Source organism: Afipia clevelandensis ATCC 49720, assembly GCF_000336555.1.
Lineage (GTDB): Bacteria > Pseudomonadota > Alphaproteobacteria > Rhizobiales > Xanthobacteraceae > Afipia > Afipia clevelandensis.
In genome coordinates, this window is sequence record NZ_KB375281.1 from 1,386,493 (window position 1) to 1,441,663 (window position 55,171).

Genomic DNA, 55,171 nt, shown 5'->3' on the forward strand with positions numbered 1-55,171 from the left:
ACGTTCACGTCCGCGCGCAGGTTGCCCTTCTCCATGTCGCCGTCGCAGGTGCCGAGATAGCGCAGGATGGAGCGCAGCTTGGCGACATAGCCCTGCGCCTCTTCCGCCGAGCGGATGTCAGGCTTGGACACGATCTCCATCAGGGCGACGCCGGAACGGTTGAGATCGACGAAGGACATGGTCGGGTGCTGGTCGTGCAACAACTTGCCGGCGTCCTGCTCCAGATGCAGGCGCTCGATGCCCACCGTCACGCTCTCGCCGCCGGGAAGATCGACGACCACCGCGCCCTCGCCGACAATCGGCGACTTGAACTGGCTGATCTGGTAGCCCTGCGGCAGGTCCGGATAGAAATAGTTCTTCCGGTCGAAGGTCGATTTCAGATTGATCTTCGCTTTCAGGCCGAGGCCGGTGCGGACGGCCTGCGCCACGCATTCCTCGTTGATCACGGGCAGCATGCCGGGCATGGCCGCGTCCACCAGCGAGACGTGATCGTTCGGCGCACCGCCGAATTCGGTCGAGGCGCCCGAGAACAGCTTGGAGTTGGAGGTCACCTGGGCATGGACTTCCAGACCGATGACCATTTCCCAGTCACCGGTGGCGCCCTTGATGAGTTTGGAGGGTTTGACGTTTGGGTTCATGGGGCGGCTTTTACCTTGGCGCGGCGGGGGAGAAAACCCCTCGCCCATGCGGATCGGATTACAATCCGGCCGCAAAGCTGCGGAAAGCGGGGCTGGCGCGCAGCGCATCGCCGCCCGCCGCGATGACGTTGTCGACCTGATCGGGCGGAAGCTGGAAGCGCGTGGGGATGCGCTCTAGATCGGCCGCACGGGCCTGATCGAGCTGATCGAAGCCGATCCGGCCGACATAGAACTTCACGTCGCGGCAGTTCCAGCCCGCCGGCGCGCCGTAGCGGGCGCGGTCGGCAGCCGACAAGCCGCAGCGCCAGCGGACCAAAGCCCCCTGCCAGTCCGTTATCGTGGCGCTGAATGCGGTGAAGCTGCCTGCGACGCTCGCATCAATCGCAGTATCCGCCGCAGCCTTGACCAGTTCTGCCCCGCTCGGCCCCTCGACGGTATTGATCCAGTTGCCGGACAGGCCTGTCTTGGCATCGACCACCAGAATGAGCGCACGGCGCAGCTTCACCGCCTGTCGCGGCGATAGCGGTCCATACGGCGTATCCGACGACAGCCGGGCGATGGTGAAGCCCGCCAGCCCGTAATTGTCGACCAGGCCGCCATCGAGCAGCTTGATGTAGGGCATCGAGCCATCGTGGTAGCGGCTGATCGCCTTGGCGAACGAGTTCAGCATCGGCGGCGCGTTGGCATTGTCGCGCGCGCGCGTAATCCAGGACGGAAGCCCGCCGTTGCACTTTCCGGGGAATGTCTGAATGACGACCGGCGCAAATGCCACCGGCACCGCCGCCGAAGCAGCCACGGCGTTGGCCAGCGGATATTCCGACAGGTTCGAGCACATGGCGCCGAATGCCACCGCGCCGAACACGAAAGGTGTCCGGTTGTAGATGTCGGAGGCGTTGATCCAGACCTGCGGACGGCTGGTCGCGCCAAGATCGCGGAAGGTCGCGCCCTGGAACAGGTTTGCATCGAGCCAGCGCGGAAATCCGGTCGAGTCGTTGATGCCCCCGGCAACCGCGCGCGAGAGGGTGGCGAGCGTCAGGTCCGTCTGAAGCCCCTCCTCGGCATTACGCAGCAGAAACCGTTCACGAAAGTCAGCAAGCGCGGCCCGCTTGCGCAGTCCGTAATACGCTGCCGTCACCGAACCACCGGACACGCCGGAGACGAATTCGACCCGGTCGATCATCGGCCCTTGCGCACCGCGCAGCGGAATCCGCTCCAGCTCCTTGAGCACGCCAAAGGAGAACGCCGCAGCGCGTGTCCCGCCACCTGAAAAGGACAGTCCAATGATGGTGCCGTCGGAGGCCGCCGTCTCGCCGAAGCCGATATTGCCGTTGTCATTGAGGTTGCCAGACTCCGGCAGATTGACCGGCGCATTCTGAATCGACGCACAGCCGAGCAAGACGCCCGACACAAACGCAACACCCACAAGAGGCCGCACCCAACGCATCGCTCACCGGTCCCGTCAGGCGTTATCGCGCCGGGCGGTTAATGAAAACATACCTTTGCAAGAGACATCGGCGACGGAAGCGGTGAATTCAAGGCGGCCTCAGGCCCACCATTTCCGGGCCGTGAAATGTCCCGCCGCCTGCTCGATCACGTCACCGAGAGAGAACAACGTCTCTTCGTCGAATGGACGGCCGATCAGTTGCAGGCCAAGCGGCAGCCCTTGCTTGTCCGCGCCCGCCGGTACCGCGATGCCGGGGAGACCGGCCATGTTCACCGTCACCGTGAAGATGTCGTTGAGATACATCTCGATCGGATCGGCCTTGCCCTTCTCGCCGACGCCGAACGCAGCGGACGGCGTGGCCGGGGTGAGGATGGCGTGAACGCCTTGAGCGAACACGTCCTCGAAATCCTTCTTGATCAGAGTGCGGACTTTCTGCGCGCGCAGATAGTAGGCGTCATAGTAACCGGCAGACAGGACATAGGTCCCGATCATGATGCGGCGGCGGACTTCTGCGCCAAAGCCTTCGGCGCGGGTGTTCTCATACATCTCAATGATGTTCTTGCCGCTGACGCGCGCGCCATAGCGCACGCCATCGTACCGCGCGAGATTGGAGGACGCTTCCGCCGGCGCGACGACGTAATAAGCCGGCAGCGCGTACTTAGTGTGAGGCAGCGAGACTTCGACGAGTTCGGCGCCCGCCGATTTCAGCCAATCGGCGCCCTGCGCCCACAGCCTGTCAATTTCGCCGGACATGCCGTCGAGACGGTATTCCTTCGGAATGCCGATCTTCATGCCCTTCACCGACTTGCCGATGGCGGCCTCGTAGTCCGGCACGGGACGATCCACCGAGGTCGTATCCTTCGGATCGTGACCGGCCATCGAGCGCATCAGGATCGCGGTGTCGCGCACTGTGCGCGCGAACGGTCCGGCCTGATCGAGCGAAGACGCAAACGCCACGATGCCCCAGCGAGAGCAGCGGCCGTAGGTCGGCTTGATGCCGACAATGCCGGTGAAGGCTGCGGGCTGGCGGATCGAACCGCCGGTGTCCGTGCCGGTGGCACCGAGGCAGAGATTGGCCGCAACGGCCGACGCCGAGCCGCCCGACGAACCGCCGGGAACGAGATTCGCTACCGAGCCTTCGCGCCGCCATGGGTTGAGCACCGGACCGAACGCCGACGTCTCGTTGGACGAGCCCATGGCGAACTCGTCGCAGTTGAGCTTGCCCAGCATCACCGCGCCATCGCGCCAGAGTTGCGAGGTCACTGTGGATTCATACTGCGGGATGAAGTTGCCCAGAATTTTCGAGCACGCCGTGGCGCGGACGCCGGTGGTCGCGAACAGGTCTTTCACGCCGAGCGGAATGCCCGCCAGCGGACCCGCCTCGCCCTTCGCAATGGTCGCATCCGCCGCCTTCGCCTGCGCGCGCGCCTGCTCCGGCGTCTCCAGCACATAGGCATTGAGCACACGCGCCTTTTCCATCGCGGCCAGATGCGCGTCGGTCAATTCAAGCGCCGTGAAGGATTTCTGCGCGAGGCCCTCGCGGGCATCGGCGAGCGTCAGTGAAGTCAGATCGGTCATTTCTTATTCTTCAATCGGATCGCAAATAAAGGGAGACTTGTTCTTCTTGGCCTGCGCAGCCTCGGCTTCGAGCATGTCGATCACTGCGTCGATAGCCTTGTCGGGATCGACATTCTTTCCCTGCCGCTCCATCTCATCGAGATAGGTCATGTAGGCGGCGTAAGCCTTCTCGTCGCTGCATAACAGGCACATGGCATTTCCCTCGCGGGTTATTCGACGACTTTGGGCACCAGAAAGAAATGATCCTCGGTCGCGGGCGCATTGGCGAGGACCTTGTCCGGAATCTCGCCGTCGGTCACGACGTCGGCACGCTTTTTCATGTCCATCGGCGTGACCGAGGTCATCGGCTCGATGCCCTCGATATCGACTTCAGTCAGTTGCTCGACAAAGGCCAGCATCGCGTTCAGTTCGCCCTGCAGATGGGACACTTCCTCATCCTTCACGGCGATCCGCGCGAGATGCGCGATCCGGCGGACAGTGGCGGCATCGACTGACATATAACGGGAACTCCGGACGGCTGTATCAGCCGCCCTCATAGAGCATTCGTCCGGAATCGCCAACGCCAAATAAGTCGCGGGAACTACTCCGCGACTTAAATTAAATCAGCGATTTCAATTTCTTGGACCAAATATCACGTCTGATCTCACCCGGCGAGACGGCGAAGCATTTCCTGCGCCTCCGCAGCCAGCGTGCGTGTCAGGTCCGCCGCACCAATCTCGCGGCCGAGCGCGACCGATTGACCGGCCCACAGATTGGTAAAATCGGTGCGGCCCAGCTTCTCCGCCGCCGTCTTCAACGGCGCGAGCGCCGTGGCGGCATGCGGAAATGGAGGCGCGTCGGCGGAGACAGGTCCGACCTCGCGCATCAGGCGATTGGCCACGCCGCGCGCGGGACGGCCGGTCATGACATTCGTAATGACCGTGGCATCGTCAGACGCCGCAGCGAGCGCGGCCTTGCCCAAGGCACTGGCTTTGGATTCAGGCGTGCGCAGGTAAGCCGTGCCGATCTGGACACCCGCCGCGCCCAGCGCGAAGGCGGCGGCGATACCGCGCCCGTCGGCGATGCCGCCCGCGGCAATCACCGGCACGCGCACTGCGTCCACCACCTGCGGCACCAGCGACATGGTCCCCGGCTGGGCTGCGATGTTCTCGGTCAGGAACATGCCGCGATGACCGCCGGCTTCCGCTCCCTGCGCGATAATAACATCGGCGCCATTCTGCTCGAGCCAGATCGCTTCCTTGACGATGGTCGCAGAACCAAGAACGACGGCGCCTGCAGCCTTCACGCGCTGAAGCAGCGCCTTTTCAGGCAGGCCGAAATGAAAGCTCACCACCTCGGGCTTCAGTTCCTCGACGAGTTCGCACATTTGCGCGTCGAAAGGCGCACGGTTGGCGGCGTTCACGCTCATGTTCGGGTCCAGCCCGAGTTCCTCGAAATACGATGTCAGCCGTTTGCGCCACCCGGCCTCGCGGGCCGCATCCGGCTCGACCGGCGTATGACAGAAGAAGTTCATGTTGAGCGGCGCGCTGACCCGCTGACGGAAGATCTGAACCTGCTCGCGCGCCTTCTCCGCCGAGATCATCGCGCAGGGTAGCGATCCCAGCGCCCCGCCTTCCGCCGCGCCGATCATGACATCGACGTCCTGAACGCCGGCCATCGGCGCCTGAACGATCGGAACGTCAATTTTGAAAAGATCGAGAAGTCTGCGGTCAGGCCACATGGAATTGCTCATTGGTGTTGGGGCGGAAGCTCTTTCGTTCATAACTCTATCCCATCGCGCAACAATCACATCAACCCGTGTCGCCAGCGGCACGAGTGCTCGCGCCAAGCGTGAGGCTGCTCGCCACCAAAACAAGCGCCGCAATCAGGCTTGGCCAGAGCAAACGGCCGTGGAACAGGTTCACCGTCAGCGGCCCGATGATCTGCCCCAGCGCGAACGCGGCGGTGAAGGCCGCGATCAGCCGTGGACCTTGCGTTCCGCCGATGTGCCGCGCCTCCTGCACACCGGCCATGGTGATGACCATGAATGTGCCGCCGACGCATAAAGCGGAAAACATCAGGACGGTGAGATTGACCGCCAGCACGGGCGCGATGACGCCGACCGCAAGCACGGCCTGCCCGTAGATCCAGAGCCGCCTTGGCGAATGTGCCGGGAAAAAATGCGCCACCAGCGCCGTCGAGACGGCGGCCGCCGCGCCGAACACCGGCCAGACCCAGCCGAACACCGCGGGATTGGCGATCACTTCTCGCGCCAGCGCCGGCAGGAACGTCGCGGGAATGATGTAGCCATAGCCGAAAGCGCCGTAGCAAAGCGCAGCGATCCACGCCTGCCGGGACAGCGGCGTATGGGCCGCTCCCGCAGTGACCGGAGTTTGAACGGCATCGGCCGCGAGCCGGCTCCACAGCGCGAGTGTAAAAACAGTCGCTATCACACCGAGGAAAATCCAGGTCGCCCGAGATCCCCACGCCGTCATGCCCGCAATGAGACTGACCAACCCGGCAAAACAAATGCCGACACCGACGCCGGAGAACACCCGGCCCGACCAGATCGCCTTGCCTGCATGCGCGAGAAGCGGCATTGCCCATGCCGACACGCCGACCAGAACAAACGCGCTCGCTGCGCCCGCCACAAACCGCAGCATAAGCCATGGCCAGAAGTCATGCGTGAACGCAATGGCGAGCGTCGATATCGCAATTGACATCAGCCCCCACTGGATCGCACGCACCGGGCGCGGTGGCGCGGACATGCAAATCAACGCGCCGGCGAGATACCCGACATAGTTCGCGGTCGCGAGCCAGCCGCCCTGCACGAGGGTGAGGCCGGCATCCTGCTGCATCAGCGGCAACAGGGGCGTGAACGCGAAGCGGCCAATCCCCATCGCGACCGCGAGGCCGATCAATCCGGCCCATACAGCGACAATCGCTGCGCGGGATGTTGGCATGGAAACAGGCGCGGCTGTTGACGACATGGCGGCCCTGAAGGCGGTAAGCGGCGGATACTGCAACATGCCGCATCTTGAATTGGATGCCAGGAATAGTACGCTGCTTCTCAATTCATGAATAATGAATAATCGAGAACAAGATATTCTCGATTGAGAAACATCACAATTCCCTCACGGGAGACCGCAATGAATTTTGCCGATTTGCAGATTTTCAAAACCGTCGTGGATGAAGGCGGCATCGTCAAGGCGGCGCGCAAGCTGCATCGCGTGCCATCGAACATCACCACCCGCATCAAGCAGCTTGAAGCCTCGGTCGGCATTCCGTTGTTCCACCGCGACCGGCAGCGGCTGCACCTGTCGCCGAGCGGCGAATTGCTGCTGGGCTATGCCGCGCGCCTTATCGACCTGTCAGAAGAGGCACGTCATGCCGTATCGGGCACCGCGCCGCAGGGCGTGCTCAAGCTCGGCGCGCTGGAAAGCACGACGGCCAGCCGCCTGCCCGGCCTGCTGTCGGAATTTCACCGGCGTTATCCCGATGTGCGGCTCGAACTCACCACCGGGACCAACGATGCCCTGGTGAAGGCCGTCACCGAACGCCAGATCGACGCTGCCTTTATAGCGGAACGTCCGTCATCGCGCCTGCTGGCCCACATGCCGGTGTTTCGTGAACGGCTGACGGTCATCTCCAGCCCAGGCGAGGGCCCGATCAAGACCTCACGCGATGCCGACGGGCAAAGCCTGATCGCCTTTCCCGACGGCTGCGCCTATCGCCGTTCCCTGCAGCGCTGGCTGAGACGCGACAGCCTGACCACCTCGCGGGTGCTGGAACTGAGCTCCTATCACGCCATCGTCGCCTGCGTCGCCGCAGGCGCCGGCATCGCCCTGATGCCAGAGGCGGTGCTGGACGCCATGCCGCACGCGAATGTGCGGCGTAACCGCATTCCGCGCTCGCAAAGCGACATCGTCACGCCGCTGATCTGGCGCAAGGGCGAGATGTCGCCACCGGTTCTGGCTTTGCGGACGCTGGTGGCGTCGATGGCAGCCGGCAAAGGCCGGGGAAAGCGGAGTTCTTGAGGCAGACCCGGCCTGTCCGCCGCCGCCTCCCGCTTTGCAATTTCAGCGTCGCGCGTGATAAGCGGAGCCATGCCTGCATCCATCCTGCCACTGATCGAAGCCGCCGCGCACTGGCCTGAACGAGGCGCCCTGATCGGGCTGGACCTCGGCACCAAGACCATCGGCGTCGCCGTGTCGGATCCCGACCGCAAACTCGCGACGGGCATCGAAACCATCCAGCGCAAGACATTTACCGCCGATGCCGCCCGGCTGCTGGCCCTGTCCGGCGAGCGTCAGGTGGTCGGCTTCATTCTCGGGCTGCCAATCAACATGGACGGCAGCGAAGGCCCCCGCGCGCAATCGACCCGCGCCTTCGCCCGCAACTTCGCGCGGCAAACCGAACTCGCCATCGGGCTGTGGGACGAGCGCCTCTCGACCGTCGCCGTCGAGCGCGAATTGATCGGGATGGACATGAGCCGCGCCAAACGCGCCAAGGTGATCGACGAACACGCGGCGATCTTCATTCTGCAGGGCGCGCTGGACCGGCTCGCCACCTTGCGCAAGACGTCCGGGGACAATTGAGCGATGCTGACGATCATTGCGGCCATCGTGCCGATCTTTCTGCTGATCGTGACGGGTTTCGCCCTGCGCCGCAGTCTCCTGAAAGAAGAGTCACACTGGGTCGGCACCGAGCTGCTGGTTTACTATGTGCTGTTCCCCGCCCTGTTGTTCCGTACTCTCGCCCGCGCCAAACTCTCGGACGTTCCGCTATTCGGAGTGGGCGGCGCGCTGCTGATCGCCGTTCTGTTGATGGCTGCGCTGTGCCTCGCGCTTCGCCCGCTCCTGATGCAGCGGCTCCATGTCAGCGGCCCGTCGTTCACCTCGATTTTCCAGTGCTCCTGCCGCTGGCAGACCTACGTCGCGCTCGCGGTGGCGGGAAACCTGTATGGCGACGTCGGATTGACCCTCGCTTCGGTCGCGATGGTCGCGATGATCCCCGTCCTGAACATCATGGCGGTCTGGGTGCTGGCGCATTACGCCGCGCCCACCCGCCTGTCATGGGGACAAATTCTTCTGACCATCGCGCGAAACCCTTTCATCTGGGCGTGCGGACTGGGGCTCGCGGCCAATCTGATCGGCCTGAAATTTCCAACATGGATTGACGATTTCATCGACGCGCTCGGGCGCTCCTCGCTCGCGCTCGGCCTGCTGGTGGTCGGCGCGGGACTTCAGCTCAGGGGCGTTCTGCGGCCCGATCCGCCCGCGATGCTGTCCTGCTTTCTCAAGCTGATTGTCATGCCGGCGATGGCGATCTCGCTTGGCCTCGCATTCGGATTGTCGGGCACAAATCTGGCGGTCGTTGCCTGTTGCTCGTCGGTGCCAACTGCCTCGAGCGCCTACGTCCTGGCCCGGCAGATGGGCGGCGACGCGCCCCTCGTTGCGGAAATCCTGACGCTGCAGACCGCGCTGGCAATCATCACCATGCCGATCGCCATCGCGCTGGTGACCTAGACTTCACGAATTATTCGCCAGCCAGATCGTCTGAACCGTTGCCGCGAGATTGTTGAGCCCGTGCAGCACCACGGTCAGCCATGTCGAATTGCTGGCATAGCGCAGATAGCCGAACAGCAGTCCGATGGAGAATATCTGGGCCAGGAAGAACCAGTTGTACTGCAGGTGCATCATGGTCCAAACCGCCGCCGACAGCACGATCGCGCCAGCGGGCCGCAGGAACGATTCCGACCAGCCGCGATAAAGAAACCCGCGCGCGAAAAATTCCTCGGTGATCGGCGCGATCACGCAGAACGCAATCACCAGAAGCCACAGCGCGCCATCGGCCCGCGCGGTCTTGAGCACCTCCATCATGAATCCCGGCGAGGACTCCCGCCCTGCCACGCGGCTGATGACCTCCCACGCCATCATCAGCGCAATCAGAGCGGCAACGCCGATGACCATCATCTTCCATGACGGCCAGCGCAGCGCCAGATAGTCCGCAAACGGCGTCCGTGACAGCCGCGTAGCGATCCAGAGCACAATGAGAATGGCCGGAAGTCCCATGATGACGGATAGCGAGATAATGCGCCCGTTCGACATCAGCGCTACCATTGCACTGCTTCCGAGGGCATCGCCATTCGTGAGCAGGAACCACACCACCACCGTGAGCTGCCCCACGAACATCGCACCGAACAGAGCGAGGCCCCACAGACTGGTGCCGATGAATTTCCAGACTCGCGGCTCGCGGCTTTTGCCTGGCGGCGACAGGGGCACAGAGCCGGCGGGGATTTCGTCGGCAGCGGTCATGAGGTCATCTCCGGTTCATCGTTTGAAGCGGATTCTGGCGATCACTCCTTAACGATCCATTCCGCGATTGCCTGCGAAACGATGCAAGATTCGGACACGATTATGCCGGCAGCGCGCGGTCCAGCAGGCCGCGAATATCCCGGTCGGCAAGATCGACCGCGCCGTAGAGATTACCGTGATCCGCGGCAAGCCTTGTCGCGGCGAACAGTTCGGCATGCTTCGGCGAGACCTCATTGAGCGCTGCTGCCGCCGCGACCAGCGCCAGCTTCTCGACGGCCAGCCGCGCGACACGCTCGGCGTCCGGCTGGCGGAACGATTTTGCGATGAAGCCGACGGCTTCGACCACGCCCGACAGGCCTTTGGTTTGCTCCACAAGACCGCGCAACACATCCGCCGCCGCATCGGCTTCGCGCGACAGCGCACGCAGCACGTCGAGGCACATCACGTTGCCCGAACCTTCCCAGATCGCGTTGACCGGCGACTCGCGGTAATGCCGCGCGAGGATGCCCTCCTCGACGTAACCGTTGCCGCCGAGGCACTCCATCGCCTCATAAAGAAATCCCGGGGCGCTCTTGCAGGTCCAGTATTTCACCACCGGCGTCAGCAACCGCATGTAAGCGGCTTCCGCCTTGTCGTGCGGCGCGCGGTCGAATGAACGGCACAGCCGCATCACCAGCGCGGTCGAGACTTCGACATGCAACGCCATGTCGGCCAGCACGCTGCGCATCAGCGGCTGATCCGCCAGATGTTTCTGGAACACGCTGCGATGGCGTGCGTGATGCAGCGCATGCGCAAGCCCCGAACGCATCAAGCCCGCGGAGGCCAGCGAGCAATCCTGCCTCGTCAGCGACACCATCTGAATAATGGTGGGAACACCGCGCCCCTCCTCACCGAGACGCAGCGCATAGGCATTTTCGAACACCACTTCGGACGACGCATTGGAGCGATTGCCGAGCTTGTCCTTGAGCCGCTGGAAATGAATTCCGTTCACCGATCCGTCCGGCGCGAAGCGCGGCATAAAGAAACAGGTCAGTCCGCCCTCGACCTGCGCAAGAACGAGAAACGCATCGCACATCGGCGCCGACATGAACCATTTGTGGCCCGTGATCCTATAGGCATCGCCGTCGCGCGCCGCGCGGGTGATGTTGGCGCGCACATCGGTGCCGCCCTGCTTCTCGGTCATGCCCATGCCCATGGTCATGCCGCGCTTGGTCCACCATGGCGCGAAAGTTGGATCGTAGCTGCGGCTGCCGAGCACCGGCATCACCTTGGCGCGCAGCCCCGGATCGACCGACAGCGCGCCGACCGCGGCGCGGGTCATGGTGATCGGGCACAGATGTCCGGTCTCGACCTGCGACGCGATGAAGAACTTCGCGCCGCGCACCACTTCGGACGAGCCGCCCGCTGTTTCGCCCTTCTCATTCCAGGTGGAATTGTGAATGCCAGCATGGGCGCTGTGTGCCATCAGTTCATGATAGGCCGGATGGAATTCGACCTCGTCACGGCGGAAGCCGCGCGAGTCATATGTGTTCAGCTTCGGCGTATTCTCGTTGGCAAGGCGGCCGCGCTGCGCCATCGCCGCCGAACCCCAGTGCCTGCCAAAATCGGCAAGCTCCGCGCCGGCTCCCTTGCTTCCGTTGACAGCGACGGCCTCCGCGAGCGCGCTGTCGAGCGTGAACAGGTCGACATCCTCGAACGGAGGAGACTGGTTGAAAACGTCAGTCGTTGGAGAGAGAGATGATTGCGCCATGAGCCGTTCCCGAAAATGAGAACGGCAGGCTATACCGGAACGCGATGCGTTTCACGCAACTTCCGTCAGGAGATATTGCGCGGCCCTTTCCGCCCCTGGAGGTCCTTGCCCTGCGGAAGGTCATCGTAGCCGCGGCGGCTGGAGTAGAAAGTCAGCGCCATTAATCCGCAGCCGATGACCAGCGAGAAGAAAATCCCGAGCCCCATGGCGATGTAGCCATGGACCGACATCTCCACATCCGCATGTGACACCCAGCCCTGCCACGCCCACCATATTGTGGCGGCCAGAATGGCCAGAAGAACTGCCGTAACTGCGATACCGCCTCTACTCATGACGAGGCCTTTCTGCATCGCGCGGCCATGAGCGCGCGCCTGCACGCTGGAAACTATGACCGTGCGGCGGGAATTCAAGACCGCATCCGCGGGCCACTATCGCGCCGTCACCGGAAAATCGAATGCGGTGTTTCCGGGTGACGGCATCGAGAAGTGCCACCATTCCAGCCGGTAATTGACAAAGCCCTGTTTCGCCATCGCATTCACGAGGATCTGGCGCCATTTGCGCTGCTGCAGCGTAATCGATTTCGAGTCTGTATGCGCGACGTCGTCGGAACAATCGTAACCGGTGCCCATGTCTACGCTATTGTCCGGCGCGCGAAGGCGCTGCGGCCCGGTGCAATCGGCATAATCGGCCTTCGGATCGAATGGCGCGGCCTTCGCGGCAGGCATCTGAACCAGCGTAAGGTCTACCGCCTTGCCGGTGGAATGCCCGGAATGTCTTGCGACATAGCCAAGCCGGAACAGGTCCGCCTTGCGCATTTTCGGATTATAGCGCCGCTGCGCCGGTGTCTCCTTGCCATCCTGCGCCCACGCATACATGTCGTCGACCGCGCGCTGCGGGCGATAGCAGTCGTACATTTTCAGCGACAGGCCCCGCGGCCTCAGATCATCCTGCACGCGCTTGAGCGCAGCGCCGACGCTGCGCGTGACAATGCACGCTCCAGCTTCGTAACCGTTCAGCACGCGCCCGACAAAATTGTTCGCCGTGGCATAGCGCATGTCCTGCACGATGGTCGGATCAACATCGCGCAGATGGACGAAATCGGGAGGCAGCGGCTGGGCTGCCAATCCGGAACCCGCAATCAGACCGAGTAAACCGGTCGCCGCGGAAATCATTGTTCGCATCGCATTCAATATCCAGGTTCGTCATGGCCGGACTTGTTCCGGCGCTCCACGCCTGAGCAACATCGCAGAGGCGTGGATGCGCGGCATAAAGCCGGGCATGACGGCGATGGGACCATCGACGCCCCTTCGCCATTTTAGCCAAAATCCGACGTATTTACCCTGCCCGGACATCAGCGGGGGAAAACTCCGCGTGGGCCGAATCCGCCTTGCTCCGCCGGGCAAGTCTGCCTATAGCTCTTGCTTTAATGACAACCGCATCGAAATCGAGTTTCGTCCTCGGACACCGGCATTTGCTGGGCATCGAGGGCCTTTCCGTGGCCGACATCACCGGCCTTCTGGACCTTTCCGAAGAGTTCGTCGAACTGAACCGGCAGGTGGACAAGAAGCGCACCAACCTGCGCGGCCGGACCCAGGTCAACCTGTTCTTCGAGGCCTCCACGCGCACCCAGTCCTCGTTCGAAATCGCGGGCAAGCGGCTCGGCGCCGACGTGATGAACATGTCGGTGGCGTCCTCCTCGATCCGCAAGGGCGAGACGCTGATGGACACCGCGGTGACCCTCAACGCCATGCATCCGGATATTCTGGTGGTACGCCATCATGCCTCCGGCGCGGTGGAACTGCTGGCGCAGAAGGTCGACGGCTCGGTCATCAATGCCGGCGACGGCGCGCACGAGCACCCGACGCAGGCCCTGCTGGACGCGCTGACCATCCGCCGCAACAAGGGCCATATCGAAGGCCTGCTGGTGGCCATCTGCGGCGACGTGCTGCATTCGCGGGTTGCGCGTTCCAACATCATCCTGCTGAACACGATGGGCGCGCGCGTTCGCGTGGTCGCGCCCTCCACGCTGCTGCCGCCAGGAATCGAACGCATGGGCGTCGAGGTGGCGCGCGACATGCGCGAGGGACTCGATGGCGCGGACATCGTGATGATGCTGCGCCTGCAGCGCGAGCGCATGAACGGCTCGTTCGTGCCGTCAAGTTCGGAGTATTTCCAGTACTATGGTCTTGACCAGAAGAAACTCGATTATGCCAAGCCGAGTGCGCTGGTCATGCATCCGGGCCCGATGAACAGAGGCGTCGAGATCGACTCCACCGTGGCGGACGGCGCGCAGTCGCTGATCCGCGAACAGGTCGAAATGGGTGTGGCGGTTCGCATGGCGGTGCTCGAAGCGCTCGCCCGCAACCTGCCTAACGCGTGAAACACATGCGCACAGATCGCCGCCCCATCCTGCTCGCCAACGCCCGCCTGATCGACCCGGCCCGGAATATCGACAGTCCCGGCGACGTTCTGATCGCCGACGGCATGATCCGCGATGCCCGCCGCGGCATCGGCGCCGCCGGCGTGCCCGAGGGCACAGACATTATTAATTGCGCCGGCAAGGTCGTCGCTCCCGGCCTCGTCGATATGCGCGCCTTTGTCGGCGAGCCCGGCGCAGGCCACCGCGAGACCTTTGCCTCCGCCAGCCTTGCCGCGGCGGCCGGCGGCATCACCACCATTGTCTGCCAGCCAGACACCAAGCCGGTCATCGACAACTCGGCGACAGTGGACTTCGTCCTGCGCCGCTCACGCGACACCGCGATCGTCAACATTCAGCCCATGGCCGCGCTGACCAAGGGGATGAACGGCGAGGAGATGACCGAAATCGGCCTGCTCAAGGCGGCAGGTGCGGTCGCATTCACCGACGGCGACAAAAGCGTGATGAACGCGCTCGTGATGCGCCGCGCGTTGAGTTACGCCCGCGATTTCGATGCGCTGATTGTCCATCACACCGAAGACCCCAACCTCGTCGGTGAAGGCGTGATGAATGAAAGTGAGTTTGCCTCGCGCATCGGGTTGATGGGTATCCCCAATGCATCGGAAGCCGTGGTGCTGGAGCGTGACATGCGCCTCGTGGCGCTAACCGGCGGCCGCTACCACGCGGCCTCCCTCACCTGCACCGACTCGCTCGATATCCTCAAGCGCGCCAAGGACTCCGGCCTGAACGTCAGCGCATCGGCCTCGATCAACCATCTGACGTTAAACGAGAACGACATCGGTCCCTATCGTACCTTCCTGAAAGTGTCGCCTCCGCTGCGCACCGAAGCCGATCGCGTAGCACTGGTTTCGGCAGTTTCGTCCGGATTGATCGACGTCATCATGTCCGATCACAATCCGCAGGACGTCGAGGTGAAACGCCTGCCGTTCGCGGAAGCCGCCGCAGGCGCCATCGGCCTTGAAACCATGCTGTCGGCGGGCCTGCGCCTCGTTCACTCCGGCGAGGTCGATCTCAAGACGCTGATCCGCGCCATGTCGACGCGCCCGGCAGAACTGCTCGGCCTGCCCGGCGGCTCGCTGCGCCCCGGCTCGCCCGCCGACGTGATCGTGATCGACCTCGATACGCCATGGGTTCTCGATCCGGCGGACCTGAAATCGAAGTGCAAGAATACGCCGTTCGACGAAGCCCGGTTCAGCGGCCGCGTGGCACGCACCATCGTTGACGGACGCACCGTCTATGAACATGTTTAAGTGCGACTCGCCGCACTCAACCTGGACATGTGAGAGATCATGAGCGGTTTTCTGACGGCCTTTGCCCTCAGCTTCGTGCTGGCCTTCCTGTTCGGCTATCTCTGCGGCTCGATTCCGTTTGGTCTGATCCTGACCAAGCTCGCGGGCACGCAAGACCTCCGCTCGATCGGTTCGGGAAATATCGGCGCGACCAACGTGCTGCGCACCGGCAACAAGGGTCTCGCCGCAGCGACCTTGCTCGGCGACATGCTCAAGGGAACCATCGCCGTGATCGTCGCCGGGCATTTCGGTGGACCGAATGCCGCGATTGCCGCCGGCATCGGCGCGTTCGTCGGCCATCTTTTCCCGGTGTGGCTGAAATTCAAGGGCGGCAAAGGTGTCGCGACCTATATCGGCGTGCTGCTCGGCCTGTTCTGGCCCGCCGCGCTGGCGTTCTGCGCGATCTGGATCGCAGTCGCAGTGATCTTCCGCTATTCGTCGCTGGCAGCCCTGGTCGCAAGCCTGATTGTGCCGGTGATGCTGTTCTGGTCGCAGCATACGGCGCTCGCCGCTGTTTTCGCGCTCATGACCGCAGCGCTCTGGATCATGCACCGCGCCAATATTCAGCGGCTGATGAGCGGAACCGAGGGCAAGATCGGGAAGAAGGGGTAACTACCTCCTGCCGCGATCATCGCAACCGTCCTCCGCCCGGCGCGGTAAGGTTGAACGGTTAGGTTAAACCCGGGAACAGGTTGCTCTCTTGCGCGCACCCGTTCAATGAAGCGGGATGAGCGACGATTACGAAATCGACGGTGACGGTAACCGCGTTCTGGTCGGTCTCTCCGTTGCCGAGACCCGGGAATTCCTGAAACTGGAAGAAGCGATCCAGGGCCTGCTCGCCCCCGTCTCGTCGAAGGAATGGAAAACGCCCGACGAACTGCGCTGGCTTGAACTTTACCAGAAGCAGGAGGCGCGAAAGCTGCTGTTTCTCGCAGCCAGAGGAACGGCCCACTGAGCGCAAGCCATTGTCCTCGGCCCGCTCTTGCGCAACACTCCCGCCATGGGGGCCGCGTGGATATCAGGACTTCAGCCACCGCCAGACTGACCGAGGCGCAGCGCATCGACTGGCTGCGCCTGATCCGTTCCGACAATGTCGGGCCACGCACCTTCCGCTCGCTCATCAATCATTTCGGCAGCGCACGCGCAGCCCTGGATCGCCTGCCTCATCTGGCGCAACGTGGCGGCGCGTCAAAAGTTGGCCGCATCTGCACGCAGGCGGACGCCGAGCGCGAGATCGAAACCGGCCGGCGCATGGGCGTCGCCCTGCTGGCGCCAGGCGAATACGGCTATCCGCCTCGCCTCGCATTGATCGACGATGCGCCGCCGCTGCTCGGCGTACGCGGTGTTCTCAACGTTCAGACCCAGCCGATGATCGGTATCGTCGGCTCCCGCAACGCATCCGGCGCGGGGCTGAAATTCGCGCAGACCATCGCACGCGATCTCGGCAATGCCGGCTTCGCCATTGCGTCGGGCCTCGCGCGCGGCATTGATCAGGCTGCCCATCGCGTCACGCTCGATACCGGCACGGTTGCGGTGCTGGCCGGCGGACATGACAGGATCTATCCGGCGGAGCATGAAGACCTGCTGCTCGATATCATCGAACGTGGCAGCGGCGCGATTTCCGAAATGCCGCTCGGTCACAGTCCGCGCGCGCGGGACTTTCCCCGGCGCAATCGCCTGATCTCCGGCGTTGCACTCGGTGTCGTGATCGTTGAGGCGGCGCACCGCTCAGGCTCGCTGATCACTGCGCGCTTTGCCAACGAACAGGGCCGCGAGGTGTTCGCCGTGCCCGGCTCTCCGCTTGATCCGCGCGCGGCGGGGACCAACGATCTCATCAAGCAAGGCGCGACGCTGGTGACGGAAGTCGCCGATGTCATCAACGCGGTTCAGCCGATCATGGGGCGTCCGGTCGAACTGCCGATCGAAGAATCCGGCGATCAGCCTCTCGACGACGAGCCACATGCCGACGAGCGCGAGCGCGTCATCGGCCTGCTGGGCCCCTCGCCGGTCGGCATCGACGATCTGATCCGCATGACGAATGTATCCCCCGCCGTGGTCCGCACCGTCCTGCTGGAACTTGAACTCGCAGGACGGCTGGAACGCCACGGCGGCGGAATGGTATCGCTTCTATAATCACCCGCGATAGATCGGCGCGCCGGCAGGCGATGCGGTTGATCCGCCGTCGATGAAGATTTCCTGTCCCTGAACGTGCGCCGCGTCGTCAGAAGCAAGGAACAGCACGGTCCTGGCGATGTGATCGACCTCGCCCATCCGGCCGAGCGGCGTGCTGGCGGAAATCCGCTTCTCAAGCATCTTCTCGGCTTCAGGCGTCGCGATGCCCGCGCCCCAGATCGGCGTGCGTGTAGCACCTGGCGAAACCACGTTGACGCGGATGCCGCGCGGCGACAGTTCGGAGGCCATCACCCGCGCCATCGCGCGCACGCCAGCCTTGGTCGCCGCATAAGCCGAGTAACCCGGATTGCCGAGCACCGAAATGACGGAGCCATTAAGGATGATCGACGCGTTGTCATTGATGTGTGCGACAGCCGCCTGCACCGTGAAAAACACCGCGGTCAAATTGGTCTTGATGACGGTCTCGAATGCCGCGAGCGTGGTCCCGCCAACCGGCGTGTTTCCCGCGATACCCGCATTGGCGAACACAATGTCGAGCTTGCCGAACTTCTTTGCCGCCTGCGCGACCGCGCCTTCGAGCTGCGCCACGTCGGTGGCATCGGCCTTGATGCCGAAACCGTTCGGTCCAAGTTCCTTGACCGCCGCATCCAGCCTGGCCGGATCCCGGCCGGTGATCGCCACCCGTGCGCCCTCCGCCACAAACAGCTTTGCAGTGGCGAGGCCGATGCCGCTGTTGCCCCCGGTGATGAACGCCGTCTTGCCCTTAAGTCTCATGGATCGCTCCTGCTGGTTGCCAAGCAATGTGGTTTCATATTGCAACTACACTTGCTAGATAGCCACAAGAGTTCTATGATGCAACCAGAATTTTCAACGCGGAGGATTGGCCGTGAAACGCAAGAGTCTTCAAGGTGATGTCTGCCCCATCGCCCGGACGCTGGACGTGATCGGCGACTGGTGGTCGCTGCTGATCATCCGGGATGCGCTCATGGGCGCGCGGCGCTTCAGCCAGTTTCAGAAAAATCTCGGCGTGGCTAAGAACATCCTAACCACCCGGCTGCGGACGCTGGTGACTCAGGGCATTCTGGAGATGAAGCCTGCGTCCGATGGCGGCGCCTATCAGGACTATGTGCCGACGGACAAGGCACGGGCGCTCTTCCCCGTCCTGGTCGCCTTGCGTCAATGGGGCGAAGAGTATGCCTTTACCCCGGGAGAAAAGTTCAGCGCGCTGGTTGATCGCCAAGACGGACAACCGCTGGGCAAGCTGCAAATCCGCGCCCATGACGGCCGTATTCTGGAGCAGGCCGAGACCAAGGTCCTGCCGCCCGCTTCCGCCCTTTAAGTCCTGCTGGAATTGCTCCGCTGGCGCCGGATGAACTCATCCGCTTCCAGCTTCGCCATTTCGAGCAGATGCGCCAGCATGTCGAGCCGATGGCGGTGCGCCAGTTGAGCGAATTCCACCATAGCCCCGGAGATCAGACTTGCGGCTTCGAGCGGACCTCCGTCTCCAGCTCTATCGTCAGACGGCAACACGTCGCCGCGGTTGTTGCGAACGGCCATTCGCACCCCTGTGGAATTCCAGCATGCAAATTTAAGAGCGTTTTTGGATAATACACGTAATACGTGTACAACCACAAGTTACATTGCTTGCGATTTTTGCGGGAAACCAGAGGGTGGAACCGGCGTCCTCACCAGATCCCGATTTGACAGCGGACCCCCTTTTACCCATGTATCGGCCAAGCCAGCCTAGAGGAATCTTGCGATTCCGGCCTGCGTACCCCCGTTAAGTTATTGGAATCAAATGAATCTCGTCATTGTCGAGTCGCCTGCCAAGGCCAAGACGATCAACAAGTATTTGGGCTCCTCCTACGAGGTTTTGGCCTCGTACGGCCATGTCCGCGACCTTCCGGCCAAGAATGGATCGGTCGATCCGGACGCCGATTTCCAGATGATCTGGGAAACCGATCCCAAGGCCGCCGGCCGCCTGAACGATATTGCCAAGGCCCTGAAGGGTGCCGACAAACTGATCCTCGCAACCGACCCTGATCGCGAAGGCGAGGCGATCTCCTGGCACGTCCTGGAGATCATGAAGCAGAAGCGCGCGCTCAAGGACCAGAAGGTCGAGCGCGTTGTCTTCAACGCCATCACCAAACAGTCCGTCACCGAGGCGATGCAGCATCCCCGCCAGATCGACGGCGCGCTTGTCGACGCCTATATGGCGCGCCGTGCGCTGGATTATCTGGTCGGCTTCACCCTCTCCCCTGTTCTCTGGCGCAAGCTGCCCGGCGCCCGCTCCGCCGGACGTGTGCAGTCCGTTGCCCTGCGGCTGGTCTGCGACCGCGAACTCGAAATCGAAAAATTCGTCGCGAAGGAATACTGGTCGCTGCTGGCGACATTAATCACCCCGCGCGGCGACAGCTTCGAGGCCCGCCTTGTCGGCGCAGATGGCCGCAAGCTGCAGCGCCTCGATATCGGCACCGGCGCGGAGGCCGAGGATTTCAGGAAGGCGCTGGAAGCTGCAAACTTCACCGTCACGGCGGTCGAAGCCAAGCCGGCGCGGCGCAATCCGCAGTCACCGTTCACCACCTCGACCCTGCAGCAGGAAGCCAGCCGCAAGCTCGGCTTTGCGCCCGCGCACACCATGCGCATCGCGCAGCGTCTTTATGAAGGTATCGACATCGGCGGCGAGACCACCGGTCTCATTACTTATATGCGTACCGACGGCGTCTCGATCGCGCCCGAGGCGGTCACGCAGGTGCGCAAGGTCATCGGCGAGGACTACGGCAAAAACTACGTTCCGGACTCTCCGCGCCAGTACACTTCCAAGGCCAAGAACGCGCAGGAAGCCCACGAAGCCATCCGCCCGACCGATCTGTCGCGCCGCCCGGCCTCGCTGAAGGCCCGGCTCGATAACGACCAGTTCCGTCTTTATGAACTGATCTGGATGCGCACCGTCGCGAGCCAGATGGAATCGGCGGAACTCGAACGCACCACTGTCGATATCGCCGCCAAGGCGGGCGCGCGCACGCTCGAACTGCGCGCCACCGGCCAGGTGGTGAAGTTCGACGGTTTCCTTGCGGTCTATCAGGAAGGCCGCGACGACGACCCGGACGACGAAGACTCAAAGCGCCTTCCGGTCATCAACCAGGGTGAGAGCGTCAAGCGCGAGAAGCTCGATGTCACCCAGCATTTCACCGAGCCGCCGCCGCGCTTCTCGGAAGCCTCGCTGGTCAAGCGCATGGAAGAGCTCGGCATCGGCCGGCCCTCCACCTATGCGTCGATCATCCAGGTGCTGAAGGATCGCGGCTATGTGAAGCTCGAAAAGAAGCGCCTGCATGGCGAGGACAAGGGCCGCGTCGTCGTGGCCTTCCTCGAGAATTACTTCGCGCGCTATGTCGAGTTCGACTTCACCGCCGACCTTGAGGAAAAACTCGACAAGATTTCCAACAACGAGATCGCCTGGAAACAGGTGCTGGCCGATTTTTGGCGCGACTTCATCGGCGCTGTCGACGACATCAAGGATGTCCGTGTCACTGAAGTGCTCGACGTGCTCGATGCCATGCTCGGCGAACACATTTACGAGCCGCGCGCCGATGGCGGCGATCCGCGCCAGTGCCCGAGCTGCGGCACCGGCAAGCTCAACCTGAAGGCCGGCAAGTTCGGCGCGTTCGTCGGGTGCTCGAATTATCCCGAATGCCGCTACACCCGCCCCCTCGCCGCCTCCAGCGGGCAGAGCGATCGTCCGCTCGGCAAGGACCCGGTCTCCGGTCTTGAGGTCGCGGTAAAGGCCGGCAGGTTCGGTCCGTATATCCAGCTCGGCGAGCCGAAGGATTACGGCGAGGACGAGAAGCCGAAGCGCGCGGGTATTCCGAAGAACATGTCGCCCGCCGATGTCGAACTCGAACTCGCGCTGAAGCTGCTGTCGCTGCCGCGCGACATCGGTCCGCATCCGGAAGACGGCGAAGTCATCACCGCCGGCATCGGGCGCTTCGGTCCGTTCGTGCGTCATGGCAAGACCTATGCGAGCCTCGAAGCTGGCGACGATGTTTACAACGTCGGCCTCAACCGCGCGGTGACGCTGATCGCCGAGAAGGTTGCCAAGGGCCCGAGCCGCCGTTTCGGCGCGGACCCCGGCAAGGAGGTCGGCGACTACCCCGCGCGCGGCGGCAAGATCATGCTCAAGAAGGGCCGTTACGGCGCTTACGTCACCATTGACGGCATCAACGCGACCATCCCCGACAGCATCGAGCCGGAAAAGCTGACCATCGCGGAAGCCATCGCCCTGATCGAGGAACGCGCGACCAAGACCGGCGGCAAGCCCAAGCGCGGCGGTACCAAGAAGACCGCAAAGAAGGCTGCGAAACCTGCCGCTGAAACCAGTGACGACGCCGCATCCGCCAAATCTGCAAAGAAGCCCGCAGCAAAGAAGAAGGCTGCGGCGAAAAAGGCTGCTCCCAAGAAGGACGCAGCCGAGCCCGTCTCCTTGAAGGAAGCTGCCGCCGCCAAGGCCAAGGCATCGAAGGTTGCCGCGGCCAAGGTCACCAAGGTCGCGGAAAAGAAGAGCGCCGGTAAAGCACGCGGATAATGAAAAAGAAAAGCGACGCGACAACTGCCTTTCCCGACCGAGAGAGCATTGTCGCGTTTGTCAGGGCGCATCCGGGCGAAACCGGCACACGCGAGGTCGCGCGGCATTTCGGACTGAAGAACGAATCCCGCGCAGCGCTGCGGCGGATTCTCCGGGAACTTGCCGACGAAGGCGCAATCGCCAAGCAGGGCCGAAAAGTCCGCGAGGTCAAATCCCTGCCGCCGACGCTTGTTGCCGATATTACGGGCCGCGACGACGACGGCGAACTGCTCGCCGCGCCCGCCGAATGGCTCGAAGAAATCGACGGCCCCGCCCCGATCATCAGAATCCACATTCCGCGCCGTGCCGCGCCCGGCACCATTCCCGGCGTCGGCGACCGCGCCTTGCTGCGCGTCGAGAAGCCGGAAAGCAAGCACGACAAGGCCTATCGCGGCCGTGTCATCAAACTGCTCGACAAGACCGCCCACCGCGTTCTCGGAATCTTCCGCCTGATGCCGAATGGCGACGGCCGCATGATCCCGGTCGACAAGAAACAGGCGGGCCGCGAACTGGCGATTGCATCGGCGAATGCCGGCGGCGCGCAGGATGGCGACCTCATCAGCGTCGAACTGATCCGCTCGCGCGGCTATGGGCTGCCCTCCGGCAAGGTGAAGGAGCGTCTTGGCTCGCTGAAAACCGAGAAGGCCGTCAGCCTGATCGCGATTCATGCGCACGAGATCCCGCAGGAATTCCCTGCCGACGCCATCGCGGAATCGGAAGCCGCAAAACCGGCAACGCTGGCGGGACGCGAAGACTGGCGCTCGGTGCCGCTCGTCACGATTGATCCGCCGGACGCGAAGGATCATGACGACGCGGTTCACGCCGCGCCGGACGACGATCCGACCAACAAGGGTGGCTACATCGTCAATGTCGCCATTGCCGATGTCGCCTTCTATGTGCGGCCGAACGCGCCGCTCGACCGTGAAGCGCTCCGCCGCGGCAACTCGGTCTATTTCCCCGACCGCGTCGTGCCGATGCTGCCCGAGCGCATCTCGAACGATCTGTGTTCGTTGAAGCCGGGTGAGCCGCGCGGCGCGCTCGCCGTGCGCATGGTGATCGACAAGGACGGGCGCAAGCGGTCGCACACCTTCCATCGAATCCTGATGCGCTCCGCCGCGAAGCTGTCCTATGCGCAGGCGCAGGCCGCCATCGACGGGCGGCCTGACGATACGACCGGCCCCCTGCTCGATCCGATCCTCAAACCGCTATGGACAGCTTACGCACTGGTGAAGCGGGCACGCGCCGAGCGCGACCCGCTCGATCTCGATCTGCCCGAACGCAAGATCTTGCTGAAGGCCGACGGCACGGTCGACCGCGTGACGACGCCGGAGCGTCTTGACGCGCACCGGCTGATCGAGGAATTCATGATCCTCGCCAATGTCGCCGCCGCTGAAACGCTCGAGAAGAAAGCGCTGCCGCTGATCTATCGCGTGCATGACGAGCCGACCGTCGAGAAGGTTCACAACCTGCGCGAATTCCTCAAGACGCTGGAGATGCCGTTCTCGGCGACCGGCGCGCTGCGTCCCGCCGTCTTCAATCGCATCCTGGCCCAGGTGAAAGGCCGCGACGCGGAACCGCTGGTGAATGAAGTCGTGCTGCGCTCGCAGGCGCAGGCGGAATACTCCGCGGAAAATTACGGCCACTTCGGCCTCAACCTGCGGCGCTACGCTCATTTCACGTCGCCCATCCGCCGATATGCCGATCTTATCGTCCACCGCGCGCTGATCCGCGCGCTGGGGCTTGGCGAAGGCGCACTGCCGGAAAACGAGACGTTTGAAACGCTGAACGAAGTCGCTGCGGCAATTTCGCTCACCGAACGCCGCGCCATGAAGGCCGAGCGCGAAACCGCGGACCGGCTGATTGCGCATTTCCTCGCGGACCGCGTCGGCGCGACGTTCGAGGGGCGAATCTCGGGCGTCACCCGCGCGGGATTGTTCGTGAAACTGACCGAAACCGGCGCGGATGGCCTGATCCCGGTGCGCACGCTCGGCAGCGAGTACTACAACTATGATGAGAATCGCCATGCCCTGATCGGGTCGCGCAGCGGAGCCATGCACCGATTGGGTGACGAAGTGCAGGTTCGTCTGGTAGAAGCTGCCCCGGTGGCCGGTGCGCTGCGGTTTGAATTGCTGTCCGAAGGACGGACCGCGCCGCGTGGTGGCCGCATCCGCGACAACCGCGCGGGCAAGCCGCATCCAGGCGGCAAGACCCGGCCGGGCCGCGACAAGACGAACAGAAAGAAGCCGCGCAAGCCTTCCGGCAGCAAGGCGCGCAAATCGAAAAAGAAGGGCTGATGTCCCTTCAAAGGAGAGATCATGGATAGCCGCACGACGCCTGCAGCAACATGGACCCCGGCGACGCAGGCTCTGCCGAAGCGCGATGTCTGGCAGGCCATGGCGCGCGGCTTTCGCTGCCGCTGCCCGAACTGCGGCGAAGGCAATATCTTCCGCGCCTTCCTGAAAGTCGCGGACGAGTGCTCGGTGTGCGGACAGGATTTCAGCGGCCACCGCGCCGACGATCTTCCGGCCTATCTCGTCATCGTGGTCGTCGGCCACATCATCGTGCCGATCGCGCTCTGGATCGAAACCAACTACGCGCCGTCGATGCTGCTGCAACTGGCATTCTATCTTCCGATCACCCTGGCCGCGTCACTGATCCTGCTGCAGCCGGTCAAGGGCGCCGTCGTCGGATTGCAATGGGCCTTCCGCATGCACGGGTTTGATGAGAGTCTACCGGCTAATGTAGAAGAAGGCACGATTGCGAAGCTGAACGTGGTGAAATGAACGCTCCCGAGAAAGAAGAGAAGGAAGACGACAGTCATCCTTACCGCCGCCCGAAAGATGCCGCGACGCTGATCCTGGTGGATCGCAGCGGAAGCGTGCCCAAGGTTCTGGTCGGCAAGCGCCATGATAAGGTGATCTTCATGCCGGGGAAATTCGTGTTTCCTGGCGGGCGCGTCGATGCCACCGACAATCGCATTCCCGTCGCCGCGGAGATTCCGAAGGCGCTGGAAAAGAAGCTGACCAGCGGCAGTCCGAAGATCGCCCCTGCCCGCGCCCGCGCGCTGGCCGTCGCGGCGATTCGAGAAGCCTGCGAGGAAACCGGGCTTTGTCTTGGCCGCAGGGCCGTTCGCGTGAACGGTGCAGCGGCGAAGCTGACCGGCGAATGGAAACCGTTCGCCGAAGCTGGCCTGCTGCCCGATCCGTCCGGGCTGTTTCTGATCGCCCGCGCGATCACCCCGCCAGGCCGCGTCCGCCGGTTCGACACCCGTTTCTTCACGGCTGATGCTTCCGCCATCGCGCACCGTGTCGAGGGCGTGGTCCATGCCGATGCCGAACTGGTCGAGCTGGTCTGGGTTGAACTTGGCTCGCTGTCGCTGGCCGATCTTCATCAGATGACGAAGCTGGTGCTGCGCGAGCTGGACCAGCGGCTGGCGCAGGGACCGCTCTCCCACGCTGCCGAAGTGCCGTTCTTCCACTTCTATAGCGGCAAGATGCAGCGGGACGTCATCTAGGCCTTGTCCGCCAGACCAGCGGTTTCTTGTATCGGTGCGGACTGTTATGCTGCTGCTTTCCGCAGGCGGCGATATGGCCGCCCTGGACGAGCGAACCACGATTGTATGCGTACGGGTGCCGCCATATCGGTCGCCGCACATGTTGCGGTCCTGACAGCCTGGCTGATGCTCGCGGGTGTGCGCCCGTTCGAGCCGACGACCGCCGAAGCCATCACCATCGACATCGTCACGCCGGAGGAAGCGCCACCGCTTCCCAAGGAGCCGGACTACGATTTCCCGACCCTCGACGAAAAGACCCAGGAAAAGACTCGGGAAAAATCTCAGGAACAGACCGCGCAGAAACCCCAGGAGCCCGCGCAGCAGCAGCCGGCAGAGCCTCCGCCTCCAGCCCCGAGCGATGCCTCAAAGCCGAAGCAGGACGCAAAACAGGCCGCGCTCCAGCAACAGCCTGACCAACCCAAACCTGCTTCGCCGCCACAGCCACGACCTCAGCCGCAGGCGCAGCCGCAAACGCCACCTCCGGCGCAGCCGCAGCAACAGCAGGAGGTGCCGACCGCGGCCCCCGACATCACCTCCCAGTTCGGCATGATGTTCACCCTGCCCGATGCCGGCGCTGCGGGCGACTTCGATGCCAAGGCGACCGCAAAGGCGAACATCTCGCGCGAGGACGCGGCGGCCCTGCGTGCGCACCTGAAAACATGTTCGATCCTGCCGCGCTCGGTCGCGCCGAGCGACAACGTCTCCGTCGTGCTGCGTGTGGCGTTTCGCAAAGACGGCACGCTCGCCGCCGAGCCGCTCCTGATCGAGGCGAGTGCGTCCGAGAAAGGGCCTGCCCTGATGAAGGGCGCAATGGACGCACTGGCCAAATGCCAGCCCTATGCGATGCTGCCGCCGGATCGCTACGATCAGTGGCGCATGCTCGATTTGAGCTTTTCACCGAAGGATTTCCGGGGCGGATAGCGCGGATCGGCGATTCCGGAACTCCCGCACCTGACACCGTCTGGACAGGCTGCGGGAGCCGCAGGCTGGAGCAAAAACGGGAGCCGCCTCGGCCCCAAAAGCCCGCTTTTCAGGCCGGAAGGGGCTGTATTCCCCGCTGAATGGCCAGATCCGGCCGAGCGAGCGGTGCCTTTCCCACCGAAGCCCCCGGCCCACCGGTTTTTGGAATAATCGGCCCTAAAACCTTGACTTTGGGGGTTTCGGAGCTAGGTTGCGGCCCAAACGCGGCCCGGCCTGTCGGGACTGCTACCGATTCCTGACATCCGAGGTTCTGAACATGGCCAAAGCGGTCACCATCAAGGTCAAGCTCGTTTCCAGCGCGGACACCGGCTTCTATTACGTCGCCAAGAAGAACTCGCGCACGATGACCGACAAGCTCGTGAAGAAGAAGTACGATCCGGTCGCGAAGAAGCACGTCGAATTCCGCGAAGCCAAGATCAAGTAATTCCTTCAATCGCCGATTGAACGAAAACGGGGCCTTACGGCCCCGTTTTGCGTTTGAGTGATCTCAGTCTGGCCCGTGCACTTCCCCATCAATGGGACAGCAGCACCCAGCACGGCGGATTCGCCAGAATCGAGCGCGTGGCTCCGCCCAGGATGAACTCCCGCAATCGGGAATGGCCGTAAGCGCCCATCACCAGCAGATCGACCTCCCGGGATGCGACGTAGGATTCCATGAAACTGCCGATGGAATGCTGATCGGTTTTCCTGACATCTTCGTGGATCGCTTCGATTCCAAAGCCGGCCAGATACTCGACGAACTGCTGGGCCTGCGCGGGCGACAGCGGCTTGTCGTCCGTCGCGGTAAACGCCTTCACCGTTTTCGCGCGCCGCAGAAACGGCAAGGCATCGGCAACAGCGCGCGTGGCCTGACGGCTGCCGTCCCATGCCACCGCAACCGTTTGAATGGTGGCTGACAGCGGCCGCACCGGCTCCTCGGGAAAGATCACGACCGGACGGCCCGACTCGAAGATCAGTTTCTCGGCGAGATCGAACTGGTCTTCGGTGTCCTTGCGAAGCGGCTGCACGGTGACATGATGCAGCCGCGCGGCCTCGACCAGATTGCGCGTCATGTCATAGGGCGTCCGGCGTTCGAGCCGGCAGCGATGCATGACCTTGTGCCGGGCTGCTGTCTGCTCGAAATCCTGAACGAGTTGCTGTGCATTGGCCGCGCTCTTGCGCGCCTCCTGCTCGAGAAACTCCCCCATATGCGCGCCTTCAAAGTAAAGGCCCGTCTCGATTTCGATCTCGTACACCACGGCCGAGACGCGCTGCCTGATCGCCGCATGATTTTCGTTCCGGCTCTCCGGCGACAGAAGGCTCTCGCTCAGGCGAAACACCTGTTCGATGGCAGCCTTTGTCGTCGGCTTCGGATAGCTGACAAGCGGAAGCAGGAAATCCCGGATGGCCATGGCGCGAACTCCTTGTTCGCTGAATCTAGCCTGTGACAGGGTGTGCCGGCTTGACGTGGGTCAAAGCTGCGAAAGCCGGAAATTTGAGTTGCATCAAGGCGTCCGGGCGCAACGTTGTCAGACTGGGTTTGTGACCGTCCGTGGAGCCGCACCGGCCGCATCCGAACTCAAAAGGTGATTTCATGAGAGCGCATCACATCATGACCCGCAAAGTCATCAAGGTTACCCCCGATGACTCAATCGCCCACGCCGCAAAGCTGATGCTGGACAACCATGTCAGCGGTCTTCCGGTGGTCGATCTCAAGGGTGAGTTGATCGGCATCGTCACCGAGCGCGACCTGCTGCGCCGGCGCGAAATCGGTACGCAACGAAAAAGGCCTCGCTGGCTGGATTTCATTCTCGGTCCGGGACGGCAGGCCGCCGAATACGTCCAGACCGCCGGACGCCGCGTGGACGAGATCATGACCCGCGACGTTCAGACCGTAACCGAAGATACACCCCTCGCTGACGTCGTCGCGATCATGGAAAAGTATCACATCAAGCGCGTCCCGGTTGTGAACGGCAAGAAACTGAGCGGCATTGTCAGCCGGCAGAACTTCGTGCGTGCGGTCGCCGGTCTTGCGCGCGACGTTCCCGATCCCACCGCGGACGACACCCATATCCATAACCGTATTGTCGCGGAGATCGGTCGCCATGGATGGGGGCCGGGCGGTCTCGACGTTTTTGTACGTAACGGGGTCGTCGATATCTGCGGGATCATTACCGACGAACGCACACGGCAGGCCATCGTCGTCGCCGCCGAGAATGTCGCCGGCGTCAAACAGGTGCATGATCACCTGTACTGGGTCGATCCGGCTTCCGGGACGTATCTTGAGTCCGAGGAAGACAGGTCGAAGGCGAGTTAGGCCGCCGCAGCCACAACCCGGTTACGTCCGTCGTGCTTGGCGCGGTACAGTGCCTGATCGGCGCGCTTGAGGACGGCACTGACCGGCTCACCCTTGGTTTCCAGAGTCGAGATTCCGATCGAAATCGTCACCTCGATCCGCTTGGCGCCCTTCTCGATCGCAAACGGCTCTCCGGCAATGGAGCGGCGCAGGCGCTCGGCGACCATGCCCGCCACATGCAGGTCGGTTTCCGGCATCACGATGACGAACTCCTCACCGCCGAAACGGCAGGCGAGATCAATTCCGCGGATTGACTTGCGGATACGGACCGCGAATTCGCGCAGCACATCGTCGCCCGCGTCGTGGCCGTAGTTGTCGTTGATCGACTTGAAGTAGTCGATATCGAGCATCATCAGCGCCAGAGGCTTGGCTCGCATCGCCGCCTGCTCCGCCAGCGTGGCAAGATGGCTTTCCATGTAACGGCGATTGTGCAACCCGGTCAGCGGGTCGGTGATCGCCATTTCGATGGAGTTCTGCACATTGTCGCGCAGATGATCGGTGTAGCGGCGCTTGCGGACCTGGGTCCGGGCACGCGCCAGCAGTTCATTCTTGTCCACCGGGCGCAACAGATAATCGTTCACGCCTATTTCAAGGCCGCGCAACAAACGTGTGTTATTGTCGGCGTCGGCAATAGCGAGGATCGGTATGCTGCGCGTACGCTCCAGCGAACGCGCCTGGCTGCAGAGCCGCAGGCCATCGAAATTCTCGAGGCCCAGCGATACGATCAGCAGATCGTAATTGCCGTCGGCGGCGTGAAACAGCGCCTCGGCCGGATTGGGCTCAACGTCGACATGGTGCTCGGACGCCAGCACCGGCGCGAGACGCTCGTAGGACGACGGCCGATCATCCACCAGCAGGACCCGGCCGCCCTTCCCTGTATCGGTCACCGCCTCGCGCTCCGGCGCGTTGACGCCAATCTCGAGCGAGGTGATCGCGCGCATACGCAATTCATCGGTCATCATCTTCAGCCGCGTCAGCGAGCGTACACGCGCGATCATGACAACGTCAGACACCGGCTTGGTCAGGAAATCATCGGCGCCGGCATCCAGGCCGCGCACGCGGTCGGAGGGGCTGTCGAGCGCCGTTACCATGATAACCGGAATGAAGTGGGTTTTCGGATTCGATTTCAGCCGGCGGCACACTTCGAAGCCGTCGATATCGGGCATCATGACGTCGAGCAGCACGATGTCGCATTCGGCGCGCTCGCAGATTTCCAGCGCCTGCGTTCCGCAATTCGCCGTCACCACGTCGAAGTATTCGGCAGACAGCCGCGCTTCGAGCAGCTTTACGTTGGCGAGAACGTCGTCAACGACCAGAACGCGCGCGGACATCAAACTCTCCTAGCCGACAAACCGTCGAACCGTCTCAATAAACTTTCCAACCGAAATCGGCTTGGACAAATACGCTTCGCACCCGCCTTCGCGGATCCGTTCTTCGTCGCCCTTCATCGCAAATGCCGTGACCGCGACCACCGGGATCGCACGCAATTCGACATCCGCCTTGATCCAGCGTGTCACGTCGAGACCGGAAACCTCAGGCAACTGGATATCCATGAGAATAAGATCGGGCCGGTGCCTGCGGGCGAGATCGAGTGCTTCAACCCCATTGCGCGTGCCGACCGTCTGATACCCATGAGCCTCCAGTAAATCGCGGAAGAGCTTCATATTGAGCTCGTTGTCTTCCACGATCAGGACGGTTTTGGCCATCCTGGCCCTCCAATTCCCGCAAAATGCCCGTACGTGCTGAAACCATATTCGCCACGCCGTCGTGACTCGGGCAATATCGGCGCAAAATAGAGACGATAAGTTACGGAAAGGCAAACACGATCAATGACAAAGGGACCTAAAAACCCTCAGGAAGTGGCTGAATTCGTTGCCATTCAGGCGCTTTCTTTCCTGGCGGCTGATCCCGAGCGACTGGGGGCATTCCTGACCGAGAGCGGTATCGGGCCGCAGACCCTCCGAACGGCCGCAGCCGACCCCAAATTCCTCGCCGGCGTCCTCGATTTCATCGTCCGCGATGACGCAACCGTGAAGGCCTTTGCCGACGCTTCGCAACTCACGCCGGAAGCCGTCGCCAACGCGCGCGAAGTGCTCGATCCGCGCTGGGAGTGACTGTTGAACAACCACCCGACAGCCGTCTTGCCGGGATTTTGCCGCGACTGCCTGTCGGACGCGGCGGGAAAGGCCATGCGCTGCGCCGCTTGCGGCTCGCCGCGCCTCGTCCGCCACCGTACCCTCGGCGCCCTGGCCCTCGCGCATGTCGATTGTGATGCCTTTTACGCAACCGTCGAGAAGCGGGACAACCCGGATATCGCCGACAAGCCGGTGATCGTCGGCGGCGGCAAGCGTGGCGTGGTCTCGGCGGCCTGTTACATCGCACGCACTTATGGCGTGCGCTCGGCGATGCCGATGTTCAAGGCGCTCGACCTGTGCCCGTCCGCCGTGGTGGTGCGGCCCGATATGGCGAAATATGTTCGCGTCGGACGCGAGGTCCGCCAGGCGATGCTGGCTCTGACGCCACTGGTGGAACCCCTCTCCATCGACGAGGCGTTCCTTGACCTCAGTGGCACGGAACTTGTCCACGGCATGATCCCCGCCAAGGTACTGGCGCGATTCGCCTCGACGATCGAGCGCGAACTCGGCATCACCATCTCCGTCGGTCTGTCGGTGAACAAGTTTCTCGCCAAGATCGCGTCCGACCTCGACAAGCCGCGCGGCTTTGCCGCGCTGGATCAGGACGAGGCGCGCGAGATGCTGGCCGAGCGGCCCGTCGGTTTCATCTACGGTGTCGGCCCCGCCTCGCAGGAGAAACTCGCGCAGCGCGGTTTCCGTCTGATCAAGGATTTGCAGCGCGCGGACGAAACCGACCTGATGAGACAATTCGGCCCCGAAGGACGGCGGCTGTGGCGGCTGGCGCGCGGCATGGATGACCGCAAGGTCGTCGCCGATCGCGGCGCCAAGACGATCTCGAACGAGACCACGCTGGAAACCGACGTCCGGGATTTCGCAACTCTGGAAAAGATTTTGTGGCGGCTGTGCGAGAAGGTCTCGTCCCGCCTCAAGAGTGGCGACCTGTCCGGCTCGACCATCACCCTGAAGCTGAAGACCGCCGATTTTCGCCAGCGCACGCGCTCGCAATCGCTGCAGGTGCCGACCCAACTGGCGACGCGCATTTTTGCGACCGTGCGCGAAATGCTCGCCCGCGAGATTGACGGCACCGCATTCCGCCTGATCGGCGCAGGTGTCAGCGCGCTGCGGCCGGGCGCGGAAGCCGACGACCAGGATTTACTCGACCGCCGCTCGGCTCATGCCGAACGCGCGATGGACAATGTCCGCAAGAAATTCGGCAACGCCGCCGTGATGCGCGGCATCGCCTATGACGGACCGGCGAAGGCAGATTAAACAGCCTCACCTATTTGCAAGGCTTGGTTTCCTTGATGTCGATCTTGCCCATTGCGCCGGCGATGACGAAATCGTTGTAATCCAGCGACAGCGCGCGGGACACGCCGTCCTCGTAAAGTTCAAATGACATCGCATAGACCGGCGTCTGCTCGCCGACATCGGGTTTGGTCGCACGATCATAATAGCTGACCGTGACCGGCCAGCGCGTCAGCGATTTGAACTTGTCGTTGTTGGTCGTCGGATCCGGCGACGCTGGCGCCTTGGTGCCCGGGATCGGCTGTCCGATTACGGTGAGCGTGTTGTAGACCTTCTCGCCGTCGTCGGAGCCGTCATAGACCACCAGTTCGAGCAACGATTTGCCTTCACGCGCGGCCTCGATGATCAGCCGCACCTGCTCGGTCGGAAACACCGCGCCGTCGATGGTGAAGGTCTTGACCTTGGGTTTCTTGAGTTTGACCTTGATGGTCTTGCCTTCGCGCTCGGCGATACCGTCAACCGAGGTCGCGTCGGCGTCGTTCATCCGCGTGTCAATCTTGAAGCGGTAGGTCTTGCCCTCGCCGTCTTCCCAACTGGTGGAACGCAGATCGCTCACGGTGCTCTTGTTCTCGCCGGCGTCGAGTTGCGACACCTGCCGGAATTCTGTCGTATAGCCCTCGCAGGCGCTGCCGCTGAAGTTGTAGAGGATGCGCCCGGTCGCGTTGTTGACACCGGCGTTCCCCCGCGACGTCTTCAGGCTGAGATCGTAGACCGCCTGATGCGAAAGAAAGGCGACGCTTGGCGCGGCGAACGCACCGCTTGCGGATGGTCCAAGACATGCCGCTGACAGCAGCAGCGGCAGGGCAAGCGAACGACAACCTGAAATCCGGCGCCGCATGGCGTCTCCTTAAGAGCGTGAGAATCAAACAATAATAGCCGCAACATTGCGCCGCAACCGGGGCAAAAAACCCAAGATTGTCCAAAAATTCGAGGTCAGGTCATGCATCCGCTGCGCTTGCATGTGGTTTCACGATGGGTGAAATATGGCGCGCCCGGTTCATCTGCACGCTGAAGGTGCACGGGCAAACACGACAAACGTATCGGGGAAACACATGGCGGGAACGGTCGAGCAGAAGTTGAACGAGTTGGGCATCACGCTGCATCAGCCCAATCCGCCAGTGGCGAACTATGTCGGATTTGTACGTACCGGAAACCTGCTGTTCGTCTCCGGCCAGGTCTGCAACACACCGGAAGGCAAGCTGATCGCCAAGGGGAAGCTCGGCGCCGGCGTCACCGTCGAACAGGGTGTCGCGGCCGCGCGCGGCTGCGCCATCAACCTGCTGGCGCAGGTGAAGATGGCGCTCGGCGATCTCGACAAGGTTGCGCGCGTGGTGCGCCTTGGCGGCTTTGTCAATGCGACACCGGATTTCCTCGAAGGACCCAAGGTCCTCAATGGCGCGTCGGATCTGATGGTGGCCGCGTTCGGCGACAAGGGCCGCCATGCACGCACCACGGTGGGCGTCGCCGCCCTGCCCGCGGATGCTGCGGTCGAAGTCGAAGGTATTTTTGAAGTCGCCTGAGCATGATCCCGACCCGTAGGGCCGCGTTAGCGAAAAGTGGGCACCGGTTTTCGGATCAGATCATGCACATTGAAAAAAGCTAACGATGTCCCGCTCCCCCCCGTGGCTGACGGCGCGGCCGATCGCGCATCGCGGCCTGCATGATCGCGCGCGCGGCATCATCGAGAACATGCCGTCCGCGATCAACGCCGCGGTCGCAGGAAACTTCGCCATTGAAGTCGACCTGCAGCCCAGCGCCGATGGCGAGGCGATGGTGCATCATGACTATGCGCTGGGCCGTCTCACCGAGGGCACCGGCGAGTTGCTATCCCTGACAGCGGAGCAACTCAAGCAGGTCGCGTTCAAGAATACCTCCGACCGGATGATGACGCTCGGCGATCTCTGTGCGCGCGTCGGCGGACGGGTGCCGCTGGTGCTGGAAATCAAAAGCCGGTTCGATGGCGACCGGCGGCTGATTGCCAGGATGGCCGAAGTGCTCGCCTCCTATCGCGGACCGGTAGCGGCGATGTCGTTCGATCCCGATCAGGTTCTGGCGGTGCGCGAACGGATGCCCGAGCTGACACGCGGCATTGTCGCGGAACGTCACTACACCGACGGCGAATGGAAACGGCTGCCGCCGGAAACAATTCATCAGATGACGGGCCTGCGTCATGCTTTTCGCACGCAGCCGCATTTCGTGAGCTACAGCGTCAACGACCTGCCCGCCCCCGCGCCATGGATCGCAAGGAACGTTTTCGGCTGCGCGCTCATCACATGGACTGTGCGAACTCCGGAACAACAGGCCAAGACCTTTCGCTATGCCGACCAGATGACCTTCGAGGGTTTCATCCCGGAATAAGCCGAAAGAAGCGCTCCCGGAGACTTGAAGTCATCTGCCCGAAATCCGATTTATAGTGCTGAACATCTCGTTTTCTCTCGGCCATGGTGCGCCTCTCTGTTGACGGATTCTCCCGAGATCACGCTTGAAGCGGTTTCCTCGATCGGCCAGATCGCGGCCGGCGACTGGAACGCCTGCGCCGATTCAGACGGCGCATACAATCCGTTCGTGACACATGCCTTCCTTGCTGCGCTGGAAAATTCTGACTCCGCCGTCGCGCGCACCGGCTGGGCTGCGCGGCATCTGATTGCGCGGATCGCCGGCGAGGTCGCCGGCGTGGTGCCGTGCTATCTGAAAAATCACTCTCAGGGCGAATACGTGTTCGACCACGGCTGGGCCGATGCCTATGCGCGCGCGGGCGGCAGTTATTACCCGAAGCTCCAGGCAAGCGTGCCGTTCACGCCCGCCACCGGCCCTCGCCTGCTGGTGCGCCCGGGCGACGATGCAGAGCGTGTGCGCGACATGCTCGCCGCCGGACTGATCGCGCTGTGCGGCGCGACCCAGGCGTCCTCCGTTCACGTCACGTTTGCGCATAAGGACGAATGGGACTTCCTTGCCAAACAGGGATTCCTGCAGCGCACCGACCAGCAGTTTCACTGGCACAATGAAGGCTACGGCACCTTCGAGGATTTCCTCGCCACCCTCGCCTCGCGCCACCGCAAGGCGATCCGCCGCGAGCGCCGCGATGCGCTTGCCAACGGCATTACCATTCACCCCCTGACCGGCGACGACATCACGCCCGATGTCTGGGATGCGTTCTTCGAATTCTACATGGAGACCGGTTCGCGCAAATGGGGCCGCCCCTATCTCACCCGTTCGTTTTACGACGAGATCGGCGCGACCATGGCGAAGGACGTTCTGCTGGTGATGGCCAAGCGCGACGGAAAATGGATCGCGGGCGCGATCAACTTCATCGGCTCCGACACACTGTTCGGCCGCCACTGGGGCGCCATCGAGCATCATCCGTTCCTGCATTTCGAGGTCTGCTATTATCAGGCCATCGACTTTGCGATCCGGCGTGGACTGAAAAACGTCGAGGCCGGCGCACAGGGCGAGCACAAGATTGCGCGGGGCTACCTGCCGCAAACCACCTACTCCGCGCATTATATCGCCGATCCGGGATTGCGCCGCGCGATCCGCGATTATCTGGCGCACGAGCGCAGCTATGTGCAGGAAGCCGTCCGCGAACTGACTGAGGCCGGGCCGTTTCGGAAGACGGGCGCGGATAGCTGATCCGGCCAGCCGTTGTGATTACCCTGTCGGCGGCCTAACCTGACCGGCACGACGATGCCGCCCAAGGACACGCCTTGACTTCCAACCGGATCCGCGAATTCCTGATCAGGCGCGCCCCGGAATTGCGCCAGACCTTTCGCGTGGCGATTGCGACCGGTGCCGCCTATGCCGCCTACAAGGCGCTCGGCCTGCCGCAGGGATACTGGGCGGTTTTCACGGTGATGATCGTGATGCAGGGCTCCATCGGCGGAACTCTCGGCGCCGCGACCGAGCGCATGATGGGCACGCTGGCTGGCGCGCTTGTCGGCGGTCTTGCGGCGGCCTTTCACTCGCGCACGTCTCTCGGCGTCGGCCTCGCCCTGGTTCTGGTCACCTGCGCCACGGTGTGGGCGGCAGCGATCCGCCCGCAATTGCGCGTGGCGCCGGTGACGGCAGCCATCATGCTGCTGACCGATCCGGCGGGCGCACCGGTCGAGCAATTCGTGCTCGACCGCATTATCGAAATCGGCCTTGGCGGCCTGATTGGCGTTTTGGCCATGGTGCTGATCTTTCCGGCACGGTCCCATACGGTCGTTGTTTCGCGGTCGATCGCGGTCCTCAACCGCATTCAGCGGCTATTGCTGTCCGAAGCCGATGCGCTCGACCGCGGAGAAGCGCTCGCTCCTTCGAGCGAGCATCCGGCGCTGCGTCAGGCCCTCGCCGCCGTCGAACAGGCATTGAAGGATGCCGACCGGGAGCGCGCCTCAAAGCTCGCCGATCACCGCATTCCCGCAGCGATCCCGCGCACGCTCTGGCGTGTGCGCAACGATCTGGTCGGTATCGGGACGGTGCTGCGGGAGCCGCTGCCGCACCAGATCGCATCCACGCTCGCGCCGGCGGCGGCGCGGTTGCTGCGCGCGCAGGCCGAACTGACCGCACGCTGCGCCACCGCGCTCGATACGGTCACTGTGGTCGCCCGCAACGACGTCGCTGCCGCGTATCTTGCCTTTACGGAAACCTTTACGGGATTGCGGCAATCGGGCGTGATGCGCGCGCTGGATTTCAACGCCGTGGGCCGCGCCTTCGGCCTCGCCTTTACGCTGGACGGGCTGCACCGCGACCTCACCGACCTTGCGGACCGGATCGACGAGATCGCCACCGGCGTTCCCGAGCGCGCGACGGAGCCGTGACATGGATGGCCTCCCGACAAGCACGCTTGACCGCGCCGCACCGGGCGGCGATGTTGCGCCATCCAATTTCCGGGACACACCATGAGCACGTACGACACCAACAACATTTTCGCGAAGATCCTGCGCGGCGAGATTCCCTGCCACAAGGTCTACGAGGACGAGCACACCTTCGCCTTCATGGACATCATGCCGCGCTGTCCCGGGCACACGCTGGTGATCCCGAAACAGCCAGCCCGCAACATTCTCGACATCTCACCCGAAAGCCTCGCGCATGTCGCGCTGACGGCGAAAAAGATCGCGGTCGCCGCCAAGAAAGCCTTCAACGCCGACGGGATCACGCTGCAGCAGTTCAGCGAACATGCCGGCGGCCAGGTGGTTTTTCATCTTCATGTTCATATCATGCCGCGGGTCGAAGGCGTCGCGCTGCTGCCTCCGGCAAGCCGCAAGGAAGACGTCAAGGTGCTGGAAGATCACGCCACCCGGCTGATCGCGGCGCTGAATAGCTGAACTGCAAGGCCGGTCAGCCCAGCCACCACTTGCCGGCGAGCACGACGATTTCTCCGGCAACCACGCCGGCGAACACCGACTTGCGGGTCGCAAGAAAAACGGCAACGCCCACCACCACCGCGCCATATCGGACCACGTCCGGAACCGTCGCCAGCGCGCCGGGCGGCGAAATCAGAATCTGGGCAATAACACCGGCGAGGATCGCGGCGGCCACCGCCCTCACCCAGATCAGGAACTCCGAACTCTCATCGACCCCGCCGCCGATGACGAGGCCGAGCACCCGCCATACTTCGTTCGACAGGAAGCCTGCGAACAGCAGCAGCGCGATGGCATGTGCATCGCCGAGAAGCCCGCTCATGCGCGCCTCCATAGGCGGTTGATCGCATAGGCGACCGTTCCGGCGGTCAAGCCGCTGATCATGATATCGACACCGGTGTGCAGCAGTTGCACCAGCGGATACAGCGCAAGCCCGAGCGCCAGCGCCAGCTTGTCGACCAGCTTGTGTGCATTGCGCGCCGTCGATAGCAAAAACGTCAGCGGCGTCAAAGCAAGAATCCCGGCCGCCAGCAGCGGCGGAAGGTTTGCCGCCAGGCCGTAACCCAGAACCGCGGCCACACAACTGAGGAACGTCAGCCCGCTGCCAAGGCCGTTCACAAAGGCGACCCGCCGTTCGCGCGGCACATGCGGCAGCAAACGGAAACTCTCGACCCAGACCGTGACGGCCACGAAATGCGACGGCAGAACAAGCTGGCGCATTTTCGTTTCAGCGGTTCGCATCATCGGTAACACCGAAACCACCATCGGCAGCAGGCGTATGCCGCTGATCGTCACCGCAAGCGCCGATTCCAGCAGCGTTGCACCTGCATGATGGGTTGAAATCAGGATGATTTGCGCAGGCCCTGCCCAGACCAGCACTGTGCTGGCCAATGCCCAGCCCAGCGTGAAACCCGTGTCATACGCGAACGCGCCAATGCCGATGAACGTGCCGAACAGCACCAGCGCGAGAATGGACGACAACGCCGATTTCACCCCGAACGCGAAGGCCGCGACAGAGCTTTGCCATTTCGGGGAATCGAGGGCAGGAAGCGCCAAGGGGTGCAAATACCGGTGAATCGAATGAAACGATCACGCCGGTGAAACGGCCTCTCCGTCAAGGGAACAAGGCCGCGCTGCGGGAAAGGCCGCACCGCTAAATTGCCGTGCATGCTGTTTCAGGCTGCTCAGGGCGCAAACCCGCCGCCATCGCATCGGGCCAGGGTCGCCTGAATGCGATATCCCGTGGCATTAAGCAGGCGAATTCAGATCGACGGCTCGCGCGCCGACGACGACAGCGATCCAAGTACACACAGCGTCGCGAAAGCGATCCCGATAAGTCCGAATGTCAGCATGATGGTCTCCCCTCCCATGCCGCGGAAAATGAGTTCCGCCGCACACCATCAGATGATTGGAAAACGGTTTCGCAAAACTTAAGCGAAAATCATCGGCATCGCGTTAGCATTTCATTGAGCATATCATCGTCCGCACCAATCAAAGTTATGACTGAAAACAAAGGATTTCTTTGATCTACGCTCCGGCCGCGCCGTTAACCGTCATACGAGATTCCCAACTGCGGCACGCTATGATACCGCGCCTCTCCGATTAACCATGCTGCCCTGCATTCTTCAGCACGAGACACGCCTGCCCGGCGCGCCGGATGCGTTCGCAGAGTTCGTTCGCAGCAGCTCGCGTGTCCGCGCCGATGCGCACCTGATAAAACGGCCGCGTGCCTCGGCTGCGAAACACCGAACTCAACAGACTGGGATCGCGATCGCCGATCACCACACTCAACCGCTTCAAGGAACGGGCATACATCGCCAGCGCCCTGTCGCGCGAAAATCCGGCGGCTAGCTGCACGCCCCAAGGCATCGCCGCCCCGAGCTTCACGCGCTGCTCAAGCCCGGTGACGAACGGATTTGGCGCGCGCTGCAATAGCGCCATCAGGTCGCGGCACCCTGCCGGCGGCGCGCGATCCTTGATCGCACCGCCCTTGCCAACGGCCGCCCAGTCATCGACCGAACTGCCGGTGATGGCATGGACGTAGTTACGCGTTTCGGACGGCATGTAACCCGTGCCGGCCAGCCACTCCTGCACACGCCGCGGCCCCGCATTATACGCCGCTGCGGCCAGCCCGAGATTGCCGAACTGTTCGCGTAACTCCTGTAGGAATTCAGCGGACTTCGGCAATGCCTGCACCGAATCGAACGGATCGAGCAATCTCCGCTCGTTCGCGGTGCCGGGCATGAACTGCGCGACACCCTGCGCACGCTGGCCGCTGCGGGTCATCGGTCCCACCGCATCCGGCTGAAAGCGGCTTTCCTGCCAGATCACGCGCGCGAAGAATTCCAGCGGCAGGCCGTGCGCTGACGCCGCGGATTCGATCATCAGGCACATCGCCTCGCGGGCGTTGGCATCTTTGGTGCCAGATGGAGGCTCCGCTGGAGGTTTTGCATCATCCGCACGCGCAGCCGTCGCACTCTCCGCCGGACTGACCGATGAAGGATCCGGCTTCGCCGCATGTGCCGGAGCCTCGTCACTCCATGCGATTGATGGAATCGCCCAGAGCGCAAAGCCGATCACAAGGCATGCCGCCAACTTCATCGCAGATACGTCTCTCGTGAGAACATCGACACGCGGATCAATCAACCCGCACGCACCCGCTCAGAAAAACTCACGCTGATCGGTGGTTGCGAGATGGAGATGATCCATCGCGCGAGCAGAATGCGTGGGACCGATCGCAAAGGATCCGTGGCCATTTACGTTAACAGAACCTTTGGGTTCGCAGCCATCGCCTCCCTTGGGCCTCTCCCGTAAGTTGAACGCGATTGATTTGCCAGGATGGAAAACGTGGCCACGCTCGACAAACAGGATAGCGCGCCTGACAGCGCAGCGTGTGACGAAATTCCGGCAGACCCACATCATCTCGGCCCCGCGACTGAGAATGAGTGCGCAGACGAAAATACCGATAGTCAGTGCGAGTGCATCGCCGGCACAGACCAAAGTTCCGATCTCCTGCTCCCCGCTGCTCAACGTGGCGACCGCAAAATCAGGCGGGTTGTTCGCGGGCTGCTGAAGCCCCTGCTCGCCGTGGCAACAGCCCAGTACGCGATTGTCACCGTGCTCGCCGGGTTGACCGCCTATGCTGTCGCGTCCGGCGCATCGAAGCTCGTCAACGAAAGCCTTGAATCCGTCATTACGGCCTTGAAGCGGCTCTGACCCGGTCGCGCTCCGGTAAACAAAAGCCCGACAATCTCGCGATTGCCGGGCTTTGCTGTTTCACTGACAGCCTGCTCAGACCTTCATGAGCGGCTTCGCCGGACCCTTCGGACCATCGCCGCCGCCTTTCGGCTTGCGCGGCGCGGAGCGCTTGCGCGAACCTGGCAGCTTCTCGGGCTTCGGCGTGACCGGGCCTTCGACAAACTCGAAGCCGATCTTGTCGGTACCCTGCTCGTCCTTCACTAGCACGACACGAACATGTCCGCCGCCCTTGAGCTTGCCGAACAGCACTTCGTCCGCCAGCGGCTTCTTGACGTGCTCCTGGATGATGCGAGCCATCGGGCGCGCGCCCATCTGTTCGTCATAGCCGTGCTCGATCAGCCAGGCCTTGGCAGGCTCGGACAGTTCGATGGTCACGTCGCGGTCGGCGAGCTGGGCTTCGAGCTGAAGCACGAACTTCTCGACCACCATGCCGATCACGTCGGTGTTCAGATGACCGAACGACACGATGGCATCGAGACGGTTGCGGAACTCCGGCGCGAACTGCCGGTTGATCGCTTCCTGATCGTCGCCTTCCCGCTTGTTGCGGGTGAAGCCGAAGGCCTGCCGCGCAAGATCGGCCGCGCCCGCATTGGTCGTCATGATGAGGATGACGTTGCGGAAGTTGACCTGCTTGCCGTTGTGGTCGGTCAGCTTGCCGTGATCCATGATCTGCAACAGCACGTTGTAGAGATCCGGATGCGCCTTCTCGATTTCGTCAAGCAGCACCACGCAATGCGGATGCTGGTCAACGCCATCGGTCAGGAGGCCACCCTGATCGAAGCCGACATAGCCCGGAGGCGCGCCGATCAGACGCGAGACCGTATGGCGCTCCATATACTCCGACATATCGAAGCGGATCAGTTCGACGCCGAGCGACGCTGCGAGCTGCTTGGCGACTTCGGTCTTGCCGACGCCGGTCGGACCCGAGAAGAGGTACGAGCCGATCGGCTTCTCCGGTTCGCGCAGGCCCGCGCGGGCGAGCTTGATCGACGCAGCCAAAGCCTCGATGGCCTTGTCCTGTCCGAACACCGTGCGCTTGAGCGTCGTCTCGAGATGCTTGAGCACCTCGGCGTCGTCCTTGGAAACCGACTTCGGCGGAATCCGCGCCATCGTCGCGATGGTGGTCTCGATTTCCTTGATGCCGATGGTCTTCTTGCGCTTGTTCTCCGGTACCAGCATTTGCGCCGCGCCCGACTCGTCGATCACGTCGATCGCCTTGTCCGGCAGCTTGCGGTCATGGATGTAGCGCGCCGAAAGATTCACCGCCGCCTCGATGGCGTCGTTGGTGTATTTCAGCTTGTGATAATCCTCGAAATACGGCTTGAGGCCCTTGAGAATGCCGATCGCGTCTTCAACCGTCGGCTCGTTGACATCGATCTTCTGGAACCGGCGCACCAGCGCGCGGTCCTTCTCGAAGTGCTGCCGGTATTCCTTGTAGGTGGTCGACCCCATGCAGCGGATCGTGCCGGAGGCCAGCGCTGGCTTCAGCAGATTGGACGCATCCATCGCGCCGCCGGAGGTCGCCCCCGCGCCGATCACGGTGTGGATTTCGTCAATGAACAGAATCGCATTGGGATGCGCTTCCAGCTCCTTGATGACCTGCTTCAGCCGTTCCTCGAAATCGCCGCGATAGCGCGTGCCGGCCAGCAGCGTGCCCATGTCGAGCGAGAACACAGTGGCCGCGGCTAGTACCTCGGGCACTTCGCTGTCGACAATGCGCTTGGCGAGACCTTCGGCGATCGCGGTCTTGCCGACGCCGGCTTCGCCGACGAACAGCGGATTGTTCTTCTGGCGGCGGCACAGCACCTGGATGGCGCGGTTGATCTCGGCGTTGCGGCCGATCACCGGGTCGATCTTGCCGTCGCGCGCCTTCTTGTTGAGGTTGACGCAATAGGTTTCGAGCGCCTCCCCCTTCTTCTTCGCGTCGTCGTTGCCCTTCGCGTCGGCTTCCTCATCGACGCCGCGGACCGGCCGCGCCTCGGAGACGCCGGGACGCTTGGCAATGCCATGGCTGATGTAGTTCACCGCGTCGTAGCGCGTCATGTCCTGCTCCTGCAGGAAATAAGCCGCATGGCTCTCGCGCTCCGCGAAGATCGCGATCAGCACGTTGGCGCCGGTGACCTCCTCGCGGCCGGACGACTGGACATGGATCACCGCGCGCTGGACGACGCGCTGGAATCCGGCGGTCGGCTTGGCGTCGTCGGAGCCTTCGGCCACCAGATTTTCAAATTCGGTTTCGAGATAATTGACCAGGCTGCCGCGCAGTTTGTCGAGATCGACGCTGCAGGCCCGCATCACCGCGGCCGCGTCCGAGTCATCGATCAGCGAAAGCAGCAGATGTTCGAGTGTCGCATACTGATGGTGCCGCTCGTTGGCGATGGCCAGCGCGCGGTGCAGGGATTGTTCAAGGCTCTGAGAGAAAGTCGGCATTCGCGTCCCTTATGGCCCCCGCCACTTCAACTTTGATCGTTCGTCGTCCGGTCCGGCTTGATCAGTTCCTGCAACCTGTTCGTACTCTCCAAGTCTCTTCCGGTTCCCCAACCGGGCGAGACTCAAATGCTACTTCTTTTCCATCACGCATTGCAAAGGATGCTGGTGTTTTCGTGCGAAGTCCATCACCTGTGTCACTTTCGTTTCCGCGATCTCATACGTAAAAACGCCACACTCGCCGATGCCGTGATGATGAACATGCAACATGATCGTGGTGGCGGCTTCAACATCCTTGTTGAAGAATTTCTCCAGAACATGGACCACGAATTCCATCGGCGTGTAGTCATCGTTCAGGATCAGCACCCGATAAAGGTTCGGCTTCTTGGTCTTCGGCTTGACCTTGGTGATGACGGATGTCCCCGGCCCACCCCGTCCCTCGTTGCCGTTGTCGTCCTTGCTCATGCGCGGATGGACGCTGGCGAGACGTGCGCCGAATGGCTCTGGCGCGGTGACTGGTTCCGGATATGACGGCGCGTGCAGCATGGCTCGAGAGTTCAGAATTTCCGCAAAAACGGCCTTCCGGCGACGAAGTACCCCCGCCGGACAGCATGAATGACATTAACAATATGGGTCGGCTCCCGCTCCCCCGCAAGCACACTGTTACCGGCTGAAAATGGGCGTGGAAAACTGCGCCGCGCTCGTGCAGCCGCTGCCTTTGGTTAATGCAAATCGTGGAAATTCTCGCCGAATGCGATGCCCGCTGTTGAGGCGGTATTGACAATAGGAACCGATTGAGGGGCTAAAACCGGCAATTTATGGGGCTTTTTACGTAAGTCGGCGCCGCCTTTTACCGCCCTTTCATTGCGCCCTTCTACGACATGGCAGGACCCATTTCTGGTGACCGCCATGACCATTGCATCGTTTTTCAAGCGCCTTGCGATCTCGCACTCCGCCGATGCGGCAGGAGAATCGTTAAAATCCGAACGAAACGGGATACCCGGCCTTTACGCTGAAACCGGCCCGGTGGCCTCGCCGGGGCCGTTTGCCTCAGGTGTACCCGTTATTCATCGCAGCACTTTACTACCTCTTCACGCCTGCAGCCTATCTCGCGTTCCAGAACCTCCATTGTCTGGTGACGTCATGACCGATGCATCAATGTTCAGCCGGCTTCGCGGATCGCTCGCACGCTTCCGCCACGCGCAGGGCGGCAATGTCGCCGTGCTGTTCGGTATCGCGATCGTGCCGATTCTCGGGTTTGTGGGCGCGGCGGTCGACTACACCCGCGTCAACAACGCCCGCACAGCCATGCAGACGGCCCTCGATACTGCGGCCCTGATGATTTCCAGGGACGCCGCCGGGCTGACCGCGGCACAGATTACCCAGAAGGCAAACGATTACTTCAACGCCCTCTACAAGCATCCCGAAGCGCAAAATGTTGTCGTCACGGCCACATACACCAACAGCGCTGCCGCCGGCTCCAAGATCGTGCTGAACGGATCGGGCACCATGAATACCGACTTCATGAAAGTGGTCGGCTATCCGAACCTCGATTTCGGCGCCAGTTCGACCACCGTCTGGGGCACCACCAAGCTGCGCGTCGCGCTGGCGCTGGACAATACCGGATCGATGGCGAGTTCGGGCAAGATGGCTGCGCTGAAAACGGCAGCGAAGAGCCTGATCGACCAGATGCAGACCGCTGCGAAGACCAACGGCGACGTCTACATCTCCATCATTCCGTTCGCCAAGGACGTCAACGTGAGCAGCATCGCGACCACGAGCACGAAGTGGCTCCGCTTTGATCTTGGTCAGTGTACCAAATCATCTGGTTGGTATGGTTCGACCACGCTGGGTTTCATGACGCAGACCGACTGCAACAACCAGGGGGGCGATAACTGGACCCAGGTGACAAAGAGCGGCTGGACCGGCTGCGTCTCGGACCGCTACGACACGCCTACCGCCTATGACACGTTGAGCACGGAGCCGTTCAGCAACACGCAGACTGCGGGCAACACTGCGAAACGCAACACCCAGTTCCCGGCGGAAAACTATTCCGACTGTCCGACGTCGATCCTGCCTTTGACGTATGACTGGACGGCCCTGAAGAACAAGGTCGACGCGATGCAGCCGCAGGGCAACACCAACCAGGCCATTGGCATGGCATGGGCGTGGCTGTCCCTGCTGCAGCAAGATCCGTTCAATGCGCCGGCCGAGGATACCAACTACAAGTATACGAAGGCCATCATCCTGCTGTCGGACGGCGACAACACGCAGAACCGCAACAGCTCCAGCGTGTCGGCGATCGACGCCCGGCAGCGCCTGCTCTGCGACAATGCGAAGGCCGCCGGCATCACGATCTATACGATCCAGGTGAACACGAACAACGACAACACATCGAGCGTGATGTCGTACTGCGCAAGCAGCACCAGCAACTACTTCGCAACCACGAGCGCCAGCGGCATCAACACCGCGTTCAGTTCGATCGGCTCGGCGCTGTCGAAACTGCGCATCGCCAAATAACAGGCGGCATGCACCACACAATAAAAAAGCCCGGCTTGCGCCGGGCTTTTTCGTTGCCGAGAACCGCGAGTTAGTGAGCGGTCGGCGAAACCTTGGCGACCAGACCCTCGAACGGCTTGAAAGCCTGCTTGGCGAGATCGGTGTAAAGCTCGCCGATCTTCTGCGACTCGGAGACGAAGGTCTCGTAGGACGTCTTGGCGTATTCGGTCTGCAGTTCGATCGCCTTTTCGATCGACTTCACGCCGGACAGCTTCTCGACGAAGCTCTTGGTGTCCTCGAACGACTTCTTGGCGTATTCGCCGTATGCATTCGCGATCGACTGCCAGCCGCTCGAGAAACTGTTGGCGGATGCAACCGCTGCGTCGAACTGCTCTTTGCCGAACTGCTGAAACTCTTCAACCTTGACCATTACGGAGTGTCCTTTTCCCAGACTGTTGACCTGCACGCGCCGGGAGGTACCCGGCTCCCTAACCACGACCTTAGTATTACTGCAGCGCACAAATAAGTCAAGAATCTTGTGCGTCGCACAATCTTCTTAAATCCGAGACAAATCCTGCAAACGCCGGAAACATTTGCTTAACCCTTTTGAAACCGTCGCCACCTAATTTGATTCCCTGTGGCTTTTTGCGCTTTTGCAGAAACGGGAAAAGCCTTGCGGTTCCAGTAGCTTACCTGAATGCCTCCAATGGCGGGTAATGGCCCCTCGGATCCGCTACTTCGCATGGACGACGCGGCCCGAAGATTGGCCGCGGCCGGACCAAATTTGGCCTCAGAACGAGGCGAATAGACTGGGAATCGGACGGGGAAATTCATGCTTGGGGTCAAATCGTCAGCGTCGCTGCGCGCGCTTGGTCTTTGTCTTCTCGGCGTCGCCACTGTCTCCGTGGCCGTCACCTTCACCCTCGACACAGCGGATGCGCGCCGGCGTCACCGCCATCGCAGCCACGCTGTCTCCAGCTACAACCCTGCCTTCTCCTCCATCATCGTCGACGCGAACTCCGGCAGCACGCTTCAGGCCACCAGCGCCGACAGCCTGCGCCATCCCGCCTCGCTCACCAAGATCATGACGCTGTACCTGCTGTTTGAGCAGCTCGAGAGCGGCAAACTCAAGCTCGATACGCCGATGGACGTATCGGTTCACGCTTCGCAGCAGGCGCCAACCAAGCTCGGCCTGCGGCCCGGCCAGACCATCCGTGTCGAGGATGCGATCAAGGGCCTCGTCACCCGCTCGGCCAACGACGCCGCAGTCGTGATCGCGGAAACGCTGGCCGGCGACGAAGACGATTTCGCCAAGGTGATGACGCGCAAGGCGCGCGCGCTCGGCATGAGCAAGACCGTTTACAAGAACGCCTCGGGCCTGCCGGATGACTCCCAGGTCACCACCGCGCGCGATCAGGCAACCCTCGGACGCGCCATTCAGGACCGCTTCCCGCGATACTACCGCTACTTCGCCACCGAGGCCTTCAACTACAAGGGCCGTTCGATCCGCAACCACAACAAGCTGCTGGGCCGGGTCGAAGGCGTTGACGGCATCAAGACCGGTTATACCCGCGCGTCGGGCTTCAACCTTGTGACGTCGATGAAGCGCGGCAACCGCTATATCGTCGGCGTGGTGATGGGCGGCCGCAGCGGCGGCTCGCGCGATGCCATCATGCGCAACCTGCTCGCCGAGCATCTCGATGAAGCCGCGACCCGGCGCACGGTCGCAGCGATCACCGAACGCAACGTCAGCAGCAAGGTCGCCAGCGCGGACGACGGCGACGAAACCGAGACCAACGCCCGCGCCGCAGCGCCGGTCGTTCAGGTCCAGGGCGCCATCAAGGTCGCCTCCACGGCGCCGGAGCCCGTTCCGCTTCCGATGCCGCGCGCGCCCGTCGCTTCCGCCAAAGCCGTGGAAGCCGTCGAGAAGCAGGACAAGCCGGCTCCCGCTCCGCTCACCAGTGGTGTGATTGCGGCGCAGACGATGGCAGCCATCCCCGGCTCCGCCGAACCCATGACCCCGGTGCGCGTCAAGACGGTTCAGGTTCGCATGGGCCAGACCAGGGTTGCGTCGGCTGCGCCTGGCCACGCGCCGGTTGCCACCAGCGCCATTCCTCCGATCCGCACCGAGGTCGCGGAAACCTCGAAGGCGGTTGTCGCCAGGGCCGAGATCAAGGCTGAAGCCAAACCCGAGGTGAAGGCCGCCGATCGCCGCGCCGAACCATGGCCTGTCGCCAGCGCCCAGCCTGCCGGTGATTTTCCCGCTCCTCTGCCCGCCCAGCCCAAGACCAGCAACGGCATCGGACAGGGCATTATCGGCGCGGTGCCGGCTCCCGCCCCGTCGGTACAGACAGCGGCTTATTCAGACCCGTCTCGCGGCGCGCCCCCCACGACCCTCGGCGCACAGGCCGCAGCGCTTCACACATCGGCCATTCCTCAACAGCCCGTGCAGCAGGCTGCGCCGGCGCCCGCTCCGCAGCCGGTACAGGCGATCCAGCATAACGGCGCGATCAAGGCCACCGCCCGCTCCGGCTGGATCATTCAGGTCGGCGCACTCGAAACCGAAAGCGAAGCCCGCCAGCGGCTCAACGTCGCACGCGGCAACGCCAGCAAGTTGCTCGGTGACGCCGAGCAGTTCACGGAGACGGTCTCGAAGGGCAACAAGACGCTCTATCGCGCACGCTTCGCCGGCCTCAATCAGGACTCCGCCGAGGCAGCATGCCGCACGCTGAAGCGCTCCGACATTTCCTGCATCGCCATCAGGAACTGATCGCGAGTCCCTACTCACAAACTCCCGAAAAAGCCCGCGGCTCAACCCGCGGGCTTTTTCATTGCCAGAGGCACGAACGAGAAACGCGGCAACCGCTGCACCAGGCACCCGCGTGCGCTCGACAACTTTTTATCGAGCCGGAAGCGGATTCAACGAATTTTCAAGACTTGGTCTCTAAAACATTAACTGCGGGATTGATCACGCCGGACAACGGCGGGCGACTGCAGGGGCATCAAACGGAAGGACGAAGGCCGCGCTCGGCTTGTGGCGTAATGTTGCGTGCTGGAGTCAGCGATGGTTGCGAAGAAGAGTGTCCTTGGCCTCGTTCACACGGGCAGCGAGGTACGTCGAGCCCCCCTGATCGGGATGGAGTTTCTTCATCAGCCCACGGTGCGCACGGCTGATGTCATCTCGCCCCGCGCCCGGCTGCAGGCCAAGGATCTGATAAGCCTCCTCCGCCGTCATTTTGCCGCCCGCCGCCGCACGGCGATCCTCGCCGCCACGCCCGCCTGCCCCCTCGCCCTGCGCGTGCTCTCGCCAGGCGGGAAACCGGCGGTCCAGATAACTTTCCAGCAGAGCCCAGCTCTCGGCATCGAACCCCCGCGCGAGGACAATCAGCTCATCAAGCGTGAAATCGTCCAGTACGCGCCCCGCTTCGGGGCCGGCGGTCAGCACGCCGTCAAGCGCCCCGGTGTCATGGTCGAGCGTCATCTCTATAAACTGGGATCGTACCTTGGACTTCTGCCCGTGTGATTTCCACGCGCCGGGACCGTAGTTCCCCCACGCAGAGCCGAGCTGGGCGCCGAACGGCGACCAGCCGAGCAGGCCCGCACCGAAAATCCCGAGCGGAATCGCCACCGCAATCTCGCCCCGCGCACCGACGAACAACGCCGCCGCAAGCGTGACGATGCCGCCACCCATGCGGAGGATTTTCGCCAGCCATTTCGGATCGGCGCCCTTGATGACATTGAGGGCGACGTAAAGCAGTGCGACGGCGACAATGCCTGCGATCAGGGTGGGCATGGATCAGTTCATTCTTCGCGTTCGAGTCCGGCTTCGCATCGGGCAAACCGACACCAACTTCATGTATGTCTCTAGCGCGCTTTCAGGAACGCGGATATCCGCGAATTATTGCCGCTACTTCATCTGCCCGAGCAATGCCGCCGCGCCCGCGGCGCTGCTCGCCAGCCGCATCAGGGCCTCGCGCCCGCCCGCCGCATAGGCCGCCGCCGCGCGAAGAAGCTCGCGCAACTGCGCCGCCGAACCCATGTCGAAGCGGCACCACGCACCGCCCGTCAATCGCGCGATCTCGCGGAAGGCCACCTCCGCCGCCGGATCGTTGCCTTCCTGGAACATGAAGCATGGCACTTTCAAAAGGCCGAGTTCGCCTGCGGTGACACAGAGCGCGTCGACATTTTCTTCCATAGCATCGCCGACAAAGACGATGGCGCGCACACCGGATGCAACGGCTTCACGCCGCGCATCCGATAGCACGCGGCCGAGCTGCGTCTGCCCGCCCCGGCAGTCGATCTTCGCCATCAGTCTGGCGAGATGCGCGGTGTCGGTGATCCACTGGCTCGCACGGCACTCGTTGAGGCCGCGATAGTAGACCAGCCGCACAGCGAGCCCGCCGATGCTCCCCGCTTCACGGAACATGTCGGCCTGAAGCTGGCAGGCGAGATCCCATGTCGGCTGGCGGCTCATGGTGGCGTCGAGCGCGAAGATCAGCCGGCCCGTGCCCGCCTTCCCCGGCGTCATAGCCCGCGCCTTCGCGATAAAGGCCGCAATGTCTGCCGATGCAGACGGCTGTGCCTCCGGCACCGCTCGCGCGCGGTCCGATGCAGGGCTTTTGTCCGTTTCAGGGATCGTCGGATCGCGCGCCATGTGATCTCGCAGTTGTATGCGAGTCATATGTGGATCGCTGGCGGCTGACGGTCAATTCGCCAACCACCGGAAATTCCGCAGGAGGCGCTATTCGATCGGCACCGCCAGCCGGCCGATGAGCTGCGCGACCTCGTTCAGCCTGCGGTCGTCGTGTTCTGCAACCGCGCTGGCAAGGCGCGACAAACACTCGTCGTCGCTAACGGCGGGCGGCGGACGCCTGTCTGCGGTCTCAACCGAGGAAGAGCGAAAGAAACTGCTGATGCCCATGACTGTCACCTCGCTGATTGAACACGCACAAACAAGCAGAAGTCATGCCACCAGCGTATTGTGGCAACCGAGAGTCAGCCAAGATCTATGAAAGCAATCTCACGCGAATGTGCGAAGCGCCGGAGAACATCCGGCGCTGCCACTTTCAGAAAGGAATTTGCCTTAGTTGATCGGGGGTGCGATCTGCGCGACAGAGTCCGGCTTCGGCACCGCGATCTTCTTGGTTTCGACCGGCGCGAGCTTGCTCTCGCTTTCCAGGAACTTGTCGAGCACGCCCTGGATCGAGGTCTTCACGTTGTCAGGCCCGCGGTCGCTCATGTCGGTATGCTGGAAGCCCGTGTTGACCACGGTGATACCCGACTCCTCACAAATCTCATTATCCGGCACGACGCCCGGGTCTGCCTTAAATCGCGGGTCCTTGGAACGGAACGACAAGATTTTGAACTTGCCGTCGGTCAGGAACGGCACGCGCAGATTATCGAGCGTGACCACCTTCTTCACGTTGTCCGGATGCATCTTGGCGAAATACATCGAGATGTCACCGCCGTTGGAATGTCCCACCAGCGTCAGGTGATCGTAGTCGGCGTTCGGCTGGATTTTCTCCATCTGGTCGACGACGAATTCGATATTCGCCACGCCGCGCTGATAGACGGGCAGGCGTCCGACATACAGCTCGCCCACCTTGGTCACCAGAGGAGCGTCGCCTGCGAGGTCATGCTGGATGCTGGTGACGAGATAACCGCGCGCGGCGAGCACGTTCGCAAGGAACGAGTATTCGGTGAACTTCACGGTGTTGCCGTGGTTCACAATCGCGACCGGTAAGGTGAGCAGACCGGCGTTAGCCTGCATTTCCTTGTCACGGCGCACGGCGATCGCCACGTCGATCTCGCGGTTTCGCGCCGCGTCATAGAGCGTCAGCGTCTCGTGACGGATTGCCCACTTGCTCGCGGTGAAGTACGCGACGACCAGGATCGCAAACAGTCCAAGCAGGGTAAAAATTCCGCGCTTCATGACGTCCTCGAAATCACCTGAACCGGCATCGGCCGGTCGGCCCTTTCACAATAGTGTTTAGAATCCTTCGTCCTTGTCTAGTTAGATGATGACAGGAACGCGACAAAACCAGCTTAAATTCCCGTCATGTCTCTGACATAGACCAGCAAATTGTGCGATGCATCAAACGTGCCAGCGCGCCCGAAAAGCCGGTCGTCCTCTACGGATCACCTATAAATAAGCATCAATTGGCCGAAAAGTTCTTGCTTTGGATCAAGAATTTGCCGCCTCCGGCCCGGACGGAACCCAGTTTGCGCCATGGAACCGGCGCTCTCCGCCTGAGATTTAGGCGGTAAGCCCATGATTTTCGAGCGGGCGATCAACCTGGGCGAACCATTCGGCCCGGGTGGCGGCCCGGCGGCGGCCCCGTTCGTCGAGGGGGAGCTTGAGCTGGCGCAGCAGGCTTGTGACCTCTTCGCGGGCGGTCACATGGGCCATGTTCGGCCGGGTGCCGAGTGTAGCTTCGTCCAGATCGTCGAGCGCGGTCAGGCCGCGCGGAAAGAACTCGCGGTAGACCACGCGCTCGGCAAACCCGTCGATGGGACGGAAGCCGAGCCGGAAAGACAACTGATCGAGACCTTCGGCGATCAACTGCTTGTTGCGCGATCCGAGCATCGACAGCCGGTTACGCACGATGATCCAGTCCGTCGTCGCGCCGTCGAGGTCGCGGCGCTGCTTGCGCGCGACCTTCACCATCGTGGCGTAGTGGCTTTCGCCGATCACGGAATAGGTCGCCGGATCGACCGACCCGAGCACGTCGAAATCCAGAAAGCTGTCGTTGATCGGCGTCACCAGCGTGTCGGCCATCGAGTGCGCCAGGCGCATCAGGTAATTGTCCGTGCCCGGCGTATCAATCACGATGAAATCGCAGGTCCGCTCTACCGCGCTGATCGCCGCCGAGAACTGCTCGAATTCCGACATCTCGTTGTCGCCGATCAGCATGCTGGAGCCGAGCGCGACACAGCAATGATGCGGCAGTTCGAGCGAAAGGCCGTTGCGCTGCGCCCAGGCCCGGCGATTCTCGATATAGCGGGTGAAGCTCTTCTGGCGGGAGTCGAGGTCGATGGTGGCGACGCGCTGCCCCGCCTTCAACAGGGCCACGGCGACGTGGAGCGCGGTCGTGGATTTTCCCGACCCGCCCTTCTCGTTGCCCAGCACGACGACATGCGCCGACCCGGATTGACCCTGACTCGTCTGCAGAAGCATCGTGAACCCCTGTGGATATCTTCCGCCAAGTCCAGAAAGAATCAAGTGAAATTCAATTTTGACCCATCTTCATGATGAATCCGTTGTCGAAGCTGCCATGCCGGGTCTGGTCGTTGGCGGGCTTCACGACCTTTGTTAAGACTTGCACCCATCCGATCATCACCCGCCGCAGACACCGGTACGAATGACCCGCTCCCCCATCGTCGCCCGCTCACTTTCATCCCTTCACCGCGCCCGCGCCGAACTCTGCAAGCGCAATGCCACGCTCGCACTCGTGCCGACCATGGGTGCGCTCCATGACGGCCATGTGTCGCTGGTCCGGCTCGCGAAAAAGCGGGCAAAGCGAGTCGCGGTCTCGATCTTCGTGAACCCGACTCAGTTCGCGGCGCATGAAGATCTCGGCTCCTATCCGCGCACCTGGAAGGACGATATCGCGCGCCTCACCGACGAGGGCGTCGATCTCGTCTGGAATCCGGATGTGACAACGATGTATCCGGATGGCTTCGCCACACGCATTGCGCCGGAAGGGCCCGCCCTCGCCGGCCTCGAAGACAAATTCCGTCCCCATTTCTTCGGCGGCGTCGCAACCGTTGTCGCCAAGCTGTTCACGCAGGTGCGTCCGGACATGGCGTTCTTCGGCGAGAAGGATTTTCAGCAGCTCAAGGTGGTCACGCGCATGGCGCGCGATCTTGATCTCGGCGTAAAGGTGATCGGCGGTGCGATCATCCGCGAGCGCGACGGCCTCGCGATGTCATCGCGCAACGTCTATCTCTCGCCCGATCAGCGCCGCACCGCGCCGGTGCTGTTCCGCACGCTCAAGGAAACATCGAAACGCATGCGCGGGGGCGACGATTTCAGGGCTGCGCTGGCGGACGGAGCGAAGGTCATTCGCGAGGCGGGCTTTGCGCTCGACTATCTCGAGGCCCGGCACGCCGAAAACCTCGCGCCAATCGCATCGTTCAGTGAAGGCCCGGTGCGATTGCTGGTGGCCGCGAAAATCGGCACCACCCGGCTGATCGACAACATCAAGGCGTAACTTAAAGTAGCCCCAGTTCGCGCAACTCGCGCCGCATCGGTTCGGGCATCGCGGCGACGCCCTCCGCAGCCTTGCCAAGATCGGGCGGCGCGCTTTTCGGATCGAGGTAGCGCCAGCCCTGGAACGGGCGCATCGGCCGCGGCGACACTGCAATCAGCTTCGGCTCCATCACAAGGCGGCAGCGGCCAATACCATCCTTGTCGCGAAACGGCTCGATGCCGACGATCTTCTCGCGCGCGGCAATCTCGCCCTTGATGACCCAGTAGATCGAACCGCCGTCGAGAATTTCATCAACGCGCTTCGGCGACATGCGCGTCACATGGATGTGGCGCGCGGGCTGTCCCTTCGCCTTGGCCTGCTTCACGCGCTCGGCGATCCAGCCCCTCAGATCCTTGACCGAGGTTGCGCCGACACTGAGCTTGATGAGGTGCAATGGCATTCTGAATCGCGTCCGCGCGATATCCGGGCATCACGCTTCAACTGGAGGATGAGCGATCAGTTATCATCGCTCTGCTTGGGAGGCGCAAGCTGCACCGGCGCTTGTGCACGCGATTTATGCTGCGTAGGCGCGGCCTTCTTCGCGGCCGTCGGCGCGGGCTGCGGATTGATCACGGCTCCGGGGGAACTGCGCGGCGTCGGTGAAGCAGCCGGTTCCGCCGCGGGACGCTGCGCCGCTTGCGAGCCTTGTGCGGCAGGCTCAGGCGTCATGATGTTGATCGGCGGGATCGAGGCGGCGCTCGGGAAATCGCCCGACACCGGGCGTCCGGGAGGCGGCACGGTACCGAGCGCCGCCGCAGCGGCCGTGGATGCGCCTGCCGGAGCTGCGGCGGTCGCAGCCGGCGCGTTCCATGATGCCGCATAGCGTTCGATCAGGCTGTCGTAGAGATTTTCGCTCATGTTCGACGAAATCTGCGCCGAGTTGGTGAGCGACTGGAAG

At 62.7% G+C, this 55,171-nt stretch carries 58 protein-coding genes (2 of these 58 running past the window's edge); 27 read left to right on the forward strand and 31 right to left on the reverse strand.

Annotation, left to right across the window (positions count from 1 at the left end; translation table 11 throughout):
• From gatB to HMPREF9696_RS06370, 7 genes are all read right to left on the reverse strand, one after another.
• Positions 1 to 638 carry the 5' portion of an Asp-tRNA(Asn)/Glu-tRNA(Gln) amidotransferase subunit GatB gene (gatB, locus tag HMPREF9696_RS06340; protein WP_002712140.1) on the reverse strand. 847 nt of this gene lie to the left of the window's left edge, so only the first 638 of its 1,485 coding nucleotides appear in the window; the start codon lies at positions 636 to 638; its stop codon lies beyond the left edge, outside the window.
• Between the two features lie 58 nt (positions 639 to 696).
• Positions 697 to 2,082 carry a patatin-like phospholipase family protein gene (locus tag HMPREF9696_RS06345; RefSeq protein WP_002712141.1) on the reverse strand — a complete coding sequence of 462 codons (1,386 nt, stop codon included), beginning with the start codon at positions 2,080 to 2,082 and terminating at the stop codon, positions 697 to 699.
• A 99-nt stretch (positions 2,083 to 2,181) separates the two neighbouring features.
• Positions 2,182 to 3,660 carry an Asp-tRNA(Asn)/Glu-tRNA(Gln) amidotransferase subunit GatA gene (gene gatA, locus HMPREF9696_RS06350; protein WP_002712142.1) on the reverse strand — a complete coding sequence of 493 codons (1,479 nt, stop codon included), beginning with the start codon at positions 3,658 to 3,660 and terminating at the stop codon, positions 2,182 to 2,184.
• A gap of 3 nt (positions 3,661 to 3,663) precedes the next feature.
• Entirely contained in the window at positions 3,664 to 3,852 is a 189-nt protein-coding gene (locus HMPREF9696_RS06355) for a hypothetical protein (RefSeq protein ID WP_002712143.1), read from the reverse strand.
• Between the two features lie 17 nt (positions 3,853 to 3,869).
• A complete protein-coding gene (gatC, locus tag HMPREF9696_RS06360) occupies positions 3,870 to 4,157 on the reverse strand; it encodes an Asp-tRNA(Asn)/Glu-tRNA(Gln) amidotransferase subunit GatC (protein WP_002712144.1) in 288 nt (95 codons plus the stop codon).
• 146 nt (positions 4,158 to 4,303) lie between these two features.
• Positions 4,304 to 5,380, reverse strand: a complete 1,077-nt coding sequence (locus HMPREF9696_RS06365; protein ID WP_002712145.1) for an NAD(P)H-dependent flavin oxidoreductase — start codon at positions 5,378 to 5,380, stop codon at positions 4,304 to 4,306.
• A 70-nt stretch (positions 5,381 to 5,450) separates the two neighbouring features.
• Positions 5,451 to 6,602: a YbfB/YjiJ family MFS transporter gene (locus tag HMPREF9696_RS06370; RefSeq protein ID WP_157170004.1), complete on the reverse strand. Its 1,152-nt coding sequence runs from the start codon at positions 6,600 to 6,602 to the stop codon at positions 5,451 to 5,453.
• 186 nt (positions 6,603 to 6,788) lie between these two features.
• On the opposite strand from HMPREF9696_RS06370, the gene HMPREF9696_RS06375 reads away from it, so the two are divergent.
• From HMPREF9696_RS06375 to HMPREF9696_RS06385, 3 genes are all read left to right on the forward strand, one after another.
• Positions 6,789 to 7,676 (forward strand): LysR substrate-binding domain-containing protein, encoded by an 888-nt coding sequence (locus HMPREF9696_RS06375; protein ID WP_002712147.1) that lies wholly within the window; start codon positions 6,789 to 6,791, stop codon positions 7,674 to 7,676.
• Positions 7,677 to 7,745: 69 nt separating this feature from the next.
• On the forward strand, positions 7,746 to 8,237 hold the full coding sequence (ruvX, locus tag HMPREF9696_RS06380; RefSeq protein WP_002712148.1) for a Holliday junction resolvase RuvX: 492 nt from the start codon (positions 7,746 to 7,748) through the stop codon (positions 8,235 to 8,237).
• A gap of 3 nt (positions 8,238 to 8,240) precedes the next feature.
• Complete coding sequence (locus HMPREF9696_RS06385) at positions 8,241 to 9,167, forward strand: AEC family transporter (RefSeq protein WP_002712149.1); 927 nt, start codon at positions 8,241 to 8,243, stop codon at positions 9,165 to 9,167.
• A 3-nt stretch (positions 9,168 to 9,170) separates the two neighbouring features.
• On the opposite strand, the gene HMPREF9696_RS06390 is transcribed toward HMPREF9696_RS06385, so the two are convergent.
• The 4 genes from HMPREF9696_RS06390 to HMPREF9696_RS06405 form a co-directional block, all read right to left on the reverse strand.
• Complete coding sequence (locus HMPREF9696_RS06390) at positions 9,171 to 9,956, reverse strand: CPBP family intramembrane glutamic endopeptidase (RefSeq protein WP_002712150.1); 786 nt, start codon at positions 9,954 to 9,956, stop codon at positions 9,171 to 9,173.
• Positions 9,957 to 10,056: 100 nt separating this feature from the next.
• Positions 10,057 to 11,706 (reverse strand): acyl-CoA dehydrogenase family protein, encoded by a 1,650-nt coding sequence (locus HMPREF9696_RS06395; protein WP_002712151.1) that lies wholly within the window; start codon positions 11,704 to 11,706, stop codon positions 10,057 to 10,059.
• 65 nt (positions 11,707 to 11,771) lie between these two features.
• Complete coding sequence (locus HMPREF9696_RS06400) at positions 11,772 to 12,116, reverse strand: hypothetical protein (RefSeq protein WP_430642286.1); 345 nt, start codon at positions 12,114 to 12,116, stop codon at positions 11,772 to 11,774.
• An 18-nt stretch (positions 12,117 to 12,134) separates the two neighbouring features.
• Positions 12,135 to 12,887, reverse strand: coding sequence for a M15 family metallopeptidase (locus HMPREF9696_RS06405; RefSeq protein ID WP_002712153.1), 753 nt, complete (start codon positions 12,885 to 12,887; stop codon positions 12,135 to 12,137).
• A gap of 245 nt (positions 12,888 to 13,132) precedes the next feature.
• On the opposite strand from HMPREF9696_RS06405, the gene HMPREF9696_RS06410 reads away from it, so the two are divergent.
• The 5 genes from HMPREF9696_RS06410 to dprA all read left to right on the forward strand — a co-directional run bounded on the left by HMPREF9696_RS06410 (position 13,133) and on the right by dprA (position 17,565).
• Positions 13,133 to 14,086, forward strand: coding sequence for an aspartate carbamoyltransferase catalytic subunit (locus HMPREF9696_RS06410; protein ID WP_002712154.1), 954 nt, complete (start codon positions 13,133 to 13,135; stop codon positions 14,084 to 14,086).
• Between the two features lie 5 nt (positions 14,087 to 14,091).
• Entirely contained in the window at positions 14,092 to 15,393 is a 1,302-nt protein-coding gene (locus HMPREF9696_RS06415) for a dihydroorotase (RefSeq protein WP_002712155.1), read from the forward strand.
• A gap of 39 nt (positions 15,394 to 15,432) precedes the next feature.
• Positions 15,433 to 16,044 (forward strand): glycerol-3-phosphate 1-O-acyltransferase PlsY, encoded by a 612-nt coding sequence (gene plsY / locus HMPREF9696_RS06420; RefSeq protein WP_002712156.1) that lies wholly within the window; start codon positions 15,433 to 15,435, stop codon positions 16,042 to 16,044.
• Between the two features lie 115 nt (positions 16,045 to 16,159).
• On the forward strand, positions 16,160 to 16,387 hold the full coding sequence (locus HMPREF9696_RS06425; protein WP_002712157.1) for a hypothetical protein: 228 nt from the start codon (positions 16,160 to 16,162) through the stop codon (positions 16,385 to 16,387).
• A 56-nt stretch (positions 16,388 to 16,443) separates the two neighbouring features.
• Positions 16,444 to 17,565: a DNA-processing protein DprA gene (gene dprA / locus HMPREF9696_RS06430; RefSeq protein ID WP_002712158.1), complete on the forward strand. Its 1,122-nt coding sequence runs from the start codon at positions 16,444 to 16,446 to the stop codon at positions 17,563 to 17,565.
• On the opposite strand, the gene HMPREF9696_RS06435 is transcribed toward dprA, so the two are convergent.
• Entirely contained in the window at positions 17,566 to 18,339 is a 774-nt protein-coding gene (locus tag HMPREF9696_RS06435; protein WP_002712159.1) for an SDR family NAD(P)-dependent oxidoreductase, read from the reverse strand.
• A 112-nt stretch (positions 18,340 to 18,451) separates the two neighbouring features.
• Here HMPREF9696_RS06435 and HMPREF9696_RS06440 point away from each other — a divergent pair, with 112 nt between their 5' ends.
• Entirely contained in the window at positions 18,452 to 18,904 is a 453-nt protein-coding gene (locus tag HMPREF9696_RS06440) for a winged helix-turn-helix transcriptional regulator (RefSeq protein WP_002712160.1), read from the forward strand.
• Here HMPREF9696_RS06440 and HMPREF9696_RS06445 read toward each other — a convergent pair.
• Positions 18,901 to 19,122, reverse strand: a complete 222-nt coding sequence (locus HMPREF9696_RS06445; RefSeq protein WP_002712161.1) for a hypothetical protein — start codon at positions 19,120 to 19,122, stop codon at positions 18,901 to 18,903. The genes HMPREF9696_RS06440 and HMPREF9696_RS06445 overlap by 4 nt on opposite strands.
• A 241-nt stretch (positions 19,123 to 19,363) precedes the next feature.
• On the opposite strand from HMPREF9696_RS06445, the gene topA reads away from it, so the two are divergent.
• The 6 genes from topA (at position 19,364) to rpmG (ending at position 27,144) form a co-directional block, all read left to right on the forward strand.
• On the forward strand, positions 19,364 to 22,147 hold the full coding sequence (topA, locus tag HMPREF9696_RS06450; RefSeq protein WP_002712162.1) for a type I DNA topoisomerase: 2,784 nt from the start codon (positions 19,364 to 19,366) through the stop codon (positions 22,145 to 22,147).
• Positions 22,147 to 24,480 (forward strand): ribonuclease R, encoded by a 2,334-nt coding sequence (gene rnr / locus HMPREF9696_RS06455; protein ID WP_002712163.1) that lies wholly within the window; start codon positions 22,147 to 22,149, stop codon positions 24,478 to 24,480. The genes topA and rnr overlap by 1 nt, the downstream gene beginning before the upstream one ends.
• Positions 24,481 to 24,501: 21 nt before the next feature.
• A complete protein-coding gene (locus HMPREF9696_RS06460; protein WP_002712164.1) occupies positions 24,502 to 24,969 on the forward strand; it encodes a DUF983 domain-containing protein in 468 nt (155 codons plus the stop codon).
• Positions 24,966 to 25,700, forward strand: a complete 735-nt coding sequence (locus HMPREF9696_RS06465) for an NUDIX hydrolase (protein WP_002712165.1) — start codon at positions 24,966 to 24,968, stop codon at positions 25,698 to 25,700. Before HMPREF9696_RS06460 ends, HMPREF9696_RS06465 begins: the two co-directional genes overlap by 4 nt.
• A 105-nt stretch (positions 25,701 to 25,805) precedes the next feature.
• Positions 25,806 to 26,660, forward strand: a complete 855-nt coding sequence (locus tag HMPREF9696_RS06470; RefSeq protein ID WP_002712166.1) for a hypothetical protein — start codon at positions 25,806 to 25,808, stop codon at positions 26,658 to 26,660.
• Between the two features lie 316 nt (positions 26,661 to 26,976).
• Complete coding sequence (gene rpmG, locus HMPREF9696_RS06475) at positions 26,977 to 27,144, forward strand: 50S ribosomal protein L33 (protein ID WP_002712167.1); 168 nt, start codon at positions 26,977 to 26,979, stop codon at positions 27,142 to 27,144.
• 88 nt (positions 27,145 to 27,232) lie between these two features.
• Here the strand turns inward: rpmG and HMPREF9696_RS06480 are convergent, their stop codons facing one another.
• Positions 27,233 to 28,111, reverse strand: coding sequence for a universal stress protein (locus HMPREF9696_RS06480; RefSeq protein WP_002712168.1), 879 nt, complete (start codon positions 28,109 to 28,111; stop codon positions 27,233 to 27,235).
• 182 nt (positions 28,112 to 28,293) lie between these two features.
• Between HMPREF9696_RS06480 and HMPREF9696_RS06485 the strand changes: the two genes are divergently transcribed.
• Complete coding sequence (locus HMPREF9696_RS06485; RefSeq protein WP_002712169.1) at positions 28,294 to 29,016, forward strand: CBS domain-containing protein; 723 nt, start codon at positions 28,294 to 28,296, stop codon at positions 29,014 to 29,016.
• Here the strand turns inward: HMPREF9696_RS06485 and HMPREF9696_RS06490 are convergent.
• Positions 29,013 to 30,386: a PleD family two-component system response regulator gene (locus HMPREF9696_RS06490; RefSeq protein WP_002712170.1), complete on the reverse strand. Its 1,374-nt coding sequence runs from the start codon at positions 30,384 to 30,386 to the stop codon at positions 29,013 to 29,015. The two genes, HMPREF9696_RS06485 and HMPREF9696_RS06490, sit on opposite strands and share 4 nt — an antisense overlap.
• 9 nt (positions 30,387 to 30,395) lie before the next feature.
• A complete protein-coding gene (locus HMPREF9696_RS06495; RefSeq protein ID WP_002712171.1) occupies positions 30,396 to 30,761 on the reverse strand; it encodes a response regulator in 366 nt (121 codons plus the stop codon).
• Positions 30,762 to 30,884: 123 nt separating this feature from the next.
• Here HMPREF9696_RS06495 and HMPREF9696_RS06500 point away from each other — a divergent pair, with 123 nt between their 5' ends.
• A complete protein-coding gene (locus HMPREF9696_RS06500; RefSeq protein ID WP_002712172.1) occupies positions 30,885 to 31,169 on the forward strand; it encodes a DUF3572 domain-containing protein in 285 nt (94 codons plus the stop codon).
• A 3-nt stretch (positions 31,170 to 31,172) separates the two neighbouring features.
• On the forward strand, positions 31,173 to 32,459 hold the full coding sequence (locus HMPREF9696_RS06505; protein ID WP_040301223.1) for a DNA polymerase IV: 1,287 nt from the start codon (positions 31,173 to 31,175) through the stop codon (positions 32,457 to 32,459).
• A gap of 10 nt (positions 32,460 to 32,469) precedes the next feature.
• Here HMPREF9696_RS06505 and HMPREF9696_RS06510 read toward each other — a convergent pair whose 3' ends face one another.
• Positions 32,470 to 33,333: a cell envelope integrity EipB family protein gene (locus HMPREF9696_RS06510; RefSeq protein WP_002712174.1), complete on the reverse strand. Its 864-nt coding sequence runs from the start codon at positions 33,331 to 33,333 to the stop codon at positions 32,470 to 32,472.
• A gap of 214 nt (positions 33,334 to 33,547) precedes the next feature.
• Between HMPREF9696_RS06510 and HMPREF9696_RS06515 the strand changes: the two genes are divergently transcribed.
• The 5 genes from HMPREF9696_RS06515 to HMPREF9696_RS06535 all read left to right on the forward strand — a co-directional run bounded on the left by HMPREF9696_RS06515 (position 33,548) and on the right by HMPREF9696_RS06535 (position 37,801).
• Positions 33,548 to 34,015 (forward strand): RidA family protein, encoded by a 468-nt coding sequence (locus HMPREF9696_RS06515; protein ID WP_002712175.1) that lies wholly within the window; start codon positions 33,548 to 33,550, stop codon positions 34,013 to 34,015.
• Between the two features lie 85 nt (positions 34,016 to 34,100).
• Positions 34,101 to 34,853: a glycerophosphodiester phosphodiesterase gene (locus HMPREF9696_RS06520; protein ID WP_002712176.1), complete on the forward strand. Its 753-nt coding sequence runs from the start codon at positions 34,101 to 34,103 to the stop codon at positions 34,851 to 34,853.
• Between the two features lie 99 nt (positions 34,854 to 34,952).
• Positions 34,953 to 36,125, forward strand: coding sequence for a GNAT family N-acetyltransferase (locus HMPREF9696_RS06525; RefSeq protein WP_002712177.1), 1,173 nt, complete (start codon positions 34,953 to 34,955; stop codon positions 36,123 to 36,125).
• Between the two features lie 74 nt (positions 36,126 to 36,199).
• Positions 36,200 to 37,294, forward strand: a complete 1,095-nt coding sequence (locus tag HMPREF9696_RS06530; RefSeq protein ID WP_002712178.1) for an FUSC family protein — start codon at positions 36,200 to 36,202, stop codon at positions 37,292 to 37,294.
• A gap of 81 nt (positions 37,295 to 37,375) precedes the next feature.
• Positions 37,376 to 37,801: an HIT family protein gene (locus HMPREF9696_RS06535; protein ID WP_002712179.1), complete on the forward strand. Its 426-nt coding sequence runs from the start codon at positions 37,376 to 37,378 to the stop codon at positions 37,799 to 37,801.
• Between the two features lie 13 nt (positions 37,802 to 37,814).
• On the opposite strand, the gene HMPREF9696_RS06540 is transcribed toward HMPREF9696_RS06535, so the two are convergent.
• From HMPREF9696_RS06540 to HMPREF9696_RS06550, 3 genes are all read right to left on the reverse strand, one after another.
• A complete protein-coding gene (locus HMPREF9696_RS06540; RefSeq protein WP_002712180.1) occupies positions 37,815 to 38,159 on the reverse strand; it encodes an AzlD domain-containing protein in 345 nt (114 codons plus the stop codon).
• Positions 38,156 to 38,893 carry an AzlC family ABC transporter permease gene (locus HMPREF9696_RS06545; protein WP_002712181.1) on the reverse strand — a complete coding sequence of 246 codons (738 nt, stop codon included), beginning with the start codon at positions 38,891 to 38,893 and terminating at the stop codon, positions 38,156 to 38,158. The genes HMPREF9696_RS06540 and HMPREF9696_RS06545 overlap by 4 nt, the downstream gene beginning before the upstream one ends.
• A gap of 546 nt (positions 38,894 to 39,439) precedes the next feature.
• The gene (locus HMPREF9696_RS06550) at positions 39,440 to 40,438 is read right to left on the reverse strand and encodes a transglycosylase SLT domain-containing protein (RefSeq protein ID WP_002712183.1); all 999 of its coding nucleotides are present in this window, start codon (positions 40,436 to 40,438) and stop codon (positions 39,440 to 39,442) included.
• Between the two features lie 237 nt (positions 40,439 to 40,675).
• On the opposite strand from HMPREF9696_RS06550, the gene HMPREF9696_RS06555 reads away from it, so the two are divergent.
• Positions 40,676 to 41,053, forward strand: a complete 378-nt coding sequence (locus HMPREF9696_RS06555) for a hypothetical protein (RefSeq protein WP_040301226.1) — start codon at positions 40,676 to 40,678, stop codon at positions 41,051 to 41,053.
• A gap of 75 nt (positions 41,054 to 41,128) precedes the next feature.
• Here HMPREF9696_RS06555 and clpA read toward each other — a convergent pair whose 3' ends face one another.
• From clpA to HMPREF9696_RS21585, 3 genes are all read right to left on the reverse strand, one after another.
• Positions 41,129 to 43,525 carry an ATP-dependent Clp protease ATP-binding subunit ClpA gene (clpA, locus tag HMPREF9696_RS06560; protein WP_002712185.1) on the reverse strand — a complete coding sequence of 799 codons (2,397 nt, stop codon included), beginning with the start codon at positions 43,523 to 43,525 and terminating at the stop codon, positions 41,129 to 41,131.
• Between the two features lie 129 nt (positions 43,526 to 43,654).
• Entirely contained in the window at positions 43,655 to 43,987 is a 333-nt protein-coding gene (clpS, locus tag HMPREF9696_RS06565) for an ATP-dependent Clp protease adapter ClpS (protein WP_085946836.1), read from the reverse strand.
• Positions 43,988 to 44,244: 257 nt separating this feature from the next.
• Positions 44,245 to 44,454 carry a hypothetical protein gene (locus HMPREF9696_RS21585; RefSeq protein WP_157133505.1) on the reverse strand — a complete coding sequence of 70 codons (210 nt, stop codon included), beginning with the start codon at positions 44,452 to 44,454 and terminating at the stop codon, positions 44,245 to 44,247.
• A gap of 211 nt (positions 44,455 to 44,665) precedes the next feature.
• Here HMPREF9696_RS21585 and HMPREF9696_RS06570 point away from each other — a divergent pair, with 211 nt between their 5' ends.
• A complete protein-coding gene (locus tag HMPREF9696_RS06570) occupies positions 44,666 to 46,042 on the forward strand; it encodes a TadE/TadG family type IV pilus assembly protein (RefSeq protein ID WP_002712187.1) in 1,377 nt (458 codons plus the stop codon).
• A gap of 70 nt (positions 46,043 to 46,112) precedes the next feature.
• Here the strand turns inward: HMPREF9696_RS06570 and HMPREF9696_RS06575 are convergent, their stop codons facing one another.
• On the reverse strand, positions 46,113 to 46,451 hold the full coding sequence (locus HMPREF9696_RS06575; RefSeq protein WP_002712188.1) for a phasin family protein: 339 nt from the start codon (positions 46,449 to 46,451) through the stop codon (positions 46,113 to 46,115).
• A 402-nt stretch (positions 46,452 to 46,853) separates the two neighbouring features.
• Here HMPREF9696_RS06575 and HMPREF9696_RS06580 point away from each other — a divergent pair, with 402 nt between their 5' ends.
• Positions 46,854 to 48,791 (forward strand): D-alanyl-D-alanine carboxypeptidase, encoded by a 1,938-nt coding sequence (locus tag HMPREF9696_RS06580; RefSeq protein ID WP_002712189.1) that lies wholly within the window; start codon positions 46,854 to 46,856, stop codon positions 48,789 to 48,791.
• 288 nt (positions 48,792 to 49,079) lie between these two features.
• On the opposite strand, the gene HMPREF9696_RS06585 is transcribed toward HMPREF9696_RS06580, so the two are convergent.
• The 5 genes from HMPREF9696_RS06585 to HMPREF9696_RS06605 all read right to left on the reverse strand — a co-directional run bounded on the left by HMPREF9696_RS06585 (position 49,080) and on the right by HMPREF9696_RS06605 (position 53,198).
• Positions 49,080 to 49,814 carry a DnaJ domain-containing protein gene (locus HMPREF9696_RS06585; RefSeq protein WP_002712190.1) on the reverse strand — a complete coding sequence of 245 codons (735 nt, stop codon included), beginning with the start codon at positions 49,812 to 49,814 and terminating at the stop codon, positions 49,080 to 49,082.
• Positions 49,815 to 49,928: 114 nt separating this feature from the next.
• Positions 49,929 to 50,675 (reverse strand): hypothetical protein, encoded by a 747-nt coding sequence (locus HMPREF9696_RS06590; protein WP_002712191.1) that lies wholly within the window; start codon positions 50,673 to 50,675, stop codon positions 49,929 to 49,931.
• 87 nt (positions 50,676 to 50,762) lie between these two features.
• A complete protein-coding gene (locus HMPREF9696_RS06595; protein WP_002712192.1) occupies positions 50,763 to 50,942 on the reverse strand; it encodes a hypothetical protein in 180 nt (59 codons plus the stop codon).
• 162 nt (positions 50,943 to 51,104) lie between these two features.
• Positions 51,105 to 51,953 carry an alpha/beta fold hydrolase gene (locus HMPREF9696_RS06600; RefSeq protein WP_002712193.1) on the reverse strand — a complete coding sequence of 283 codons (849 nt, stop codon included), beginning with the start codon at positions 51,951 to 51,953 and terminating at the stop codon, positions 51,105 to 51,107.
• Positions 51,954 to 52,277: 324 nt separating this feature from the next.
• Positions 52,278 to 53,198, reverse strand: a complete 921-nt coding sequence (locus tag HMPREF9696_RS06605) for a division plane positioning ATPase MipZ (protein ID WP_002712194.1) — start codon at positions 53,196 to 53,198, stop codon at positions 52,278 to 52,280.
• A gap of 184 nt (positions 53,199 to 53,382) precedes the next feature.
• Here HMPREF9696_RS06605 and panC point away from each other — a divergent pair, with 184 nt between their 5' ends.
• A complete protein-coding gene (panC, locus tag HMPREF9696_RS06610) occupies positions 53,383 to 54,234 on the forward strand; it encodes a pantoate--beta-alanine ligase (protein WP_002712195.1) in 852 nt (283 codons plus the stop codon).
• Between the two features lies 1 nt (position 54,235).
• Here the strand turns inward: panC and HMPREF9696_RS06615 are convergent, their stop codons facing one another.
• Positions 54,236 to 54,673: a DUF1489 family protein gene (locus HMPREF9696_RS06615; protein WP_002712196.1), complete on the reverse strand. Its 438-nt coding sequence runs from the start codon at positions 54,671 to 54,673 to the stop codon at positions 54,236 to 54,238.
• 56 nt (positions 54,674 to 54,729) lie between these two features.
• Positions 54,730 to 55,171, reverse strand: the end of a protein-coding gene (locus HMPREF9696_RS06620; protein ID WP_040301230.1) for a hypothetical protein. 542 nt of this gene lie beyond the right edge of the window; only the last 442 of its 984 coding nucleotides appear in the window; its start codon lies off the right edge, out of view — the gene reads right to left on this strand; the stop codon is at positions 54,730 to 54,732.

Excerpts from the sequence above, each read along its gene's own strand:
- HMPREF9696_RS06375 (WP_002712147.1), top strand. The coding sequence starts at position 6,789 with ATGAATTTTGCCGATTTGCAGATTTTCAAAACCGTCGTGGATGAAGGC.
- HMPREF9696_RS06540 (WP_002712180.1), bottom strand. The coding sequence starts at position 38,159 with ATGAGCGGGCTTCTCGGCGATGCACATGCCATCGCGCTGCTGCTGTTC.
- ruvX (WP_002712148.1), top strand. The coding sequence starts at position 7,746 with ATGCCTGCATCCATCCTGCCACTGATCGAAGCCGCCGCGCACTGGCCT.
- HMPREF9696_RS06395 (WP_002712151.1), bottom strand. The coding sequence starts at position 11,706 with ATGGCGCAATCATCTCTCTCTCCAACGACTGACGTTTTCAACCAGTCT.
- HMPREF9696_RS06515 (WP_002712175.1), top strand. The coding sequence starts at position 33,548 with ATGGCGGGAACGGTCGAGCAGAAGTTGAACGAGTTGGGCATCACGCTG.
- HMPREF9696_RS06390 (WP_002712150.1), bottom strand. The coding sequence starts at position 9,956 with ATGACCGCTGCCGACGAAATCCCCGCCGGCTCTGTGCCCCTGTCGCCG.
- HMPREF9696_RS06615 (WP_002712196.1), bottom strand. The coding sequence starts at position 54,673 with ATGCCATTGCACCTCATCAAGCTCAGTGTCGGCGCAACCTCGGTCAAG.
- HMPREF9696_RS06460 (WP_002712164.1), top strand. The coding sequence starts at position 24,502 with ATGGATAGCCGCACGACGCCTGCAGCAACATGGACCCCGGCGACGCAG.
- HMPREF9696_RS06555 (WP_040301226.1), top strand. The coding sequence starts at position 40,676 with ATGGAAAACGTGGCCACGCTCGACAAACAGGATAGCGCGCCTGACAGC.
- HMPREF9696_RS06590 (WP_002712191.1), bottom strand. The coding sequence starts at position 50,675 with ATGGCGCGCGATCCGACGATCCCTGAAACGGACAAAAGCCCTGCATCG.
- HMPREF9696_RS06365 (WP_002712145.1), bottom strand. The coding sequence starts at position 5,380 with ATGTGGCCTGACCGCAGACTTCTCGATCTTTTCAAAATTGACGTTCCG.
- HMPREF9696_RS06470 (WP_002712166.1), top strand. The coding sequence starts at position 25,806 with ATGCGTACGGGTGCCGCCATATCGGTCGCCGCACATGTTGCGGTCCTG.
- HMPREF9696_RS06485 (WP_002712169.1), top strand. The coding sequence starts at position 28,294 with ATGAGAGCGCATCACATCATGACCCGCAAAGTCATCAAGGTTACCCCC.
- HMPREF9696_RS06425 (WP_002712157.1), top strand. The coding sequence starts at position 16,160 with ATGAGCGACGATTACGAAATCGACGGTGACGGTAACCGCGTTCTGGTC.
- HMPREF9696_RS06490 (WP_002712170.1), bottom strand. The coding sequence starts at position 30,386 with ATGTCCGCGCGCGTTCTGGTCGTTGACGACGTTCTCGCCAACGTAAAG.
- rpmG (WP_002712167.1), top strand. The coding sequence starts at position 26,977 with ATGGCCAAAGCGGTCACCATCAAGGTCAAGCTCGTTTCCAGCGCGGAC.
- HMPREF9696_RS06510 (WP_002712174.1), bottom strand. The coding sequence starts at position 33,333 with ATGCGGCGCCGGATTTCAGGTTGTCGTTCGCTTGCCCTGCCGCTGCTG.
- HMPREF9696_RS06345 (WP_002712141.1), bottom strand. The coding sequence starts at position 2,082 with ATGCGTTGGGTGCGGCCTCTTGTGGGTGTTGCGTTTGTGTCGGGCGTC.
- gatC (WP_002712144.1), bottom strand. The coding sequence starts at position 4,157 with ATGTCAGTCGATGCCGCCACTGTCCGCCGGATCGCGCATCTCGCGCGG.
- HMPREF9696_RS06445 (WP_002712161.1), bottom strand. The coding sequence starts at position 19,122 with ATGGCCGTTCGCAACAACCGCGGCGACGTGTTGCCGTCTGACGATAGA.
- rnr (WP_002712163.1), top strand. The coding sequence starts at position 22,147 with ATGAAAAAGAAAAGCGACGCGACAACTGCCTTTCCCGACCGAGAGAGC.
- HMPREF9696_RS06575 (WP_002712188.1), bottom strand. The coding sequence starts at position 46,451 with ATGGTCAAGGTTGAAGAGTTTCAGCAGTTCGGCAAAGAGCAGTTCGAC.
- gatA (WP_002712142.1), bottom strand. The coding sequence starts at position 3,660 with ATGACCGATCTGACTTCACTGACGCTCGCCGATGCCCGCGAGGGCCTC.
- HMPREF9696_RS06370 (WP_157170004.1), bottom strand. The coding sequence starts at position 6,602 with ATGCCAACATCCCGCGCAGCGATTGTCGCTGTATGGGCCGGATTGATC.
- HMPREF9696_RS06465 (WP_002712165.1), top strand. The coding sequence starts at position 24,966 with ATGAACGCTCCCGAGAAAGAAGAGAAGGAAGACGACAGTCATCCTTAC.
- panC (WP_002712195.1), top strand. The coding sequence starts at position 53,383 with ATGACCCGCTCCCCCATCGTCGCCCGCTCACTTTCATCCCTTCACCGC.
- HMPREF9696_RS06605 (WP_002712194.1), bottom strand. The coding sequence starts at position 53,198 with ATGCTTCTGCAGACGAGTCAGGGTCAATCCGGGTCGGCGCATGTCGTC.
- HMPREF9696_RS06355 (WP_002712143.1), bottom strand. The coding sequence starts at position 3,852 with ATGTGCCTGTTATGCAGCGACGAGAAGGCTTACGCCGCCTACATGACC.
- HMPREF9696_RS06600 (WP_002712193.1), bottom strand. The coding sequence starts at position 51,953 with ATGAAGCGCGGAATTTTTACCCTGCTTGGACTGTTTGCGATCCTGGTC.
- HMPREF9696_RS06495 (WP_002712171.1), bottom strand. The coding sequence starts at position 30,761 with ATGGCCAAAACCGTCCTGATCGTGGAAGACAACGAGCTCAATATGAAG.
- topA (WP_002712162.1), top strand. The coding sequence starts at position 19,364 with ATGAATCTCGTCATTGTCGAGTCGCCTGCCAAGGCCAAGACGATCAAC.
- HMPREF9696_RS06480 (WP_002712168.1), bottom strand. The coding sequence starts at position 28,111 with ATGGCCATCCGGGATTTCCTGCTTCCGCTTGTCAGCTATCCGAAGCCG.
- HMPREF9696_RS06410 (WP_002712154.1), top strand. The coding sequence starts at position 13,133 with ATGACAACCGCATCGAAATCGAGTTTCGTCCTCGGACACCGGCATTTG.
- HMPREF9696_RS06415 (WP_002712155.1), top strand. The coding sequence starts at position 14,092 with ATGCGCACAGATCGCCGCCCCATCCTGCTCGCCAACGCCCGCCTGATC.
- HMPREF9696_RS06550 (WP_002712183.1), bottom strand. The coding sequence starts at position 40,438 with ATGAAGTTGGCGGCATGCCTTGTGATCGGCTTTGCGCTCTGGGCGATT.
- clpA (WP_002712185.1), bottom strand. The coding sequence starts at position 43,525 with ATGCCGACTTTCTCTCAGAGCCTTGAACAATCCCTGCACCGCGCGCTG.
- HMPREF9696_RS06535 (WP_002712179.1), top strand. The coding sequence starts at position 37,376 with ATGAGCACGTACGACACCAACAACATTTTCGCGAAGATCCTGCGCGGC.
- HMPREF9696_RS06595 (WP_002712192.1), bottom strand. The coding sequence starts at position 50,942 with ATGGGCATCAGCAGTTTCTTTCGCTCTTCCTCGGTTGAGACCGCAGAC.
- clpS (WP_085946836.1), bottom strand. The coding sequence starts at position 43,987 with ATGAGCAAGGACGACAACGGCAACGAGGGACGGGGTGGGCCGGGGACA.
- HMPREF9696_RS06385 (WP_002712149.1), top strand. The coding sequence starts at position 8,241 with ATGCTGACGATCATTGCGGCCATCGTGCCGATCTTTCTGCTGATCGTG.
- HMPREF9696_RS06500 (WP_002712172.1), top strand. The coding sequence starts at position 30,885 with ATGACAAAGGGACCTAAAAACCCTCAGGAAGTGGCTGAATTCGTTGCC.
- HMPREF9696_RS06435 (WP_002712159.1), bottom strand. The coding sequence starts at position 18,339 with ATGAGACTTAAGGGCAAGACGGCGTTCATCACCGGGGGCAACAGCGGC.
- HMPREF9696_RS06520 (WP_002712176.1), top strand. The coding sequence starts at position 34,101 with ATGTCCCGCTCCCCCCCGTGGCTGACGGCGCGGCCGATCGCGCATCGC.
- HMPREF9696_RS06405 (WP_002712153.1), bottom strand. The coding sequence starts at position 12,887 with ATGCGAACAATGATTTCCGCGGCGACCGGTTTACTCGGTCTGATTGCG.
- HMPREF9696_RS06585 (WP_002712190.1), bottom strand. The coding sequence starts at position 49,814 with ATGCCCACCCTGATCGCAGGCATTGTCGCCGTCGCACTGCTTTACGTC.
- HMPREF9696_RS06570 (WP_002712187.1), top strand. The coding sequence starts at position 44,666 with ATGACCGATGCATCAATGTTCAGCCGGCTTCGCGGATCGCTCGCACGC.
- HMPREF9696_RS06580 (WP_002712189.1), top strand. The coding sequence starts at position 46,854 with ATGCTTGGGGTCAAATCGTCAGCGTCGCTGCGCGCGCTTGGTCTTTGT.
- plsY (WP_002712156.1), top strand. The coding sequence starts at position 15,433 with ATGAGCGGTTTTCTGACGGCCTTTGCCCTCAGCTTCGTGCTGGCCTTC.